The following is a 57,433-nucleotide window of genomic DNA, read 5'->3' as shown; positions in this document are numbered from 1 at the left end:
GTACTGCGGATCGCGCCGCGTGACCCCCAAGATACTGGTGGGCGGACCTATGGCCGCCCTGGACAACCAGGACGGCAGCTATGTCTGCCTGGATTGCGGGCGGGAGCTGGTGCCGCTGGGGTTCGAGGGCGAACAGGAGCGCAAGGACTTCATCGCTGGCACCGAGACGGCCGGGAAGGACTTCCTGCACATCCCCATCGTCCCGGTGGACACCTGGAGCCTGTTCAACATCCCGCTGCTGGACCTGCCGCTGGTGCAGGTGGCCCAGGTGGTGGAGCTGCGTTGGAAGGGTGAATGGGAGATGTCGCCGGGGGTCTCCTTCAACGCCTATTGGAAGGCGGTGGGGTCCAAGCGCTACGGCGCCGAGGACGTCCTGCTGATGGACCTCTCCGGGATGGAGCGCGCCCGCCCCAACTTCGAGGCCCTGAAGCAGCTGATGAAGCGCAAGTACTCCGTCTGGCTGGAGATGGGGGTGCGTGACGTGCAGGACATCTTCGACGCCTTCACCCTCGGCGCACAGAACGCGATGATCGGGAGCCTGACCTGCAGTTCCCTGAAGATGCTGGAAGAGGTCATCGAGCTGTCCGACCATAGCGTTCCCCTGCTGTATTTCGACGGGGAGGTGCGCTGGGGCTCTCAGCGCTTCCGCTTCACTTCGTTGAAGGATTCGTTGAAGCTGCTCGATGACCTGGGATTCGAAAAGGTAGCCGTGCTGGACCTGAGGCGCCTAGGCGCCGGTCAGGGCTTCGACGCGGAGCTGGCGGCGGAGGCGATAAAGAGCGAGGTGGAGATCGTCTTCGGAGGAGGCGTGCGGGAGACCGACCTGCCAGCGCTCAAGCTTCTGGGGGCGGTCGGAGGGCTTATCGACCCCTTCACCCCGGTGCTGAAGGACCTGATCATCTCCGAACGGCCGACCGAGGAGGAACGGCCGCTGCCCACGACCGTAAAACGGGAGAGCCCCCGCGGCCTGGGCACGGACGCCTGATCTGTGGATCGGATCATATCCAAGCCCTTTTATGGGGCATGGTTCCACCTATATCCTGAACAGCAGATTGATATGCCGTCAGATGACTTATCTGACCAGGTGCCGAATGGAGCTCTGGGAACTGGCCGTCGTCCTGCTGGCCGCCATCGTGCCATCGCTGATCTATCTGATATGGATCCGCAACTCGGAGCGGTACAACCGGGAGAGATGGGGGCAGGTGCTCTCCGTCTACCTCTTCGGGATGATCGTCTCCATCATCGCCGCCGTGGTGCTGGAGAGCGTGGCCATCGAGCTCATCTACTCCCCCGGCTCCATCTTCTCCGAGGGGTTCTGGTCCTTCGAAGCGTACGACCCCACCCTGGAGATCGTCCTGCTGTCGGTGGTCATCGCCCCCCTGGTGGAAGAATGGACCAAGGGATGGGGCGTCATCGCCATCCGGCACCGCATCCGCGAACCGGAGGACGGATTCATCTACGGGGCGGCGGTGGGACTGGGCTTCGCGGCCATGGAGAACGTGTTCTACAACAGCAGCGCCTTGCTGAGCGGCTTCGATGTATTTCTGGCGACCGCGTTGACCAGGGCGGTGGCGTCCACCTTGCTGCACGCCTCGGCCTCGGCCGTGCTGGGCTACGGCATCGCCCGCAAGTATCTGTTGGGCGCAAGGCACATCGATGCCAGCTGGCTCCCGTACTACTTGGCCGCGGTGCTGCTGCACGCCCTGTTCAACGGCTTCGCCGTGGCCGGAGAGGTCTGGGACCACGAGGCGGTGCCCTTTATCGGGCTGGCGGCGGCCTCGGTGCTGGTCATCGGCATGTTCCTGTGGCTGCGGCGCAGCGTGCGCTCTATGGATCAGCAGTGAGCGCCCGCACCAGCTCTTGCCCGAGGGAGCGGGCGGAGGAGAGCGCCTCGGGACGTTCCGCCGCCGAGCCTTTCTTACTTAGTCCAGGGACGGTGAGTATGCTCACCGGCCGGACGCCGATGCCGATCATGAACGCCCTCAGCTCCGACACGGCGTTCTCGAACTTGGCCTGAGGCTGGGCGGCCGACAGTATGATGGCCCCGACTCCGGGCTTTCGGGGGACCTTCAGCACCGTCCGGCGGGCCCAGAGGGCCTGGCAGCGGTCCACTGCCGTCTTGGTCTGGGCGCTCATGCCGGAGAAGTAGATGGGGCTGGCGACGATGACCGCGTCCGCCGCCTCTAAGGTGTCGTACAGGCGGCACATCTCGTCTAGGACGATGCACTCCCCGTCGGTGAAGCATTCCTCGCAGGCCTCGCAGGACGATATCTCCATGAAGGCCAAATTGAACTGGAGGGTGTTGGCGCCGGCCTCCTCCGCTCCCTTGAGCGCCTCGCTTAAAAGCGTCTCGGAGTTGCCGTGGCGGCGCGGCGAGCCGTTCAGGCCCAGCACCAACAGGCTCATTTCTCCAGCGACTCCCTGATGCGATCCGGCAGGCTGCGGAAGTAGCCGAAGCCCTTGATCACGTAGTCGGAGGCCTCGGACCTAATGGCCTGATAGCTGAGGTCCGGATCGTCCAACGCGCTCACGAAAAGGATGCTGGCGTTGGGCTGGAACTCGCGTATGCGGGGCAGCAGGTCCATGCCGTTGGTGTCCGGAAGAAGGTAATCCAGAAGGATCACGTCGTAAGGCATCTTCTTGATGTATGCCAAGGCCTCGGCGCCGTTGCGGGCCACCGACACCTCGAACTCGTCCGATGGCAAGTGCTCCCGGCATAGGTCGACGTGGTCGGAATTGTCCTCGATCATGAGCACAGACAGCTTTACCTTACCACCCATCGGAATCCTCGTACGCTTATTATTCCCTACAATAAATAGGTTATTCAGCTTTTAGCAACATGATAACGAAGACCGAGCCCTTGGTTGGATCTCCGTTTATACGGTCCTCCACCCAAACCCGGCCCTGATATCGGTCGATCAGCGCCTTCACCACCGACAGCCCAAGGCCGTGCCCCTCCGCGGCCATACTGGTGTCCAGGTTCTCGAAGCGCTGGAACAGGAGCGGCTTGCGCTCGTCGGGGATGCCCTTCCCCTGGTCGCGCACCTCCACCCGCCAGTAGTTGACCTCGCCGATCTTGTCCGGACGGACGCACACGTCCACCTTCTTCTGCTCTCCGAACTTCTGGGAATTGTTTATGACGTTGAAGAAGACGTCCTTGACCAGGCTGTCGGCCCAGACCATGGCCTGACCCTCGGGATAGATCAGCTCGAGGGGTATGTCCGAGTAGAGGGAGGACGACTTAATCTCCTTGACGATGTCGTGCAGCAGCGGCAGGATGTCCACCGGGCCCAGCTCCACGGCGCTCTCCGATTCCATGATGTTCCACAGCTTGCGAACGTCGGTGATCAGGTTGGAGATGTTCTGCGATTGGACCAGCGAGCTCTTCACGTAGCGCCGCTGCCTCTCGTCCAGCTTGGGGTCCTTTATCAGCATCTCCAGGAAGCCGTGTATGGGGACGTTGTAATTGGCCACGTCGTGGGTCAGCAGTATGTTGTACATCTTCTGCATGGACACCTTGGACTTTATGTCCATGAAGCTCCCGGAGTTCTTCAGGGCCATGGCCGCGTGCACGGAGAAGAGCTCGATGAGGTTGTACTCCTCCTGGGTGAACGGCTTTCCCGGCACCTTTTCCAACGTCATCACGCCCAGCATCTCATCGCCTATCTTCAGAGGGACGCTGATGAGCGAGGACGGCTCCTCCGGGGTCCCGTCCACCTGCTTGGCCCTCTCGTCCAGGTCGGCTCTCTCCACCAGGGTGCCCTTGCCGGTGCTGGCCACCATGCCGGTGATGCCCTCGCCGACCTTCACGATCAGGGCCTTGGGGTCCACCTCGTACCGTACCATGTACCTAAGGGGGGTAAGCTGGGTTCCACCGTGATCGAATCCGAAGATTATGCAGTTGTCGTACTGCACCAGCTCTTTGGCCTTCGTCAGAATGATGTCCAGCACCTCCTTGTAGTCCAGGGTGCTGGAGACCAGGCGGGAGATCTCGAACATGGTCTGGAACTCCGCCCCTATCCGGATATAGTGCTGGTTGAGCAGTGAATAGAAGTAGATCATGGTGATCTGGTTGGAGAAGACCTGCAGCGTGAGCTTCCTGGTCTCCAGGTTCTCCACCGGTTCCTTCTTGCCGAACAGTCCGGCGCCCACGAAGTCCCCGCGGAACCTCAGGGGCAGGCAGACCAGCGATTGGAACCCGATGGAATTGGCGTTGAAGTTGGCATCCTGGTTCAGGGCGGAGACGGTGCAGTTCTCGCCCTTGGCCATGTGGACCGCCAGCGTGGAATCGCCCACCTGGGTCTCGAACAGCTCCCGAGCCTTCTTGAAATCGATGCCCGAGCAGAACAGCTGCGGTCGGCCGTCCCAGCCCAGAAGTCGCAGCACGGCGAAGTCCAGCCCCTCGCGCTGCAGCAGGTTGTCCAGCTCGCCCTGCAGCACCTCGTTGGGGTTCTCCTTGGAGATGAGCTGGGTGGAGGTCTCGGCCAGGAACATCAGGGACTCCGCCCCGGAACCATCCGCTCCGCGGCGCAGCAAGGGCATGCTGGCCACGGCCAGGACCAGGTCCTTTCCCTCGGACTGGAAGGGATGCAGGGACCAAGTGAGCTTGGCCGGCCGGCCCTGCACCCGCATGGGCAGGGTGATGAAGGAGGGCAGCTCCGGTTGGACCAGGGCCTTGACCAGCTTCCTGCGGTCCTCCTCCTCGCCGTGCAGGATGAAGGAGAGGTCCTGACCTTCCAGGATGTCGCGGTCGACCTCCAGGAAGCGCTGGAACGGGGTGTTGCTCTGACGGATGTCCCCCTCGCGGGAGTACATCATCACTAAAAGGTCGTGGTCCTGGAGCACTTCCATCACCATGTCCAGGGTGAGTTCGCGCCGATCGTCGCCCATGAGGAAGCCCACCAGGCTCACGCCCACGATCTCCTCCCTCTCCTTGACCGGGGTCATGGATATGGAGAACTGGGACTGGCCGAGCGTCATGGTCAGCCGCTCCCGGGTGCTGCGCCCGCTCAGGCACTCCTGCAGCGCCGCCTCCACTTCTCCGGAACATCCATTCTCCAGTAGGGAGACCAAGGGGTTGCCTACCAGGCGGGACTCGTCGGTGGCCAGCAATGATTCTACGGTGCGATTGTAATACTTGAGCCGCCCAAAGCGGTCCAGGGTGCATATCAGCGTCTGTCCGACGTTCCCTGCCATGGCAGCCTTCCCTTCACCCGGACTCATTTTAATTCATGCACCCCTATGCATCCCATGAGATTATCCGTAGTCGATTAATTAATCCTTGCCTATTAAGGTCGTTTAGGCGGAACCGGGAGCGCGGCGAAGGCCGCCGCCAAGAAATGGGTATGATAGGAATATTCGAAACTCGTTAGAGTCGTGGGCAGCTTTACGATTTCGTTATATATTTTTCATTCCAGTTAAGGTTATACATAATTTTTTGAAATGAATACAAATATTTCACGAATGTGCTCATATGAATCGATATCCTTAAATACTATATCTTGATTCCCAGCCTAAAGAGCGCCCGAACAAGGACACCCCCTACTATTCTCCTCCTAAAGGATAGTAAATTTCCACCTTGCGTCCTTGGCGGGCCTCTTTTTTCTCCCACCTTCCTTTTATCTACGTATCCAGCCATTCACGGTCATGAGCTCCCCCATGCGGCTGGGCGCCATGGCCACTCTGCGTGATCACCGGGTCATTTCCGCCCTGAAGGTGGACTTCCTGGAGCTTTTGGTCCTTCCCCAGGACGACTTCTCCCAGGTGGTCAGCTTCTGTGACGGCTTCGACGGCGAGCTTATATTGCACGCCCCCGAGGACCTACCCGACGGCCGCTTCCTGGACCTGTCATCTACCGATCCCAAGACCCGGGAGGACAGCGTCAGGCGCATCAGGGAAGTGACCAAGGCCGGCCAGGATACCGCCCGACCGGTGGTGGTGCACCCCGGCGGGGTGAGCGAGGCGGCCATGGACGCCTCGACCCTGCTGCCTTTGCTCCGCTCCTCCCTGGAGCTCCTTCCGGACTACATCTGGCTGGAGAACATGCCCCTGCATTACCATTACCGCGGGCGGAAGCTGCGCTCCAGCCTGATGCGCACCCCAGCGGAGATGAAGGAGGTGGAGGACCTGGTGGCCGGTTTCACCGTGGACGTGTCCCACGCCTATCTGGGGGTGGAGAGGGACGGGAACGCTAACGTATTGGCGATGTTCAAGGAGCTGGGGGAGGCGGTGCGCCACGTGCACCTTTCCGACGCCCGAAGGCCGGACGTGGAAGGGGTCATGATAGGCGAAGGCGAGGTCGACATGGCCTTCCTCCCGTACCTGCATGGCCTACCGGTCCTGCTGGAGATATGGGACGGGCATCTGGACGGCGGGGCCGGTTTCCGCGAGGCCTTGCGCCGCGTACGTGGCCAGTGAACGGGTCCAGCAGACCACTGGTTCTCCGACAAACCGATAACTTGAAAAAGAGGTATCGAGATAATAGACGATATCAGGGTGCTTGGATTGGACGATGGAGATTTCACCAAGGCTCGCTCGATGCTTTTTCCAAGGCAAGTTCTTGTGGGCCATGACGTCATAGGCACTGTACCCGTTTCGTGTCGGGACTTCGGGCTTAGTGGCACCGCTCTCATCGTCACCGGGGAACGCACCATGAAGGTCGCCGGCAACCTGGTCCGCGATGGCCTTCAGGACAATGGTTATGAGGTGCAGGTGATCAGCGTCGGCGAGGCCAACAACGACAACCTGCAGAAGGTGGAGGAAGCCGCCAAGGCCTGCCACGCCAACTTCCTGCTGGGCGTCGGCGGCGGTTCCAAGATCGACCTGGCCAAGATGACCGCCGCCAGGCTTTCCAAGGAGTTCCTATCTATACCCACGTCCGCCTCTCACGACGGGATTGCGTCCGGACGCGCCAGCATACGCAGCGGAAGCGGACCGATCTCGCACGACGCCAAGGTACCGTTGGCCGTCATCGCCGATACTGGCATCATCGTAAAATCACCATATCGCTTATTGGCCGCAGGGTGCGCCGACGTCATAAGCAACGCCACCGCCCTGATGGACTGGGAATTCGCCCGCCGACTGCGCAACGAGGAGTTCTCCCGTTCAGCCTACGCGCTGGCCAGCTATACTGCGCAGACCATAATCGAGAACGCCGATCTGATGCGGCCCAACCTGGAGGAGAGCGTTTGGCTGGCCATACGCCCCATAATCATCTCCGGGATAAGCATGAGCGTGGCCGGATCGTCGCGACCCACCTCGGGCAGCGAACACATGTTCTCGCACGCTCTGGACATCATAGCGCCGGGAAATGCGCTGCACGGGGATCAGTGCGGGGTAGGCTGCTTAATGATGATGTACCTTCACGGAGGCGATTGGATGCGCATCCGCGAGGCGCTGATGAAGATAGGGGCCCCCACTTCGGCCAAGGAGCTGGGGGTTACCACGGAGCAGGTGATCGAGGCTCTGGTGACCGCTCACCAGATACGCAAGGACCGCTTCACCATATTGGGCATGGGGCTCACCCGGGAAGCGGCCGAGCGCATCGCCACCATCACCAAGGTCATCTAAGCTGGAGGCTCGGAGACATGATCACTGTGATTGGGGAGAGACAGGCCAAGGTCGATGGGCAGTTCATCTACCTGGGACCGTTGACGGATTGCAAGGAGTGCAAGCTCAAGGGGGTATGCTTCAACTTGGACGCCGGGGCGTTGTACCGCATCGTGGAGGTGCGGGACGTGAAGCACGATTGCAAGGTGCACGAGGACGGGGTCCGCGTGGTCAAGGTGGAGAAGGAGAGCATGGAGGGCGCCATCGCCAAGAAAGGAGCTCTCGAAGGCACCACCATCACCTACGAGGTGATCAAATGCGACCACATCGGCTGCGACCACTACCGTCTGTGCCATCCGTTGGGGATCGATAAGGGGCACAAGGCCCGGATCGCCAAGATCGAGGGCGACCTGGAGTGCGCCGAGGGGAAAAGGCTTGTCAAGGTGGTCTTCGAGTAGTTACGAGGCTCAATCACCTTTCCTCATGTCCAATGTGTATGAGATCAACATATGGACGGAGAGGAACAGGGACCCCACGGTCGAGAAGGCAAATAAGCCTTGCAGCACCGGGCCTGGTTTAAAAACGTGAATCTCGTCCCAGCTGCTGTACCAGTTCCCTTCGCGGGTGGTCCATGTTATCGTCCCGTCCAGAGACCATATGGTCAGTCCGGCCAGCAGGGCGGCCAGGAAGCATACGAGATACAATTTGAACTTCCGTATATCCTTTTCGGACATCTTGATTTTCTCGGCATTCTGGTATTGTTCCAAGACCATGCGATACCCCCACCATCGGGCATTATGCCCTCATGTGAAGAAAAACATTGGGGCATTCCATGATGTGAATAAAAGGCAAGGGCGGAAATTGAAAAGAAAGAACGGAGGGAGGGGCTAGAACCTTTCCCCGGTCATCCTTTCGTACATGTCTATGTAGAGCTTGCTGACCTTATCGGCGACGTCCTTCGGCAAAGCCGGAATGTCCGGCTCCGGCCGGTGCTCCTTCCTGGCCTTGTAGAGAGCTTCGTGATAGCCGGTCTCGCGATAGTGCTGGCGGACCATCTCCTTGCTCAGCTCCACGCAATTGCCCTTCTCGTACTCCGCGGCGTCCCACCACCTGTCCTCGTCCAGGGTGCCGAAGGTGTCCACGATCATCAGCTGACGTTTCTCGTCGTAGGCGAACTCCTTCTTGCCGTCCACGTGGATGAGCCCGGCCTTTTTTGCCCGTATGGCAATGAGATCGTCGATCTTGGCGATGGCGGCGAACAGCTCCTGGTACTCCTTTTCCGTCAACCCGGAGATGCGCAGCGCTTCCTCGCGGTCCAGGTTCCGGTCGGTCTCCTCCAGTTTCGTCGTCGCTTCGAAGAACGCTTGGGGCAGCTTCTCCCCGTACTTCAGCGGGTGCCCTTTCGGGAAGCCCAGCTGCTCCATCGAAATCTTCCCTTCCTTCACCCGGTCGTTGAGCGAGCCAGCGTTGTAGTGGCGGCAGATGAGCTCCAGGGGGATCAGGTAGTTGGTGGTTCTGTGGTTCAGCTTGGAATAGTCGGAGATGACGTCCACGCGCTTGACCAGCATCCTGTCCTTCCCGGTCAGTTTGATGAAGTCCGAACGTACTCCATTATCGGCCAGCAGTTTGAACCAGTAGGCAGAGGTGCGGCACAGCACCTCCCCCTTGTACGGTATCTCCGTGGGAATGATCTTATCGAAGACGGAGATGTTGTTGGTGAACTGGAACTCCAGGGTGCGGTCGTCGACCTCGAAGACCTTCTTGACCTTGCCCACGCGGAATAGCTTCATCGCTTCAGCTAACGCGAACCGGCGAATAAATCTTACCTAGAACTCCGAGCCAACGTGCACTTCTAGCCCTTTGGCCCCGATGGAGTAGGGGGTGATCTTGCGCGAGTGATCCGTGCGGCGCATCTTGATTATGCGCAGGGAGAGCAGCAGCTCGTGGCGGTCCTGCAGCTCCAGGTAGCGGAGCGAGATGACGCCGTCGGCCACGTACTCGATGAGACCGTCCCTGGAGGCGAAGGGATTGTCGTCCTTGACCTCCGCCGTCATGATGAGCGTGGCCCCGGTCCTCTTGACCATCTGGGCCAAATTGAAGAGATTGCTGCGCCTCTCATGATCGGTGTCGAAGAGCAAGTTGAGCAGGGAGACCGAATCGATGACGATGCGCGACGCTCCGAACTTCTTGATGAAATCAGGCAGCTCGCTCTTTATTCTCTGGATGGTGACCTTGGCGTCGGTGGGCTCCAGTTTCACTAACTCCATCTGCTTGGCCGCCATCTTCCCCTGCAGGTCCCAACCGTGGGCGGCCGCGTCGGCCAAGATGGACTCCCTGTCCTCCTCCAATGTGATGTAGATACACTTCTCTCCCTCCAGCAGCCCCTGGTTCAGGAACTGCAGGCCGAGGGTGGTCTTGCCGGTACCGAAGGAGCCCATGACCACCACCGTGGAACCTTTGGGTATCCCCCCGTACAGCATCTCGTCCAGCCCGCTTACTCCCGTCTTGACCTTGTCCATTCCCATCACCCTACCCTTTCCGTATCGATGATCACCAGGCCGGCCTGCGCCGTGACCACCGTGGCGAATCTGGCGATGCGCTCCTTGTCCAGGTGCGGCAATATGCTCATGAACTTCTCCACGTACATGTACCTCTGGCGGCGGGAGGACTGCACGAACTTGGACCACTCGAAGACCAGCGCCCCGTCCACCGAGTCCATGATCAACTTCTCCTTCCTGGTGTCCACGATGTCCTTGGTCAGCAACAGGTAGATGACGCCCTTCCAGCGCTTGGCCATGCGCTGCATGCCCCGCAGGACCGCCACCATGTCCATCTCGTTGATGCCGGTGTTGACCACCAGGTCGGTCAGCGAATCGATGATGACCATACTGTCGTGGGCGTTGTTGTCCAGGTAATCGACCAACGCCTCGAGGGTGTTCTGCTCTCCGTCATCGATGAACAGCCCTTCGGAGGTCTCCCCGGTCCAGCTGCGCGGGACCATGGTGTTGCGGAAGTACTGCTTGGAGAAATCCTTGAACTCAACGTTCCTCTCGAAGGCCCCGTAGAAATCGGGGTTGAAAGAGGTCTTGATCTCCTGCAATATATCCTCCTGGGAGCGGGCGAAGGTCACATAACAGATCTTCTTGGGCAGCATCCTCTGCCCTACCCGATGACCAAGGTAATAGTCGCCCGAGCTGGGGTTCTCCTTGACCAGGGACAGCTTGGCGGCCGAGGTCAGAACGTACTCCTGCTGCCCCGCGCCGAGGTCCCCCATGAGGAGGATGACCGAACCGACCGGAATTCCGCCTTTAATTATGCTATCAAAATCGGAGACGCCACTGGGGATCCTTTTGACCGAGCCGTCCATTCGTGCACCCTACCTGGCGTGCATTAAGATATGACCATATAGTTTTATTGTGGACGGATCGTAAATGTTCACGCCGGACTGTGGTTAAAAAGGAATGGCGGCCGACCCCTCGTTCAATCGCTGTCCGCCCAGCAATCCACCGCGCAGGTCCCGTCGAACTCGAAAGTGATGATCAGCCGGTTCATCTTCTCGTACCCGTCGTAGACGTCCGTTCCCGCCGTCGGTCCCAGCGTGGCCCGGAGAGAATCGCCCTGGTCCACGAAGTACAGCGACCTCCAGGAGGAGCTGATGGTGTCGTAGTAATAGCATTCCACGTCGTCCACGGAGATGCCGGTGCGGGTTATGGAGAAGAAGACGCGGACGCCGTTCCCCTCGGCCAGGCCGACCACCTTGATCCCCAGGTCATATTCCACTCCTTTGACGACCTCCGGGGGGAGGTGGGGGTGCTCGATGGTCCCGCCCAAACCGTTCGTATCGATCTCCTCGAGGGTCACGCTGACCACGGCATCCTCGGTCGGGGGGACCAGCTGGTCGTGCAAGGCCCCGGCGGCGAAGTAGGCCGTGGAGATGAGTATGGCGGACATGGCCACGGCCAGGATGATCGGTTTCAGGGCGTTCGGGAATTTCATGAGGACCCCATTGCCAGCCTGAAGCAGGGCTTTCGGGCCTCGGTGTTCAGGAGGAGCGGACGGTAGAAATGATTTACCTGCTGATTTATAATCTTGCCTTTCTGTACCATATCAAGGTCAAGGGATGAAATCGAAGGCCAACTGAAGGGATTCGTTGGCGGCCTGTTCCTTGATGCTCTCCCGGCTCCCTTCGAACTCCATCTTGAAGAAGATGCGCTCCTCCTGGTAGGAGAGGGCGACGTAGACCAGACCGACCGGCTTGTCCTCCGTCCCCCCGCTCGGTCCGGCGATGCCGGATACGGCCACGCCGATGTCCGCGTTGAATATCCTGACCACGCCTTCGACCATCTCCTTGACGCATTCCGGGCTGACCGCTCCGTGCTCCCTAATGGTCACCTGCGAGACGCCGAGAAGGTTCTTCTTGGAGTCATCGCTGTAGACCACCACCCCGCCGCGGAAGACATCGGAGCAGCCTGGAACGTTAGTCAGCAGATCACAGATGCGCCCGCCGGTGCAGGACTCGGCCACGGCGATGGTGAGTCCCCCCTTCCTCAGCTTGTCCAGCACCTCAGTCCCCAGCATCCCCTTCCCCCTGCCCGACCAGGTCTCTCATGCGCCTTACGCCGTCGATGGAATCGATCACGTCGGCCACGGCCGCGGGAACGAACTGGCGCCAGTCGTCCCCGGACATCATCCTCTTCCTTATCTCCGTGCCCGAATAGTGCTCCCGGTTGAACATGGGAGAGGCCACGACATCGTAGCCGGCCTCGGAGAACAGCCGCTTGGTGAGGGGATTGTTGGTGTAGACCCTCTCGAACGGGGGCACCATGGAGCGTACGTGGGACACCCAGACGCCGTACTGGTTGATGTCCACGATGGGCACCAGGAAATAGTCCCTTATGCCCTCCTCGCGCAGGGCGCGGGAGATCATGAGGTGTCTCTCACCGGCGGTGAAGGGATTGTCCAGGGTGTGGGAGATCTGCGCGCTGCCTATGCCGATGATGAGCTCGTCGCATTCCCGGGAGATCTTGCGCACGACCTCCAGGTGCCCGTTGTGGAAGGGCTGGAAGCGGCCGATAAGCAGGCAGTCCATGCATTTGACGTCGCTCATGTCGTGGCGCTATCCGGTTGGAGCGATAAAAACCCTTGCCATTGTGATTTGGAAAAGAAGAAGATGGAAGGGGTTTACTGCGTGACCGGCTTGGCCATCGGGGGCTTCAGGACGCTGCCCATCTCCACCAGGGCGGCCAACTTCTTCAGTAGTCCGTCCTTCTTGGTTCCGCTCACCAGAGCGTAGGAGAGGACCTCGCCCATGTTGGTCACCGGTATGATCTCGATTTTGCCGATGTAGCGCTCCTCGAGAATCACGTCGAACTGGTTGGCCTTGGGTATTATCACGCGCTTTATCCCGGACTCGGCCGCAGCCTCGATCTTGGCGGTGACGCCTCCGACCGGAAGAACCTGTCCCCTGACGCTCAGGGAGCCGGTCATGGCCACCGTCTGGTCGACGGGCACGTCCTCCAAGGCGGAGATGACCGCCGTGGCTATGGAAACGGAGGCGGAATCGCCCTCCACGCCGTCGTAGGTCCCGATGAACTGAATATGCACGTCATGGTTGCTTATGTCCTCGCCGGTATACTTCTTGATGATGGCGGAGACGTTCTGCACCGCCTCCTTGGCGATCTCTCCCAGCTTCCCGGTGGCGATGATCTGCCCGCCGTTCTTGGTCTGGGCCGGAGTGACCTCGGCGACGATGGGGAGGACTATCCCGGACAGCTCGGACATGCTAGACGAGGAGTTCATAGCCGCCAGGCCGTTGACCACGCCCACGGCACCGCCCTCTATGGAGAAGGACTTGTAGAGCTTGTGGGCCTGGATGTAGCGGTCCACGATCTGCTGCTCCAGGGAGCGAGCCGTCTTCTTGGCCCTTATGACCTGCTCTTGGGTGACGATGGGGCTGCCCTCTTCCCGGGCAATGTCCCCGGCCACCCGGACCAGACCGCCCAGTTCCCTGAGGCGGAGGGTCAGCTGACCGCGCCTACCGGCGCGCCGCTGCGCTTCCTTGACGATCTCGAGCACCGCCTTCTTGTCGAAGTGCGGTATCTTCTTGTCCTTGGCGACCTCTTGAGCGACAAAGCGTATGAGCTTGGTGCGGTTCTCCAGGGTGTCGTCCATAGTGGAGCGCATGTACACCTCGTAACCGTAGCCACGGATGCGGGAGCGCAGCGCGGGGTGCATGCCCTGAACGGCGTCCATGTTGCCCGCGCACACCAATATGAAGTCGCATGGGACAGCTTCAGACTTCACCATGGCCCCGCTGCTCCTCTCGCTCTGCCCGGTGATGCTGAACTTGCCCTCCTGCAGGGCGGTCAGGAGCGACTGCTGGGACTCCATCCTCAGCATGTTGATCTCGTCGATGAACAGCACGCCCTTGGACGCCTTGTGTATGGCGCCGACCTCCAGACGCTCGTGGGCCGGGGTCTCCAGGCCTCCGCTCTGGAACGGGTCGTGCTTGACGTCGCCTAGCAGGGCGCCGGCGTGCGCTCCGGTGGCGTCAATGAACGGTATGGACTCGCCTTCGGTGTGGGTGATCAGCAGCTTGGGCACCATGAAGTCCTCCTTGCTCACGCCGATGTACCTGGTGGCGAAGAATATCATGGCCGCGGCCATGATGCCGAACAGCAGGATCATGGGGTCATGGTTTGAAGACTGTAAGTACAATAAGATGCTGAGGACGACCACCATCAGCACGATGGCGGTGACCATGGAGGTCTTCTGGGACTTTTTCGCCAACGCCTCGCGCTTCTGGGCGGTGACGATCTCCTTGCCCTTGCCCGCGGGAACGGTGCGGATGCGGGGCTCGTTGGTGTCCTCGGCGTTGTGATAGGCTATGACGTCCTGCAGCTCGTTCTTGGGCAGGTACTCGGTCATGGCCCGGGCCAGCATAGACTTGCCAGTGCCCGGCTCGCCGATCAGCATGACGTGGCGCTTCTGCTCCGCCGCCTTGCGCACCACCTCCACCGCCGATTCCTGACCGATGACCTGTTCCGAAAGCTTCTCAGGTATCTTGATATCGGCCGTGGTAGTGAATTCCTGGGTCTCTATCCAGGTTTCCACGTCGGGTTGCGTCACCACCGTATCTTTTTCTTCTTCAGCCATGTTTAACCCTACACGTCAAAACGAACCCATGCAAGCGCTGCTATATAAATCAATTCCTCGCAATCAGCGGAATTGTTGCTGTGCCAGCCTTGGTTCGCCTCCGATGATAAGCTACTCGTCCACTAGGGCTTAAAATGTTCCATCCGAGATGTAACGATGTAGGATGACGGGACCAGCCTGATCACGTTGCACGTCCGGGCTATGATAATTGTAATAACCCTTCGGGCTATGCCCTATCACCACCCATGTCCGACTGGAAGAGCGAGCTGCCGCACGGCGTCATCGAAATTCTGCAGGAGGAGGGCATTACCGCTCTCTACCCGCCGCAGGAGAAGTCCGTACCGTTCGCCTTGGCCGGAAAGAACCTGGTGCTGGCCGTTCCCACGGCCTCGGGCAAATCACTGGTAGCGTACCTGGCGGCGGTGAAGCGCGTGCTGCACGACGCTGGGAAGGTCCTCTACATCGTTCCGCTGCGCGCCCTCGCCGCAGAGAAGTACGAGGAGCTGAAGCGCTTCGAGCGCCTGGGGCTCAAGGTCGGCATGTCCATCGGCGACTACGACGAGGTGGACAAGGGCATCGATCAGCTGGATATTTTGGTCGCTACGTCGGAGAAGGCGGACGCCATCATGCGCCATCGTTCCGACTGGATAAGAGCGATCTCCCTGGTGGTGGCGGACGAGGTCCACTTGATGAACGACCCGGACCGTGGCCCGACCCTGGAGATTACCCTTACCAAGATGAGGATGCTGAACCCCCGCATGCAGGTGCTGGCATTGTCGGCTACCGTGGCCAACTCCCGGGAGATGGCCGAGTGGCTGGACGCCGAGCACGTGGCCAGCGAGTGGCGCCCGGTCAAGCTGAAGGAGGGCGTGTTCTTCGAGAATACCATCAACTTTACGGACAACAGCCACCGGCCGGTGCGTCCGCTGGGCGATACCGTTTGGTCGTTGGTCAAGGACACTATGGACGAGGGCGGGCAAGCCCTCGTCTTCGTCAACACTCGCAAGTCCACGGAGACGCTGGCGGTGCGCTTCTCCCGTCTGAACAAGGAGAAGGGGGAGTCCCAGGTCAAGGAGGAGCTGGAGGAAGCGTTCCGCGAAGAGCAGACCTCCATCGGCTCCTCGCTGAAAGAGTGCATGAAGCACGGCATGGCCTTTCATAACGCGGCCCTGAGCAACGAGCAACGCCGGACGGTGGAGCGGTTCTTCAAGGCCGGGAAGATCAAGTGCATCGTAGCCACCCCGACCCTGGCCGCGGGCATCAACCTACCAGCCAGGAGGGTCATCGTCCGCGACGTCACCCGCTTCGAGGGTGGCGGAAATGTTCCAATATCGGTAATGGAGGTCAAGCAGATGTGCGGCCGGGCCGGCCGCCCCCGTTACGACCCCTATGGCGAGGCGGTGCTCCTGGCGTCCACCGTCGAACAGAGCCACGCCCTCTTCGAGAACTACCTGTTGGGGGAGCCGGAGGACGTGACCTCCAAGGTAGGCAACGAGCACGTGCTGCGCGGGCACATCCTGGCTCTTATCGCTACTGAGACCGCCAACACCCGCAAGGGGCTGATGGACTTCCTGCGCAGGACTTTCTTCTGCCATCAGCGCGGCGACGCCGGGGTGCAGGAGGCGGTGGAGAACATCGTGCGGTACCTGTTCAAGGAGGACATGGTCCGCTGCCCGGGGATCGACTTCCTGGCCGCTGAGGAGGAAGCGGACCTCAAGGCCACCTTCTTCGGCCGTCGCGTCTCCGACCTGTACATCGACCCCGTTTCGGCCGTCAAGCTGCGGGACGCCCTGCTGTCCTACACCCCGGGGAAGAGGGACCTGGGCTTCCTGCACGCCGTGTGCGCCACCCCGGACATGCTGAGCCTGTATCTCAAGAGGGACGACCCGGAGATACTGGACGACATACTGCTGCAGAGGACCGCCGAGCTGCTGTTCCCCGTCCCGGACCTGGACTCCCCGGACCATGACTACTTCCTCTCCGAGCTGAAGACCGCCCTGGTGCTCGATTCCTGGATCGAGGAGCAGGACGAGGACACTATGCTGAAAGCGTTCGGCATCGGTCCGGGCGACCTGCACAGCAAGGTGGAGGTGGGCGAGTGGCTGCTGTACTCCATGCGGGAGCTCAGCAACATCTACAACAAGGACTGCTACCCGGTGCTGACCAAGCTCATGACCCGCATGAAATATGGGGTGAAGGACGAGCTCCTGGAGCTGGTGACGCTGAAGGGCGTGGGTCGGGTCAGGGCCAGATCGCTGTTCAAGAAAGGATTCGTCTCGCTAACCGTGCTAAAGGAAGCTCAGGTTCAGGACATCGCCAAGGTCATCGGCATCGGCGAGCTGCTGGCGCAGCGTATAAAGTCGCAGGTGGATCCCCTGTTCGTCCCGGAGAAGAAGAACAACGCGAAAGCCATGGAACCGGAGCCGAAGGAGCCGCCGGCCAGGCCGGGGCAGACCAAGCTGTTCGATTTTTAAGAGCGTACCATCAGAAGTCGGTGATGGCCCTGGTCACGTAGAACGTGCCTTCCTTGAAGTAGAAGGAGAAGTAGCTGCTGGAGTGGTCCGTCTCCCTCATCTTGACCACGCGCAGGCGTCTCTGGACCTCGATCTCGCCGACCTCCACCATCTTCAGGTGGATGATGCCGTCGGCCAGGAAGTCGGTGTCCCCGGAGCCGTAGTACTGGTATTGCCCCACGGGCATCTCGGCGATCACGAATGTCGTCACTTCGGTAGAGCGCAGCCACTCAAAGAGACGGAAGATCTCCTCCCGGGGCTGTTCGAACTTGGCGACCAGCTCCAGGGCGCCCAGAGAATCTATCACCAGGACATTGTAATTGAGGCGCTTCTTGCTCTCCTCCACTGCGAAGCGAAAGGTGTCGAACCAGCCCCCGCTCTGGGCCTGCAAACGGATCTCTCCGAGGTCCAGGACCTCGACCAATCCTTGGGAGTCGCCCGGCATCCTCAGGTAGTCCATCTGGCGCATCAGCGACGGCTTGTTCTGTTCCAGGGAGATATATAGACCGCGGACGCCTTCGCGCACCGCGTTCATGTGCAGGATGTAGTAGGCCAGCGAGGACTTCATGGTCCCGGCGGCCCCGGAGACCATGACGATGTTCCCCTTCGGAATGCCCCCGGACAAGTTCTCGTCCAAACCGTTGACGAACGTCCTGATCCTGGACCTCTCCATGCTCTCCCCTCTTCTGTATGATTATTCGAGAATTTATATATTGATACTGCGAGCGCTCATTCGGCTATGGCCTGGCGCACCGCTTCGGCCGTCGCTTGCGTCTTTATCAGCTTGCCGCAATTGGCCATGACCGTGTCCGGGTCCTTCAGCACGTGTCCGGTACACACGCATACGACCTTCTCTCGGCGGCTGATCTTGCCTTCTTCCAGCAGTTTCTTGACCCCGGCCAGCGCAGCGGCGGAGGCCGGCTCCACGCCCACGCCCTCCTTCCTTCCCAGGAGGAACTGCGCTTCGATTATCTCCCGGTCCGATACAGCGGTCATCACGCCGCCGGTGTCGTATACCGCCTTCAGCGCCTTACGGCCGGAAGCGGGGTTCCCGATGCGTATGGCCGTGGCCACCGTCTCCGGGTCCTTGATCGGCTTGAAGTCCTCCTGCCCGTGGGCGAAGGAGTTGACCAACGGAGCGCTTCCGCCGGCCTGGACGCCTGTAAGAATCGGTAATTCATCAATCCATCCCAATGACTGCCACTCCTTGAGCGCCTTGTACGCCGCCCAGATGTTGGCGGCGTTGCCCACCGGGTACACGATGCGGTCGGGCATCTGGAAGTCCAGCTGATCCAGTATCTCGAACGCGAGCGTTTTCTGCCCTTCCGGCCGGAAGGGGTTCACCGAGTTCAGCATGTACAGGTCGCCGGCGCGGGCCAGCTCCTTTACCACTCTCAGGGCGTCATCGAAGTTGCCGTCCACGGTGACCACCTTGGCGCCGAAGAACATGGCCTGGGCCAGTTTTCCCAAGGCCACCTTCCCTGAGGGAAGGATAACTACACATTTCAGCCCGGCCTTGGCCGCGTACGCCGCCAGCGAAGCGGAGGTGTTGCCGGTGGAGGCGCAGCCCACCACCTTGCATCCCAGCTCGACCGCCTTGCTGACGCCCACGGTCATGCCCCGGTCCTTGAAGGAGCCGGTAGGGTTCGCTCCCTCGAACTTGACGTATAGGTTGTGTACGCCGTACTCCTCGGCCATCTTCTCGCAGTTGTATAGTGGCGTGCCGCCCTCCTGTAATGTTATAGGTTCCGATCTGATCGGTAGGAAGTGCGCGTAGCGCCAGACGCCTATGGGCCTGGTCCGCAGGTCCTGGGGGGCCGTTCCCTCCAGATGAGATAAATCCATCTCCACGGTCAGCGAACCGTGGCAGCTGGGGCAGGCGTCCAGGAAGTGGTTGTCTATCTCCTTCCCGCATTCCCAGCATTTGACCTGATATTTCATCAATCCACCAGCTTGCAGCCCTCTCCGACGGAGGTGACCCAGCAGAAGGTCTCCACCCCGCGCTTCTCGTAGAAGTTCTGCACGGCGTGGGCGATGTCCAGCCCGTCCACCTTGTCCATGTTGTAGAAGGCGGCCACGCAGGGACCGGAACCGCCTAGGAACGCGGCCATGGCCCCGGCGTCCACGGCGGCCTTCTCCGCTTCCTTCAGGAAGGGCACCAGGGGCGCCCGGGCCGGTTCCACGATGACGTCCTCTATGGAGCGGGCGATCATGTCCAGGTCCCCCAGGACCATGCCGGCCACCAGGGACGAGGCGTGCCCCACCTGGTGTATGACGTCGACCATGGGGACCTTCAGCGGCACCTTCTTGCGCGCCTCGCGGGTGGGCACGGCGAACTCCGGTAACGATGCGACGATGCCCAGGTTCTTCGGCGGCTCCAAATGAATGACGTCCATCGGCTCGTAGGAACGGATGATGGTGAAACCGCCCATCAGGGCCGGGGCGGCGTTGTCGGCGTGCCTGCTTCCGGACGATGCTTCTTCACCGAAGGAGGCGCAGCAGATGAGCTGGTTGGTGTTGAGCGGTTTTTCGAGCAGTAGGTTGGCGGCGTAGGCCCCGCCGGCGGCGGAGGCCCCGGACGATCCCATGCCTGAGGCCGGCCGTATGCCCTTGTTAATCTTCATGACGATGCCGAAGTCGGCCTTGGACACCTTGAGCACCTTGTTGGCCGCTACGGCCGCAGTGTTCTTGGTGTTGTCCACGCTGACGGCGTAGGCGCCTATGCCGACTATGGACTCGACGTGCACGCCCGGCTCGCTGGTCCTGCGCACTTCGATGCGGTCAAAGGGTTCCTTGAGGGCGATGCCGAAGACGTCGAAGCCCGGTCCGACGTTGGCTATGCTGGCAGGAGCTCTTACTGTAACGCGGTCTAATGACATGGTAATCTCGCTCTCCAATCACTGGTTGACACCTCATACCCTGTAGTGTTTTAAACATTTTCAGCCCCACGCCCTTTCCGCTCGATGCATGACGGGGCGATGGTTTAATCTCCCGGATACGGATGCCGAGGCCATGTCCTGCACCGTCGCTGGAGCCTACATGGGGGAGGGGGGCAGCAACGCCCTGCTCAAGCGCGCTTCCACCATGAAGGTCGAGGTGGCCCTGCTGGACGCCGACAAGGTGTGCGGCGCCGACCATCTGTCATCGGCGGTGCTGCACGCCCGGCGCGCTTTCGAGAGAGGGGAGAACGCCTCCAACACCTTGAGCATGGAAGTGATCCTCTACGCCTCGGGCGAGCGCCAGATATCCAAGGCTAAGAATAAGATGGGGCTGCGCCAGGGCACGGAGCGGGTGGCTGTCGTGTTATTGTCGCTCGGAGACCTGGACCAGGTGCTTTCGGACCTGGGCCTCAGACGCGACGATTCCCTGCTGGACTGCACGCTGGAGAAGGGGGCCGCCTACGGCATAGACCCGGCGGAGCTGAGGACCTTAGGAGAGACGCTCCTGCCGGAGCTGGTCCTGGAGAAGGTGGCCTTCGTGGACCTGATCAAGCGTTAAATGGAGGAAATCATTTAATGTTCAGTAAATTATTTCAACTGTTGAATTAAGGACGGTTCTAGTTGTCCCAGGATTTCGTCAAGCAGCTGCAGTTGGCCAAACAGCTAGAGCAGAAGGCCAAGGAGGCTGCTCGCGGGCGCGAGACGGCGGAGGCCAAGATACAGGAAGCGACAGCTCTGCTGGCCAAGGTCAAGGAGATGAGCGGCGAGTCCGCGGAGACGGAGAAGATGCTCACCCTGGCCTCGCAGAGCTATTCCGACAAGGATTACAAGGAAGCGATGGCCTACGCGATGAAGAGCACGGACGCTTCGGGACGTGCCCGCAAGCAGCGCCTGCGGGACATGCTGCGGGACGCCTCCTCGCTGCTGGACAAGGTCTCCGACCTGGGGAAGGCGAACCCGGAAACGGCCGCCTCGCTGGAGCGGGCCGCCAAGGCCGTGGACAATAGCGATCTCGACAAGGCGTACGAGATGACCAAGGAGACCTGGGACCTGGCGGAGCGCAACGCCAATCGCGTCCTTTCCGATTCCTTTGGGCAGGCCCAGTCCTCCCTTCTCCTGGCGGAGAAGCTAGGTCTAAAAGTGGACAAGCAGAAGAGCGCCCTGAGCGGCTGCCGCTCGGCCCTGGAAACGGGGAACACGGTCAAGAGCGTGGAAGCCATCAAATCGTTGCTGGACGTCCTTCGCAGCCTGACCCTGGACCGCTTCGTTGATCGGGCGGCCAAGGTGGAGACGCTCTTCCTTTTACAGAAGAGGTTCCCTGTGGACGTCGCCGAGGCGCAATCCCACCTGAAAGAGGGAAGGGAGTTCATCAACCGGTCCCACGTGGAGAAGGCCTTCGATTCCCTGGACGGGTCGGAGGAGGCCTTCTCCCGCGCTTTCACCAGATCCAGCAAGGCCTGGGTGACCGACCTGGAGCAGCAGGCCGAGGTGCTCAAGTCCCACCACAAGAAGGTTGAGGTGGAGGACCTGGGGGCCCGGACCCTTAAACTGATACAGGAGGAGAAGTACGGCCAGGCCATCGACCTGCTGGACGCCGTCCAGGAGAAGGTCCGGGCGGACGAGAGGGAAGTGCTGCTGGAGAAGCTCTCCGAGGTGCAGCCCCGTTTGCGTTTGGCGCACGTGACCCAGAAGGACGTGTCCGCCGCCCTGCAGAAGATCGAGTCGTCCCGCGCCTCCCTGAAGGCCGACCGTTTCGCCGAGGCGCTGCGTTCCGTCGTCGAGGCCCAGGGGATCGTGGAGGAGCGGCTGCAGGGCTACGATGAGGTGGAGAGGGAGCTGCAGTCGGCCCAGGACCTGCGCTCGCGATGCGAGGACCAGCAGCTGACCTGCCCCGAAGGGTTGAAGGGAATGGGGGCGGCCAGACGCCTGACCCTGAAGGGCGAGTTCGGCCAGGCGGTGGACTCGCTGCAGCAGGCGCAGCGTGCTTTCAGATTGACATTGGAGAACCACTTCGCCACCGGGATCATGCGCCTGGAGATGCGGCTGGCCACGGCCATACGCATAGGCGCGGAGGTCTCCGAGGAGAACGAGCTTCTGGACGGACTAACGTCCCAGGTGCGGCAGGGGAACTTCGAGCTGGTGCACGGCTCCCTGGTCACCATCAATTCGTCGGTGGAGGAGAAGGTGGTGGCCGTGGTTCGCGAGGACGTGCGGCGGGCGGAGGAAGTGCTCTCGCATTACGCCGTATCCCCAGAGGCGGAGAAGGCCCTTATCTCTTTAAAAGAGGCCAAGGAGCGCCTGCAGAGGAAGGAGTACCAGTCGGCGCACGACCTGGTCAACTCGCTGCTGGAGGACCTGCATGCCGAGCGGCGCAAGAACCTGGACCTTACATTACAGGACGGCCGCAACCTGATGGAGATGGCCGCGTGCCTGAAGGCGGAGAGCGTGACGCTAAAAGATAAGATGCAGCGGGCCGAAGAGCTGCGGACCCTGGGCCGCCTGGACGACTCGTCCGCGCTGGCCGAGGAGGTGGTGTCCTACGGGCGCAACATCGTTTCCGCGGAGCTGGACAACCAGCTCACCGAACTGGTTCGTCAGATATCCGTCACCAGGAAGGAAGGGGTGGAGGTGGGCCAGCCGGAGCATTTGACGGAACAGGCCGGCAGCGCCCTGCGGAAGGAGGAGCTGGCCTCCGCCTTCGAGCTGACCACCAACGCCAGACATATCCTCAACGAGATCGTCGCCCAGCATCAGGCCTTGAAGGACGGCCTGCAGGAGAAGGAGACCCTGATCGAGGAGACCAAACGCTCGGGCATCGACGTGGGCGGCGCCACGGAGGCGGTGGCTCGCGCCGGGATGCACATTCGCTCCGGCAACTACGCCGAAGGCCAGAAGGAACTGGACAAGGCCGGCGCCGAACTGCGCCAGTTCGCATCGCCGCTGATACTGGACCTGAAGCTGAGGAAGATGGCCGATCTGGCCAAGCTACGGGACCGGGTGGGCTACGAGGGCTCGGAGAAGCGCTTGAAGTCGTTGGGTCCAATGGACGCCGGGAAGCTGGACGACTCACTGAACGCCTTAAGCGTCCTTAAGGAGGAATGGGAGAGGGACGCGCTTTCCGGCCTGGAGAAGGAGATGGCCTCCTGCCAGAAGGACCTGGACAAGGCCACCGCGGCCGGTTCTTTTGTGGGTCAGGTGCAGGAGCTGATGGTCAGCGGGCGCAACGCCCTGAACGAGAGGAAACTGGCGGACTGCATGCGGGCCATCGAGCTGGTACGGACGGAGCTAGGCCAGACGGCCCAGGCCGATCGCGATCTCAACGATCTGTTGGCGGCGGTGGACGACGCCGTGGAGCAATTGCGGGAGATGAAGACGGCCGTCAAGGACGTGACGGTCCTTTTGGAGCAGGCCCGGGCGCTGAAGCGCACCGGGAACGCCGCCGCGGCCGCGGAGCAAGGACGGAAGGCCTCTGAGCGGGCGGTTGCGATGGCTACAGAGAAGGTGACGGCGCTCACCAGCTTCGCCGGCGGGATGACGGCCGAGCGGGCTTCTTGGGAAGATTTACGTCCGGCGCGCAAGCTGCACGAGGACATCCAGGACGCACTAAAGAATAGGCGCTACCGGCACGCCTTCCTGTTGGCGAGATCGTTCCACGAGGAGCTGGAGCGGGTACTGCAGGACAAGGCGCAAGCCGAGGACGAGCTGCGCAAGTTCGAGGGACGGCTGCGGGAGGAGGCCAAGGCCGGCCTACGCCCGGAGTCCTTGAAGAATGGGCTGGAGAAGATCAAGGCGCTCATGGCCCAGGGTTGTTTCGTACAAGCGTTATCGGCGGTCAACGCCTCCCAGGCGGAGCTGAAGGCCTTGGCGGAGATGTACGAGGTGCGCCTGGCCGAATACAATTCGCTGCGCGAGTCGCTGAACTCTTTGGAGGTTCTGGACCCGCGCAAGGACAACATTGAGGAGCTTCTCGATCAAACGTGGTCCTCGCTGAAGGAGCTGAAGTTCGAGTCCTCCTACCTGTACCTGCGCCGGGCGCGCAACGCCCTGAGCGAGTTCCTGACGATGAGGACGAACGAGCTGGTCTGGGAGTTCAATCCCCTGCACGATCTCATAAAGCGTCTCAAGCTGCAGAAGAAGTTCGCCACGGAGATCGCGGAGATAGAAAAGACCTCCACCGACACCGTGACGCCGCGCGACCTCAATCGTCTGTCGCGCAACCTGGAACTGGTCAAGGCGGGCATGAAGGACATCTACCAGGAGCAGCGGGAGACCGTGCGGAAGAACATCGAGAAGGCGTCCCGCTCGGGCAAGCAGACCGGACGTTCCTGGGAGCTGTGGTCCGATTCAGCTTCACAAGCCCAGAAGGGCGACCTGTGGGAAGCCTTCAATTCACTGGAGGCGGCGGTGAACGCCGTCGGCCGTAAGCCCGGCGAATCGTCGGAGCAGCTGAGCAAGCAGCTTTTCGACGTACTCGAGAGAGCGAACCGCAACCGCATCCAGCTGCAGGGTACGGAGAAAGCGTACGCGGACGCCCTGTCGCTCATGAAGGAGGGCAAGAACGCCGTGGAGCAGCTTAAGAAAGCGTGCGAGATCTCGCGCAAGGAGATTCGGGCGACGTACCCGGACATCACCGCGGAACTGCAGTTCGTCGGTGCGGCGGTGGACGGAAGGCCGATGGACATCGTGGTGCACCTGCGCAACGACGGGCAGCACGAGGCGCGGAAAGTTAAGGCGTTCATCTTCGGGGACGTGGACGTGAAGGGCATGGTGGAGATCGAGACGCTGAAGGCCGGGGAGGCGACGAGCGGAAGGATAACCGTCACGCCAATGAAGCCGGGGCTGCTGACGCTGGGCATATCGGTCAAGTGCAAGCCGCTGCTGACCGACGAGGACGTCCTTTACGATAGCAAGTTCGACCTGGACGTGAAGTGAACGGTCCGGTTCGATATTCAATCATCGTTCTTGTTGAAACGCCTGTTGACAATGTCCAGCTTTTTCAAGATGATCTTCTTTTTGTGGTCGTTGAATGTTATCTCGAACTCATCGAAAGACCCAGCCCTACTTAGCAGAGGAGGCAGTTGAAGATCTCCCTTGAGGATGACCTTCACATCGACGGTCATCGTATAATGTTCATGGCCTTTTTGAACTGTCAGGTTGACCCTGGAATTGATGGAGTCGACGGTCCCGCCGATACCGTAGGATTTTTCCTTTTTGCCTGTAAGGTCCAATCCCAGGACCTCGGCCATCTCCTTAGGGATGGCCGTAGAATCTGCTCCGGAATCCAATAAGGCCAGGATTTCGAAGGACACGTCTCCGTTTGATAGGGTAATAGGAATCATCGGCCTTTTTTTCTTGACCCCTTCAGGATTGGCAACTTCCTTATATTTGAAGTCTAGACCATGGGATCACAGTATCATGGTATCGACCGATGGCACCATTGCTATGAACGGTTTTGATTTGCCGCACATCTCCTTGGCCTGGGAGTATGCGTCCTTGAACGAGCTGGAGTGCGCTACGACCTTCTCATCGCATATTGCGACCCATTGGCCGGCATATGGACTGATGTCCATGCCCATGAAGTAGTCGTAATTGCTCGTCATAATTCATCCCTGACCTCTGATTTGCGATGTTCGCTATTAAATAATGCTATTAATCGTAACGATGCAACCACGATAATGATCAGAATAGGCCGAAGCGTTCCTTAGATACGCCCATTCTCGAACCATAAAAAGTGCGGCTTGGGAAATAATTAATTATTTGAATTTATATTATAATAATACTATATTAAATTAGATAAATGGAAATGGTTTGCTACCTAGTTTGTTGTTACAGTTCCGGGTGGAACTTGTAGCCGTAGTGGATGACCCCGCCCGGCCCTTCCTCCCCCAATTTCCGGAAGGTGGAGCAAACGCGCATGCCGATCTTTACGTCCTCCACCTCGCAGTCGATTATCTGCGCCGTGAGCATGATGCCCTCGTCCAGCTTGATCATCGCTATGGCGTAGGGCTTCTGCATCTCGAACTGCGGCGGGGCGTCCTGCACCACGCTGAAGGTGTATATCTCGCCCTTGCCGCACAGCTGGATCTCCTGCATCTTGCCTATCGATTTGCGGTGGCAGACCGGGCACACGCTTCTCGGAGGGAAGGATATCTTCCCGCAGTTGCCGCACTTGGTGGCCTTGAGGTTGTAACGGGGGGAGTTCTCCCTCCAGTACCTGGCGATGGTCATCAGGCTACCCCCAGGAGATGAAGGATGACCGTGGAACCGGTGCCACCTACACTCTGAGCCAGGCCGTACTTCGCGTCGGATACCTGGCGCTTGCCGGCCTCTCCGCGCAATTGCGTCACGAGCTCCACGATCTGCGCCACGCCCGTCGCGCCGATGGGGTCGCCCCTGGCCTTCAGTCCGCCGGAGGTGTTGACCGCGACGCGTCCTCCGATCTGCGTCTGCCCGTCGACGGTCGCTTTTCCGGCTTCGCCTTTCGGGAAGAAGCCAAGGTCCTCTAAAGCGAGAATTTCAGAGATGGTGAAGTTGTCGTGCACCTCGGCCAGCTTTATCTGCGAGACGTCCACGTGCGTGCGCTTGACGATCTTGGCCATGGACAGCTTGGTGGCCAGGAACGACGTGATGGTCTCCCGGTGATGCAACGCCAGCGTATCGGAGGATTGCGAGGAGGCCAGTATCTTCACCGGAGAATCGGTGTATTTCCGAGCCGTCTCCATGGCGCAGAGAACGACGGCCGCGCCCCCGTCCGAGGTCGGCGCGCAGTCGAACATGCTCAGCGGGCTGGCCACCATGGGCGAGCGCAGCACCGCGTCCAAGGATATCTCCTTCTGGAACTGGGCTTTCGGATTAAGCGAGCCATGCTTGTGATTTTTCACGGCTACGGAGGCTATTTGTTCCCGGGTCGTTCCGAAATCGTGCATGTGCCGGCGGGCTATCATGGCGTGCAACGAGGGGAACGTGGCCCCGAAGGTGCACTCCCATTGCTGGTCCGCGGCGGAATCTTGGATGGCATTGCCTTGGGCGTCCGGTATGTCGGTCATTTTTTCAGCGCCGCCGACCACGACGATATCGTGTAGTCCGGAAGCTACGTCGAAGAAGCCCTGGCGGACGGCGAGCGCACCGGAGGCTCCGGCTGCCTCCACGCGCGTGGCCGGTATATGGTCACGAGCGAGCCCGGAATAATCGGCGATGAGCGCCGCGACATGCTCCTGATCGATGAAACGCCCGGCGGACATGTTGCCGACGTACAACGCCTCGATGTCCTCCGAGGCCACGTTGGCGTCGTAGACGGCGGCGAGTCCCGCTTGAATACCTATTTCGCGGAAGGAGAGGTCCCACAGCTCGCCGAACTTGGTCTGTCCGATGCCGATGACGGCCACTTCCCTCATCCGCTTCCCTCCTTCATCCTGATCTTGCCGCGATACTTGGCGTACGTGGCGTAGTCGATGAACTTGTTATTGTCCATCATGGACTTGACGCTGGGAGCGGCCTCCCGCTTGAAATTGCTTATCTCGTTCGTCACGGTTATGTCGAAACCGTCGGCACCGGCTCCGGAACCGTAAGCTATGGCGAAAATACGGTCGCCTGGTTTCGCCACGTCCAGTACGGCCGAGAGGCCTAGCGGAACCGCTCCAGAATAGGTGTTGCCTATGTAGGGCGTCAGCAGACCGACCTTGATCTGCTCTTCCGTAAAGCCCAATTGCTTGGCCATGCGCGAGGGGAACTTGCCGTTGGGCTGGTGGAAGATGGCATACTGATAATCGGTCGGTTTCGTTCCCGCCTTCTTCATCGTTCCCAGAGCGCAGGCCGAGACGTGCTTGAAGTAGGCCGGTTCTCCGGTGAAACGTCCGCCATGAGAGGGGTAGGGCTGCCCTTCCCGCCTCCAGAAGTCCGGGGTGTCCGTGGTGAAAGAGTAAGTGCAGTTGATCTTGGCTATGATCTTTTCCGAACCGATGAGGAAGGCGGCGCCTCCCGCCGAGGCAGAGTACTCTAAGGCGTCGCTGGGGGCGCCTTGCGAGGTGTCCGCGCCGATAGCTACGCCGTACTTGATCATGCCCGAGCCGACCAGCCCCATGCAGGTCTGTATCGCCGCCGTGCCGGCCTTGCAGGCGAACTCGTAATCGGCCACGGTGATCTCGTGGGACGCTTCGATGGCCTCGGCCACGATGCTTCCGCTCGGCTTCACCGCGTACGGATGAGATTCGGAGCCGACGTAGAGCGCGCCTATCTCCATCGGATTGACATTGCAGCGCTTCATCATGTGCCGGGCCGCGATGACGCTCATAGTTATGACGTCCTCGTCCGGGGAGGGCACGCTCTTGCTTTGTATCATGAGGTTCTTGCCCATGGCCTCGCCGTCGCTGCCCCAGACCCGTCCGATCTCTTTCGGGGCGATGCGGTAGCGTGGTATGTAGGCGCCGTAGCTTACGATCCCAACGTCCATCGGTATCACTTGTCCATTTTTTCCAAGCGTTCGACCAGCTGCGGCACGCTGACGTTGGTGCGCAGCAGGGGGATGTTCTCCAAGGTTGCGAGACGAATCGCTAGCTCGTCCACATGCTCCGGCTTCTGGTAGACGACCAGCGCCGGTTTTAAGGGGTGAGCGCGGATGGCGATCATGGGCGATCTTCCGAACTTCACGCCCGTGAAAATCAAAGCGCGTTCGGAGCTCCAGCCGTAGATCTTCAGGTAGTCCATGGAGCCCAGGGCGGTGATGGCCTTCATGGAGTCTATGATGGTGTAGCCGTGGATGTCCTTGTCCAGGGAGATGCCCTTGTTGAGTATGTCACCCTCGATGACCTTGAGGAATTCTTCCGCTTTCATGCTGCTGTGGAACTCGTGGATGGCGATGATGCAGTCTGATTTCTGTCCGATGTCGTACTTCTTGAGGATCTTGGAGCCGTTCTCCTGGTCCAGGTTGAGGAAGCCGGTGACGATCTTGCGGATGATGACGATGCCCGGTGATTTTCGTCGTCCGGACTCGTAATCGCTGATGACCGAGGGGGATATGGTGAGGTGGCGGGCCAGGTCCTGTTGGGATATGCCGAACTCTTCGCGCCACTTCCTGAGCGTCTTGCCGGGATCGGCGGAGAGGACGATCTCCCCGGCGATCTTCTCCATGAGCTGCTCGCGCATGTCCAGATGAGATTTTTCACATTATTTATAACTGTCGTATGCCGTGTACGACAGTTTTTATGGAGGTGCTGATGACGATCGTCGCCGTCGCCCATAAGATATTTAATATCGGGATGGTTTAACCGGCCTTACACGGGTCTGTGGGTTAGCTTGGTAAACTTGTAGGTTCGGGACCTATAGCCTCCGGTTCAAATCCGGACAGACCCATATTTATATTATAATACTAATTTAAATAATATTTTCATTTTATACTAATAATATAATATATATTTGAATATACAGAATCATAATTATTTGATACAATTGTCGTCTCCATATTCACCTCATAATTTTCTAAGTTGCTTTGGCCCCTCATATAATTATAATAATAATTCGACTCTGTAAATACTATTACAGAGTCATGTGACGAGGATTGGATCACCCTACCATAATAATTCTTACCTGCACAAAACGATTCTGAGAAAGATATATATGATTCTCTTGAATAAGAATGCAATGGAACAATAATACTGGTGAAAACTAATAAAAATGTGATAATTATTGGAAAAATAATCCTTAATATTTTTTGTTTATTAATTATCCATGAACGGAATAAATAAATGGAACCTCCCAAATATGCGGACGCTGCCAACGCCATTAGATTTATACTTCGACTGGTTAGCTGTTCACCTCCATTTACTAATAACATAAAGATAAGTGTAATTATTAGAAACGCCAGGGCCATGGTTAATAAAAATAATCTTTCATACCCAAATCCATAAATAATATTTTTTATTATATTTATTTTGTTTTTAATTAATGAAATATATAATTCTAAACAGATAGCAATTATAATTAATAATGCATATATAATATATCTTAACATATTTAATTGTTGAACCCACGGATAAATTAATCCACCACTCCCAATAGTGTAAGATGTAAATTGTTGAGTATAAATTGATTCTATTGAAAAAACGTTCGCAAGACTACTAATTATTCCAGGACCCATTGTTGATTGGAAAATAGTCCAACTGAACCAGAAAATAATAGTAATTAAAACCATAGATATCGAAATTACACGTTGTGATTTATTTTCTAATATCGTGTTAAATGAATAATTTAATAAAATACTACATATCATGATTACCGACAATAATATTATTCCAAAAGGGTGAGTAATCGTAAGAGCTACTAAAACAATCAGCAATGCAATTTTTGCAGAAATAGAAGGAATTAAAAATAGAAAAAGTGCTGTGAGAATTAAAATCAGGCTTATTGAAAAAGGCGTAATTGAGATTTCAATAATCAGAAGTGGTACTGCTAATGCAGCTGAATAAATTGCTGATTTTGTATGTATTTTTCGGTTGAGAAATATATACCATAAAATAATAAATAAAATAATTATTTCAGGAGATAATATAATATTTGAATATATTAATAAATCTAAATGGGTTATATTATAAATAATATTTACAAGAACATATACTGTAGGATAACTATTAGTGTAAGATATTGAAAAGGAATTTAATATATTAGGTAATATATTGATCGAGACCGTGACACCTAAAGTATCGGGAAATCTGACCAAACTACCTACAAAATAAGGAGTTCCTGTTAGTACCAGACAAAAAATTGTTAATAAAAAAATATTTGGCACTTTTCCCCCAATATCAAACCAAAAACATATCCCGATAGTAGCAGCTATAAAAATTATTAATATATATAAAAATGGATAAGATATATTTATAATCCATAATGGATCAGTGTGCCTTAAATTTTTAAATGCCTCCCAATTTAAAAGCATAAATAAAATCCAAAATGTTAGTAAGAAAAAACCGATTGAATAGACAATTTTTGACTCGTTCTTTTTCTCCATTCAATAAACCACCGGATAAATTTTCACAAATTATCTATATTTAATATACATATCAATATAATTACTCCATATAATTGAATGATAATTTAAAGATGTTAATTGATTCCCAACGATATATAGGAATTGTGTTCATTATCGATAATTATTTTTAATGAGAATGCTAGTTGGTAATAAATGATTTTTTTAATTAAATAATATCATTTCATTCGAAGCCTGCCTGAATAAGGAGAACTCCTTGTAATGTCTATCGGGACGTTGGCAAGCATTCTGCGTTTAACGCAGGGAAGCCAATGTTCCGGGGGCATTACGAACGAGCCAACCCCAGAACATAATATTTATTCGGGAGGGGATACCCAACCATGAAAGGGATCGTGTTGGCCGGCGGCAGCGGTACGAGGCTGTACCCCATGACCTCAGCCATCAACAAGCATCTGCTGCCGATATACGACAAACCGATGGTCTACTACCCGTTGTCGATCCTGATGATGGCCGGCATCCAGGACATCCTGATAATCTCCACTCCCGAGGACCTGCCCAACTTCAAGACGCTGTTCGGGAACGGTGGTCAGCTTGGCATCAGGCTCAGCTACGCGGAGCAGTTCTCGCCCGACGGCCTGGCGCAGGCGTTCATCATCGGCGAGGAGTTCATTGGAAAGGACACCGTCGCCATGATCCTGGGCGACAACCTGTTCCACGGGGCCGGGCTGATCGAACGGCTGCGGACGGCCGTAAGGAACGCCGAGAAGGGCCGGGCGACGATATTCGGCTACTACGTCAAGGACCCCGAGCGCTTCGGCGTGATGGAACTCTCCCCCGAGGGAAAGGTCCTGTCGATCGAGGAGAAGCCCAAGAATCCACGATCGAACTTTGCCGCCACCGGGCTCTACTTCTACGACAAACGGGTGATAGAGTTCGCTAAAAAGGTCAAGCCGTCCTCGCGCAACGAGCTGGAGATCACCGACCTGAACAACATGTACCTGGAGGAGGGAGCCCTGGATGCCATAACGTTAGGACGAGGATTCGTCTGGATGGACGCTGGAACGCCGCAATCGTTGGCCGAAGCCACCATCTTCATTCGTTCCGTGGAGCAGTTCCAGGACCTGAAGATCGCCTGTTTGGAAGAAATAGCCTACAACAACGGCTGGATCAGCCGGGAGCAGGTGGAGGCCTTCGCAGAAAAGAACAGCAAGAACGATTACGGTAAGTATTTGGCCACGGTATTGAAGGACCCGGTCAAGAAGCAAGGGCTGACCAGATGAGCCGGCCGACCGTTCTCCCGGAGATAATCGTCGTCGAACCGAAGGTCTTCAAAGACGGTCGAGGCTACTTCTACGAAAGTTACTCCGTTAGGAACGCGGTGCCCTATGGCATCGGCGACGTCTTCGTGCAGGACAACCATTCCTACTCGGTCAAGAAGGGCGTCATACGCGGGCTGCACTATCAGCGGCCGCCGTTCGCCCAAACCAAGCTGGTTCGCTGCACTTCCGGAAGCGTCCTGGACGTGGCCGTGGACATCCGATACGGCTCCAAGAACTACGCCAAGTGGTTCGGCATCGTTCTGAGCGCGGAGAACAAGAAGCAATTGTACATCCCGCGGGGCTTTGCCCACGGCTTCCTCACCCTGCAGGACGATTGCGAAGTTCAATACAAGGTGGACAACTTCTACAGCGCCGAGCACGACCGGGGCGTCCGTTACGACGACAAGGACATCGGCGTGGAATGGGGCGTCAGCGATCCGTTGCTGTCCGACAAGGACGCCAACGCTCCTTTCCTGAAGGACTGCAAGCACGATTTTACCTGGAGTGGTAAGCAATGAGATGCCTGGTCACCGGTGGGGCCGGTTTCATCGGCGCCAACTATGTGCGCAACCGGGTGGAGAACACCAAGGACGAGGTCTTCTGCCTGGACCTGCTGACCTACGCCGGTAATCTGGACAACCTGCGGGACATCTCGATCAAGGACAACTTCACCTTCGTCATCGGGGATATCAATGATAGGGACGCGGTCTTCGACCTGTTCCGCAGGGAGCGGTTCGACCAAGTGATTCATTTCGCCGCGGAATCGCACGTGGACCGCTCCATCGATGACCCCACCGCGTTCCTCAGGACCAACGTACTGGGGACGCAGAACCTGTTGGACGCCTGCCGCAAGTACGGCGTAAAAAGGTTCCACCAGGTCTCCACCGACGAGGTGTACGGGGACCTGCCCCTGGATAAAAAGGAAATGAAGTTCAGCGAGGACAGCCCCATTCGACCGTCCAGCCCCTATTCCGCCAGCAAGGCCTCGGCCGACCTGCTGTGCCAGGCGTACCACCGGACGTATGGAATGCCCATCACTATCTCCCGCTGCTCCAACAACTACGGACCCTATCAGTTCCCGGAAAAGCTCATCCCCCGGATGATCGTGCTGGCGTTGAAGGACCAGAAGCTCCCCGTCTACGGAAAAGGGGAGAACGTGCGGGACTGGTTGCATGTCTCCGACCACTGTAGCGCCATCGACGTCATATTGAGCAAGGGCAAGGAGGGCGAGGTCTATAACGTCGGCGGCAACTGCGAGAAGCGCAACCTCGACATCGTGAAAATCATCCTGAAGCAGCTGGGGAAGGGCGAGGACCTGATCACCTTCGTTCAGGACCGCAAGGGCCACGATTTACGTTACGCTATAGACAATGGGAAGATCAAGAAGGAACTGGGATGGAGGCCGGCCGTCAAGTTCGAGAAGGGCATCAAGGACACCATCGAATGGTACGTGAAGAACGAGGGATGGCTGGAAAGGATAGAGAGCGGGGAGTACCTGCCGAGCTCGTGATTGGTACGGAAAGGTTCGCTCACCGTCAGGTTTAATAACAGCATCTCTTACCTGGTCTACCGGGATCGGGAGAGCCCGCAGTGACGTCATCGGGACGTTGGCAAGCTTATTCGCGCTCTGCGCGGAATGTCAACGTTCCGGGGCGTTACGAATTATATTGCGTTTTTAACAATACCCTCAGCCCATCCAAATTGATTATTAAGGCGCTGGTGTTTATGAACGTTGATGCTGAGCTCCCGTAGGTCCCGAATATTCTTCGTCATTGTAATCGCAGCGCTCCTTATCGCCTCGACCACGTTCGGCTATTGGCTGGGTCAGAACGATGAGCGGGAAGAGGACGCCGAGCTCACTGTGCGCTTCCTCAACATCGGCCACGGCCTCTCCATCCTGATCACCACGCCGGACGACAAGAACATCCTGATCGACGCCGGCAGCTTCGATAACTTCACCTCCACTGTCGACTTCCTGCAGCAGCTGGAGGTGCCCCGGATCGACGCCTTCATCATCACCCACCCGCACCCCGACCACGTGTCGTTCGCCGTAGACGTTCTGCAGCAGTACGATGTCCTGGCGATCTACATGCCGGGGAACGCTGACGACCTGGACCCGGAAGGCTGGTCGGCGGTGATGAACGCCACGGCCGCGGAGGGCTGCCCGGTGTACAACGACACGACCATCGATCCGGGCGACTACCTGGACCTTTCCGACGACGTCACGTTCCAGGTCATGTGGATCGACGCCAATGCCACCCTCATCAACGACAGCTGCATCGTGCTGAGGATGGACTACAAGGGGACCAGCTTCCTCTTCACCGCCGACATCGAAACGGCGGCGGAGTCGGCCATGATGGACCTTGGTCTGGACCTGGACATCGACATTCTCCAAGTGGCGCACCACGGGGTCGATTCCGGTACGTCCGAGGAGTTCCTGAACGCTTCCACCCCCGAGGTGGCCATAATATCCTGCGGCCAGGGCTACGGGATCCCGGAGGTGCCGCAGCCGGGGGTGGTCGCCCGGTTGAGCGGGATACCGATCTACACCACCATGTTCAACAGTATGGTAGTGGTCGAGGTAGGCGAGGATTATTCAATATTCTATGAATGATGGGGCGTTCCGAAGAACTGCTGATTTCGGGAAAAGCAGATTCATTGAGTCCTATCTCGTTTCAATCGGTTCCTTGTTCAAAGGAAAAATCGTTTCGGGCCATAGTAATGATATATCCCAGATAATGTTTCCCCATCGCAATGGAACCGAACGAACAGAAGCCAGTACTGGACATCACCGTGTTCATTCTCTCGTACAATCGCCCGCAGTATCTTAGGGAGATGCTTTCGAGCGTGTTGTCCCAGACTGCCCTGCCCGAGGAGATCGTCATTCTGGACAATGGGAGTGACAATGATACCAGGAAGGCGGTGGAGGACCTTATCGGCGGGAGGGTGAGATGGATGGGGGCCGATCGTAATCATCAGTCTTTCTGGAACTTTCAAAGGGCCTTTAGCATGAGCGAGAGAAAATACTTCACCATACTCCACGACGATGATCGGCTTCTTCCTGAGTTCCTAAAGACTACCGTCGGGGCCTTGGAGGCCGATGACGGACTGATCGCCATTACCACCAACGGGTACCGGATTGACGACCAAGGCGCACGAATGAGCTTAAAATACGTTCCGAACGAATCCTTGAAATCGACCACCTTCCACAACAGCAAGGAAGCGGCCGTGCAATATTCGAACAGTTTTATTCCATTCCCGAACGTGGTCTACCGGAATGGTTTTCCTCAGAAGGTGGCCAGGAAAGAGGAATATGGAAAAATATGGGACGGTATATTCCTAATTGACTTGGCGGACCAGGGAAAGATAACCTTACTTAACGAGCTTATTTTCGAATATCGGATCCATCAGAATCAGGATTCAGTCTCTTTCCCGGAGGATTGCTATCAGAAGAAGGATGACTACATTTTATCGAAGATGGTATCGAATGAAGATTATCGAACTACGTTGAAAAAAATCCAGCGGAGACAATCCCAGCGTTTTATCGGACGCATGATGATCGCATTCATTAAAAAACGAGACCCCAGAGCATTTTTCAATGAGAATTCAAGATTGGAGAACAAATATCTGACGGCTCGATTCGTTATATTTTATTTAATATTCGAACAGCTCGATTATATGCGACAGAAAATAATCCCCAGGTGAATATTAGACTATGGGAAAATGGGTACGGATAGAGCCAATTTATGACTGGGGGGCATTCAATCCGATGAATGGAGTTGGTTCTAATGCCTGATAATAATAACTTGATTGGATCTCATGGCTCATTTATTAAGTAGCCACTTCAATGTTCCCTCATCGATCCGGTCCATGCCCAGCTTCTTCCGCAGATATTTCTGGTCGCCCACCACGGATGGATATTCATCGGGCACGCCCATCCGCTTGAACCGGACCGGCGAACCTTTCTCAGCCAGGACCTCGGCCACCGCGCTCCCCAGCCCGCCGATGATGTTGTGCTCCTCTAAGGTGACGATGGACGTCCGCTTCTTGACCAGTGATCCGATCAGGTCCGCGTCGAGGGGCTTGATGGTGTGCATGGAGACCAGCCCCGCGTCGACGCCCTGCCCCCTCAGACCCGTCACCATGTCGTAGGCCAGCTTGAGGGTGTTGCTGGTGGAGATTATCACCAGATCGCTCCCGTCCAGCACCGTGATGGCCTTTCCAATGCGCACATTGGTGTCGGGGGAGTGGACGTTCGGCTCCCCGGACTTCCCCAGGCGGATATACATGGGACCGGGCCAGTCGTAGCTGCCCTCGATTATCCCTTGGGCCTCGATGGGGTCTCCGGGAGCGCAAACCGTCATATTGGGCAAAGCTCTCATGATGGCCATGTCCTCCAGGGCGAAGTGGGATGCCCCCTGCGCCCCGTAGGTGAAGCCGGCCCCAACTCCCACGATCCTGATGGGCAGGTTCATCCAGGCCGCGTTGACCCGCACCTGCTCGAAGCACCGCATGGTGACGAAGGGGATTATGCTGTAGACGTAGGGCATTATACCGGTTAGGGCAAGCCCTCCGGCCAAGCTGATGGAGTTTTGCTCGGCCACCCCGCAGTTGAGGTAACGGCGCGGATATCTCGCCGCGAACTCGTCCAGGACTGAGTACCCCATGTCCGGGGTGATCAGGAAGATGCGGTCGTCCGTGGCCGCCCTCTCGGTGAGGCTGGAGATGAAGGCCTTCCTCATTCCTGGTCCCCCCCCAGCTCCTTAAGTGCGATCTCCATCTCCTTATCGTTGGGGACCTTGTAGTGCCACTCCAGCCGGTCTTCCATAAAGGAGACGCCTTTACCCTTGACCGTGCGCGCCAGAACCACGTGGGGACCGTCCGTCCTTTCCTTGAAAGCGGATTCCAAGGCATCGCAGTCGTGGCCGTCCACCTGGGTCACGTGCCAGTTGAAGGCCTTCCAACGCTCGGCGAAGTTCTTCTGCTCTACTATGACGTTGGTCCTGCCGCAGGCCTGCCAGCCGTTCATGTCCACGATGGCCACGAGATTGTCGGTCTTCAGGGTGGAGGCTAGCATGACCGCCTCCCAGATGGAGCCTTCCTCGCATTCCCCGTCGCTGAGGAGCACGAACACGCGCCCGCCGTTCCCGTGCAACTTCTTGCCTATGGACACGCCCAGGCCGAGGGACAGCCCCATCCCCAGGCTTCCGCCGGAGGTCTCCACCCCGGGCACCTGGTCCCTTTCCAGATGGCCGGTCAACCGACCTTCGTTCTGGGAGTAGGTTTCCAGCCAGGCGGGGGGGAAGAACCCCCTCTCCGCCAAGGTGGAATACAGGGCCACGCTGCTGTGGGCTTTGGAAAGGATGAAGAAGTCTCGATTTGGATCCTTGGGATTGGCCGGGTCGATCTTCATCGACCGGAAATAGAGCGTGTAGAGGATGTCGGCGGCCGACAGGCACGAGCCGACGTGCGACGTGCCCGAACGGTTGACCATCCGAATGATGTTCCGTTTGATGTTCGTAAGGTGGATTCTCGCACTCTCCCCAGATCGCATTTATCGTACCTTCGACTCGTTCTATTTATCCTTAAATCCGTCAGATCAGGTCGGAGGTGACAATGATTGTGGCCGCTTTCATTAGTGTGACCTTATTAAAGGATTTCTATATCTTTTATCGAGATACTGACCTAAGCCAGCTTTCAAATAACCATTGCTTGATCGTATTAAAAAATGACGCTCAAACCGTTTCACACGGAGTGCTGTGAGGTCGTCTCCCGAATGTGCCTGACCACCTTGCCGATCGCCTGTTCCACTCCTACCTCTGGTACAAACACATTCCGCATCCTGTCTACGTCCGGCACGTAACGGGGGGGCAGCTTCGTGGCATCGTCCCTCCCTTTGATAATGACATCTACTCCACCTATGGCCTTGGCCACCATGTCGGCCAGTTTCTTGATCGACACCTCCGGGCCATCGTTACCGGCGTTCAGCGTTTGATTTTTGGCGCGGACCAGACATTTCAGGAGCATGATGGCGAAATCGGACTCGTAACAGAACGCTCTTACAGGTCTGCCGTCACCGGAGATGGTGATCCTTTTATCCCGAAACCCGCAGGTCAGGAAGTCCGGAACGGCGAAGCTGGAAGTGAGGTCCTGGTTCGGACCGATGAAGCTGAACCCCCGCAATATCGTGTAGGGAATGCCGGACGACAGCAGCATGAGCTCCGCACAGCGCTTGGCCTCCCCATAGCAGGAATCCATGCGGTTGATGTCCGGCGCCCCGGGATAGTCCTCTGGAATCCGTTTTAGCTCGGGCGGTTGCACGCCGTAGACGGCCCCGCTGCTTATGAAAATGAACTTTTTCAGCTGGTTCTTCTGACCTAACGATACGGCCTTCTGCATGAGAGTGCAGATGTCTGTCATTGTTCTGAGCGGTGAGGCATTGTTCACCCGCGGGTCGCAGGGGGAGGCGGCGTGGATGATGTAGTCGACACGATGGGGGTAGTGCTCCATCTCATCCATCGGAACGATGTCGACGTCGGGTGCGAGCCGGCCGCCGAACACCTCTTTTACTTTTACTGGCTCACGGCTGATGAGCACCAGCTTGATGTTCTGACCATTTTTAATTGACAGAAGGAGCGATTCGGTGAGCTCCCGAGCCAGAAAACCGGTGGACCCGGTGATCAGGACGGTCGATCCGTTCAGCGATCCTATCTCCTTTTGGCATTTGGCCACGATGTTGCCGATGTCCTCTTTCACCACCGAGCTCAATTGAGAATTCGGAACTTCGGGCACCTTATCACATCCTGAAGAACGCCTTGACTTGTTCCGCGGAATAGCGGACCATCTCTTCGTTCAATCCTTGGTGCACCCCGATCCAGAAGCAATCGTTCATGATCCGGTCGGTGTTGGTCATCTTCCCGACCACCCGGCGATGTACGCCCTTCATGCAAGGCTGCTTGAGCAAGTTGCCTCCGAACAATAGCCTGGTACCGACCTTATTCTCGTCCAGGTGCACTTGTATGTCACGGCGCTTACCGTCCCTTACCAATAAGGGCATACCGAACCAGGACGGTTCCGAACGGGAATCCCATTCCGGGAGGGTTATCTGGCGCACGTCCTGAAGGAGGTCGTACATCAGACGGAAGTTCTTCTCCCGGGTTGATATGAATCCGTCCAGGTGGTCGAGCTGCGCCACGCCTATCGCTGCCTGCATATCGGTCATCTTCAGATTGTATCCCATGCGGCTGTAGACGTATTTGTGATCGTAACCGAACGGCAGCTCGCCGAACTGCTGGTTGAACCGCTTTCCGCAGCGGTTGTCCTTCCCTGGCTCGCAGGTGCAGTCCCGGCCCCAGTCTCGCAGGGATATCATAATTTTGGCCAATTCATCGGAATTAGTGGCCACTGCGCCTCCCTCCCCGGTGGTGATGTGGTGCGCCGGGTAGAAGCTGAAGGTGGATATGTCCCCGAACGTCCCCACCCTTTTTCCGTCGAACTTCGAACCGAGGGCGTCGCAGCAATCCTCGATCAGCCACAGATCGTTCTCCTGGGCGAACCTGGTCACCACCTCGATGTCGAAAGGGTTCCCCAGAGTATGCGCCAAAATGATGCCCCTGGTCTTGGGCGATAAAGCCTTCTCCAGAGCGTCGACGTCCACATTGTACGACGGTAGCGACACGTCCACGAAGACCGGCACCAGCCCGTTCTGCAAGATCGGTGCGACGGTGGTGGGGAAGCCGGCGGCCAGGGTGATGACCTCGTCCCCTGGTCTCAGCGCCTCGTCTCCGAGCGAGGGCGATGCCAATGCCGAAACGGCAATGAGGTTAGCGGAAGAGCCGGAGTTGACGGTGGCCAGGTGCTTCACGCCCACGAATGACTTTAACCCTTTTTCGAACGCGGAATTGAAACGGTCGGCGGTCAGCCAGAAGTCCAGAGAGGATGATAAAAGCATGCTCATGTCCGTCTCGTCGAAGAGCTTTCCGGAAACGGGTACGGGGTCCAGGCCGGGACGGAACGCTCCCTTGCGGTGCACTTCCTCACAGTATTCCCTGCCTAAAGATAGGATATCTTGGCGAATCTTCTCCGCCTTCTCGGTGCGGTCGAGCTTCTGGTTCCTCTCCAACTTTTTTATTTCCTTGTTCATCAAGAGAGCTCCCAAAAGGCCTCGATCTGCCTGTTCGTAATGTCGAACACATTCTTCCCTTCAGACCAGGCCTTGTACCAATCCACGGTGAACCCGATCGCCTTGTCTAGGCCCAATCGGGGATGCCAGCCCAAAGAGGATTTGGCCTTGGAACAGTCCAGGCGGAGCATCTTGCTCTCGTGGTAGTTCTCGTTCGGGACCACTTCGATGGGAACGGTCTTCCCCCAGGCGGCCATCATCATCTCTGCCACCTGCCGTACCGTAGGCATCCGGTCCCCGTCGGGACCGAAGTTCCAGGCGTCCGGCGTGCTGTCGTCCCCTTCTAGCATCCTGTTCGCCAGGGTGAGGTAGCCTTGGAGCGGGTCCAGAACATGCTGCCACGGCCGTACGGAATCAGGGTTCCTGAGGACCAGCGGTTCTCCTCTCGTCAGACAACCCACGATGTCCGGGACTATGCGCTTTTCGGCCCAGTCCCCGCCGCCGATGACGTTGCCGGCGCGGACCGAGGCCACTTTAGGGCCGTCCTTGAAGAAGGAGTGCCGGTAGCTGGATATGACGAACTCCGCCGCCCCCTTGCTGGCGCTGTAGGGGTCTCTACCCCCCAGGCGGTCGCTCTCCTTGTAACCGTAATCCGTTTCCAGGTTCTCGTAGCACTTGTCGGAGGTGATGCATATGCATGCCCGCACCGATCCGCAGGTGCGCACGGCCTCCAGCACGTTGGCCGTTCCCATCACGTTCACATCGAACGTTTCGATGGGTTCCAGGTACGAACGTATCACCAGGGGCTGGGCGGCCAAGTGGAACACCACTTCCGGTTCCTCCACCTTCATCACCTTTTTCAGATGGTCGAGTTCGCACACGTCTCCGATGACGTTTTTACACCTTTCTTCCAACCCTGTCTCCACGAAGAAGGAGGGGGCGGAGGGGGGTTCCAGGGAGTATCCGAGCGGTTCCGCTCCCAGCTGGAGCAGCATGGACGTCAGCCAACCGCCCTTGAAGCCAGTGTGACCGGTCACCAGCACTTTTTTGGAGCGCAGATTGGAAAGGGAGTTCATGAGGATCAATCTCACCATATCTTCCAGGGGGCGTTGCCCTTGTTCCACGTGTCGTTCAGCAGGTTTTTTTCTCTCATGGTGTCCATGGCCTGCCAGAACCCATAGTGCTTGTAGCTCATGAGCTGTTTTTCTTTGGCCAACTGTTCTAGAGGAGCACGTTCCCAGATGCAGCTGTCCCCATCGATGTAATCCAGGACGTCATTTTTAAGCACGAAGAAGCCGGCGTTCACCCAGGAACCGTCCCCATGGGGCTTTTCCACGAAATTCATGACCGAATCATCGGCACCGAAATCGATGATCCCGAAGCGCTCTGGGGGCATGACGGAGGTCAAAGTGGCCTTGCGCCCGTGCCGATGGTGGAACTCCATCAGACGATTGATGTCGATATCGGCCACACCGTCTCCGTAGGTGAGCATGAACTCGTCGCCGTCGATGAACCGCTCCACCCTTTTGATCCTCCCACCGGTCATGGTATTGTCGCCGGTGTCTACCAGGGTGATCTTCCAGGGCTCGCATTCGCTGTCGTGCACCTTCACCTTGTTGTTCTGGAGATCGATGGTCAGGTTGGAGTTATAACGGAAATAATTGGCGAAATACTCCTTGATTATGTAACCCTTGTATCCCAAGCAGATGACGAAATCGTTGTACCCGAACTTGGAATATATCTTCATTATGTGCCAGAGGATCGGCTTTCCCCCGATCTCCACCATTGGCTTCGGTCTGATGGCCGATTCCTCACCAATCCTAGTGCCCAATCCCCCAGCGAGTATCACTACCTTCATGGAAGTCCCGACGGTATCAGGCAGTGCGATGATATCACTTTTGTTGTGCCCCTCTTTCGTTGACTAAATTATTTAAATAATAAATATATTTTATAATAAACTAAAAAATGAATTCGATTAGATCTAGAATGGGTCAGTTTACCATTCTCTTGCACAAACCCCCCACCCCCATTACAACATTTTTTACACTGCGGGTATAGATTTTTCTCTCAGGCTTTATTGTGATTTGTTTGTGCTTGCCCCCCGGAGGAAGCGTATCGAGAATACTGGCCAATAAGGGAAATATATTGTACTGGTCCAATACCCGGCGTTTGGCCTCTCGGAGCGCATCGAGATGCTTTTCCCTCTCATCTGAATAAATAATTTCTTTGATGGTGCGAAGCGAACCAGCATAGTCGTTTATGTTTATTGGCGTGTATGAATGGTTGGGCAGATAATCGGAGATATTGGGGCACCCGTAATAGATCGGATAACTCAGACCTAATATCGAATCGGCGAGCTTCTCGGACCAGAAATCGGTGTGAATGCAATTTTCCAGGGCGATGTGGTAACGATATCGGCCAATTGCATCCCACTTGTCCTCCAGGCTCATTTTGTTGGTGATGAACACGTCCAGGTCCCCTCCTATCTCCTTTTCCAATTTTCTGACAAAATCCAAACGGATACGGTGACCTTTGATTGCGGTCTTATCCGATGTTATGACCGAGACCAATCTATCCTTTTTCGGATCTGGCATCGATTGCAGTTCATCATAGTCTTTATTATGCTCTTTTTTCCAATTTTTAGTCTGGCTGTCCCATCGCATACCGATGAACCATGGTAAAGCTGGTTGTGTGTTTATGACCCTGCGATGGATAAGGTTCCTATGGCAGCTGACCACTGTGTGAAACTGATACAAAAAAAATGGATTATAGGTTCGTATGCATGGCGGTTCTCCAGTCATGAACACCGTATGTTCAGGAGGGCAGTGGCACGTGGTCGTTTCGGGAACTGATTCTTCAACGACCCAGTAATCACATTCGCCCAGGTCCTGATTGAAAACGAACTTATAATCTCCCCATTGGTAGGAACCGCTTGGTGTCTGTCTCCCCCATGGAAATTTAATGTCCTGGTTATCGAACTTGACTGTGTACAACGCACCACTCTTTTCTCGGTATGTAGAAGAGTGATATTAAATTAGACTGGTGGGCATCGTCATAATAATGGATCCGTTGATTAACGAGATAACCATTATTTGAGATGTTGAAAATATGTTGATCATTTTACCACAATATTATTAAGAAAACCATCAATACAGTCCCGATCAGGAAGGACCGATTGAATGATAGTTGTCTCGATGATGGGTGGATTAGGAAATCAATTGTTCCAGTATTGTACGGGGAGACGATTGTCATTGAAGTACGGAACGGAATTGAGATTGAATACTTCGTTCTATTTTTTCAATAGAAATCCCAATGTCACACCCTGGCCATATGGTCTTGATAAGTTCAATATTGATGTCAAGACGATCGATTCTGAAGAGCTCACTACATTTCTAAATGAAAGAATACCAAAAGTTAAGAGAATGGTCAATGAAATGAGCTTTAAGGTAATAAAGAAACGGCCTTTCAGAAATCCCTGTGTTTATAGAGAAAGAGGTATAGGTTTTGACCCTGCGGTTCTGGACCTACCAGATGATAGCTGTTTGATCGGTTATTTTCCTTGCGACCGTTATTTCAAGGACATCCGGCAAACGCTCCTGCACGATCTGGAGATCAACCGACCTTTGAAGAGCGAGTGCGTCAGCATGGTCGAGCAAATTCATAAAACCAACTCGGTCTGTCTCCATGTGAGGAGGGGAGACTATTACTCCAATCCTTCAGCAAAAAAGGTGCACGCCGTTGACCTCTCTGATTACTATAGCAAAGCCATCGAATTGATCAAGGAAAAGGTGAACGATCCTCACTTCTTCATCTTCTCCGATGAACCGGAATGGGTTCGGTCGAATTTCCATCTTAATGGCAGCAGTACAGTTGTTGACATCAACAAGCCAAACGAGCCTGAACAGGACCTTATGTTAATGAAGGAATGTGAGAATTTCATTAATGCGAACAGCACGTTCAGTTGGTGGGGGGCCTGGCTTTCTCGGAACGAGGAGAAGATGGTCATCACCCCACGACAATGGTTTTTGGTCGATCATGAGGTCAAAGACCTTTGCCCAAAAGAATGGATCGCCCTGTGAGAAAGTATGGTCCTGTGACTACATCGATGGGCGCATTCGAATGTCCATATGGATAGACGATTTCAAAGGTCGAACATCATTATAGTACAGGCAATGTTCCTACGAACGGGATGACTCGAACCATTTTATCGTTCTCTTCAATCCCTCGTCCAATCCGATCTTGGCCTCGAACCCGAACCTTTCCTTGGCCTTGGTCACATCCAGACACCGCTTCGGTTGTCCATCTGGCTGGTTCGAGTTCCATACGATCGTACCATCGAAGCCGGTCAGCTCGGCGATCTTGTTCACCAGGTCCTTTATCAATAGCTCCTGCCCGTTCCCTATATTGACCGGATCTGAGCTATCATATTTCATCCCGGCCAAAACGATAGCTTCAGCGGCGTCCTCTACATACAGAAATTCACGAGAGGCCTTGCCCGTTCCCCAGACCGTGACCTCCTTCGCGCCCGACTCAACCGCTTCCACGAATTTCCGGACCAGCGCCGGGATCACATGGGAGTTTTCCAAATCGAAATCGTCCCGGGGCCCGTAAAGGTTGACCATTAACAGGTTGACCGCGTTAAATGAATATTGTTGGCGATAAGCTTCGGACTGGACTATCATCATCTTCTTAGAAAGGCCATAGGAAGCATTGGTCTCCTCGGGATAGCCGTTCCATACATCCTCTTCCTTGAATGGGATCTGAGCGAACTTGGGATATGAACAGACCGTCCCTATACCAACGAACTTACCCACCCCCTCCATCCGAGCCGCCTCCATTAATTGTGAGTTCATGATGATGTTGTCATAGAATAGCGACCCGGGAAAACGACGGTTATAGCTTATCCCACCGCCCCTTCCAGCGACATGGAGCACCATATCGATGTCCTTGATCGCCCTCTTGCAGTTGTCCCATTGACGGAGGTCCAGTTCTTTACTGCTGGGCGTTCGAATGTTCGCCCTTGGTACGCCCTTATCAACCAAATTATCAACTACAAAACTTCCAAGGAACCCGTGTGCCCCAGTGACCAATATCAGCTTTTTCGTTAGGTCGTTCAAGTCAATACCTCCTTGAATACTTGAGCTATGTAATCCAGATCGTCGTGTGTAAGATATTGGTGGCAACCTACGTACATGCCATGAGCCCCCAGCCTCTCCGCGACCTTCAATTTTCCCTGATACCTCTTTTTATATCGCAGATAAGAGGGTTGCTGCGTTGGTATACAACCAAACAGAGGTCTGGCCTCGACCCCTCTATTTTCCAATTTCTTGACCAGGGAATCGCGGTCGATGCTTTCATCAACGATCATCGGATATGCCAGATAGCTCACGTTGGGATCAAAATCGGGCAATTTGATCTTATCTGCGAACATGGAGAGCTGATCGTTCAGATATCGCACGTTATCAGACCTGGTTTTTATGATCTCTGACACCTTATCGATCTGGACCGATGCCAAGGAGGTCTGGAACTCCATGGTTTTGAAATTATACCCGATGCGTTCGTGCGTAAATCTGGGGTCCCTCGTGTCCACATCATTGCGTCTGACGCATCCCTTATCTCGACGAGTGCATGAGACGCAATCGCACCGTCGACCGTTGGCCTTTAGACTTCGCATCAGTTTCTCGATCCCAGGATCGTCGGTGCAGACGGCACCCAGCTCCCCAGCCTGAATATTGTGTGCGATGTAGAATGAGAACGTGGATAGGTCCGACATACTTCCGGTCCTCTTCCCTTCCACTACAGTACCGTGCGCCTGGGACGAGTCCTCCATAAGTGCTATGCCATTGTCGTGGCATATGCGGGATATTCCCCCCATATCACATGGATATCCCATCAAATGTACAGGAAGGATGAGCTCTGGCATATCTACCTTTACCCCCTCGATCGCTTCCTTAATACCATCCGGGGTGATGCCAAAGGTCTTTTCGTCCACGTCCACATATATTGGATTAAAACCAGTGAGAACAAGGGAGTTCGAGGTGGCAACATAGGTCAAAGGAGTGGTGATCGCCGTTTTTCGTTTCGGCCATTTCCGTAACTCGGTCAGAGCCATCATCCCTACGATGAGCGCGCTGGTGCCAGAATTGACGGCCACGCATTTCGATGTGCCCACGAAATCCGCCCATTTACGTTCGAACTGATGGGTCTTCTTCCCTTCAGTGATCTTTCCCGAGTCTAGAACATCATTTATGGCCTTTCTCTCTATATCGGTGATCTTGAAGTCGCCTACTCCAACCCATCTTTTTTGCATATGGTTTCAGTCCCCTTTCCACCATTTGTTCGGGAACTTGCGACGTATTATTACATCCCCTTCACCTATTGGTTCTTGTCCACTAGCTCTCAGGTCAGCATCCACCATTATCTTGACGAGGTCTGAGAAACCTATTTGTGCGGACCATCCGAGCTCTTTCTTGGCTTTCGATGCGTCGGCGATAAGATCTTCCACTTCATTCGGTCTGAAATATCGTTGATCGATCTCCAAGTAGTCCTGGGCCTTCAACCCGACATAATCGAACGCGGCATCTACGAATTCCTGAACGCTGTTGGTACCACCGGAACCAACCACTATATCTAATGGTCGATCGTGTTGCAGTATGCGCCACATGGCCTCCACATACTCGGGAGCGAAACCCCAGTCCCTCCGAGCTTTGAGATTGCCCATGTATAGCTTCTTCTGCTTTCCAGCGAGTATCGCGGCCACTGCCCTTGTGACCTTTCTTGTCACGAAGGTCTCTCCTCTTCTGGGAGATTCGTGATTGAATAGAATGCCGTTCGATGTGAAAATATTGTATCCATCACGATAGTTCTTTACCATGTGGTAAGCGTAAAGCTTGGCACAGGCGTATGGGCTGCGGGGTTGGAAACCGGTATTTTCGTTCTGGGGTGGAACCGCTGAGCCGAACATCTCGCTACTGGAAGCCTGATAAAAGCGGAGGGGATGATGTGAGCGACGTATCGCCTCAAGTAAGCGTGTGACGCCCAACCCGGTGATCTCGCTGGTATATTCCGGCATATCGAAGGATACCCGAACGTGGCTTTGGGCGGCGAGATTGTAGACCTCGTCCGGATGGATGTTAAAAATAAGGTTGTTTATCTGTTCTGAATCCGATAGGTCCCCATAATGCAGGAACAGGTTCTTATCGGGTTCGTGGGGGTCGGTGTATATATGGTCCAAACGACCGGTGTTAAAAGTGCTTGCCCTCCTGATGATGCCGTGGACCTGGTAACCTTTTGAAAGAAGCAATTCCACCAGATACGAACCGTCTTGACCCGTGACCCCTGTTATTAGAGCAATTTTTTGTGACATTTAGAATCAATCCCGATCGTGTAATATGTTCAATTATTTGTGACCATTTCAATTTTTCTTTCAAACAGCGCTAACTAATATTAATATTTGGTTATAGTGATATTTGCTGCGTGAGATCGTTTTTACCATTTTCAAAGTTTATTAGTGTTTAGTTATTAATTGGTCGACTCACTCCAGGAATGATCGTTGATGCAGAAAGCCCTCTTAATATCGGGATATCTTGTTGTCAAAAGTTCCTTGCGGGCTTAGCCACTATATATCGCTTTTCTTGATCGAACGCCATCCTGGGTCTAGAATTTTACAGGTGCTAGCATTCGGAAGTCGACATCTCGGATATTGCTAGTATTTTCATTAAAATCGCCCATATAGTGTTCTTAATAATTTTCAATATATCTTCCCCGATGAATGACCTTAACGCATTTGGTCATCAAACATCAATCCCCTCACCGAAAAGCAATAAGCATCACATCTGAATCTACCTCCCCGTGAGCAGAAAGGTCGTGGTCCTGGATTCACACCAATTCGATGACAATCGGATATCCAAGCACATCTCCAGTCTTGATGGGAAGTACGAGGTCTTCCGCCTGAACTTCAATTTCTTCCCTGGCCGGCCTACGCCCAGTAATACGGATGATGCCGTGGTGATCGACCTTATACCGACGAAGAACTCTTACTTGAACGGCTCGCTTTTCACCTTGAACATCCTGATCGGAAGGTACGTTTCAGGTCTGGGATCCTTGTTGAAGGCCAAATTCCTCGCCAAGAACGATCAGGTGATCTTTCACGTGCACGACCCCTACCTGTTGGGTCTGGCGGTCAAATTGGCCAAGAGGTTCCCAGATTCCCGCATCGTCTATGACCGTCACGAATATTACGAATCGTGGAAGAACCGCCTGGGATTCTCCGCCCCTGGTCTTTTCGAACGGTTCTACGGTAGGTCCGTCTCAGAAGTGGTCTTCGTCAGCAGGGACCATGGCCACTTCCCCAAGTCCCTGAGCGGAAAAAAGGTGTCCGTTATCCCGAACTATCCCTGGTCCGGACAATTCAACCGCGAGGTGGTGGAAAAAAAGGTCAGAGGTATGGATGACGGTGGCGACATTTGCGTGGTCTACTTCGGGGTGCTCAACCTGAACTTCGACCGGGACGTTCGCCTGATGTTCGAGGTCATGCGCTCGATCATGCAAACGAACCCGAACCTGCGGTTCGTGGTGGCCGGCAGGGTGTACGATGAAGAGGTCCGTTCGATCATCGATGCGATGGTCGCATCGTTCGGGGAGCGCATGAGCTACCTCGGCGAGATCCCCTATAAAGAGGTCATAGAGCGCACTCAACGTTCTCACCTGGGCTTTTTCTTGCTTAGGCCGGACAGCCATATGTGGTCCGAAGAAAGACCGGTCTCCCCCAACAAGATCTACGAATACCTGCTCTCTGGCACCATTCCAGTGATCAGAGCGACCCTTGACGACCGTGAGATTATCGAAAAATGCTCGCTGGCTTTCGGCAAGGATTCCACCTTTAAGCAGGTCCGGGACGGTATTCTGAAGTTGATCGGCGACCGGGAAAGGATGAAGAGGATGATACTGGAGTGCTACGATGCGGGCCAGGAGTTCTCCTGGGAGAAGGTGGCCCCTCGTTATCTGGAGTGCTACGAAAGGGTCTTTGGTTCCATGGACCAAGGCAACCAATGATTAATGTGGAACTGCATTTCCGGGTGAAATGAAAGTCCTGTCCATCGTCGGTGCCCGGCCTCAGTTCATCAAGGTCTCTCCGGTGCATAAGGCCGTGTCGAAGAAGCACGACCACAAGATCATGCACACAGGTCAGCACTACGACTACCAGATGTCCCAGGTGTTCTTCGAGGAGCTGGATATTCCGGCTCCGGACTACTATCTGGGCGTGGGCTCCGGTAGTCATGGCGCGCAAACGGGCAAGATGCTGGTGGCCATCGAGGAGATCTTATTGAAGGATAGGCCGGACATCGTGTTGGTGTATGGCGACACCAACTCCACCTTGGCCGGGGCCTTGGCGGCCATCAAGCTCAACATTCCCATAGGTCACATCGAGGCCGGCCTGCGTTCCTTCCGGCGTGGTATGCCCGAGGAGATCAACCGCGTGCTCACCGATCACATATCGACGTTGCTCTTCTGCCCCAGCCAGGTTTCCGTCGATCATCTTGCTCGAGAGGGAGTGACCAAGGGCGTGCACGTGGTAGGCGACACCATGACCGAGGTGCTCCTGGACATAGATGACCGCCTCAAGGACGACGTCCTGGACAAGATGGGAGTGAAGAAAGGTAAGTACGTCCTGTGCACCATCCACCGTCAGGAGAACGCGGACGACCGGAAGAACATGGAGGAGATAATCGGCGCCATGCTGGATTCCGGGGAAACGTTCGTCTTGCCACTGCATCCCCGTACCCGCAAGAACCTGACCGGTTGGGGCATGCTGAGGGGACTGGAGGAGGCGAAGAACGTGGTCCTGACCGAGCCTCAGAACTTCATGTCCTTCACCTCGCTGGAGAAGAACGCCCACAAGATCATGACCGATTCCGGCGGCGTGCAGAAGGAGGCCTACTTCTTCGGCGTGCCCTGCGTCACCGTGCGGGACGAGACGGAATGGGTGGAGACGCTGGAGGACGGCTGGAACGTGCTGGTGGGCGCCCATAATGAAAAAATAACCGAGGCCCTGGCCAGAGAAAGGCCGCGGAAGGAGCGCCATGTAAGTTACGGGGACAAGAAGGTCTCCGAGCGGATAGTGAAAATCCTCGAACGGTCCGACCTATAAATCAACGGTTTGGATAGCGGAATATTTGATCGCGTCGTCTGAAGGATGATTATTATTTATTCATTGAGACCGCTGTGGGATGACGTAACATGAAGCTGATGGCCAAGTACTACTCCATCGTCGATTGCCAGATAGGCGATGACACCATAGTGCGCGATTACGTCAACCTCTACGGCTGCAAGATCGGCAACGGATGCCGCATCGCCGCCTTCGTGGAGATCCAGCGTGGTGTTACCATCGGTGACCGTTGCAAGATCGAGGCCTTCGCCTTCATTCCCTCAGGGGTCACCATCGAGGACGAGGTCTTCGTTGGTCCAAGGGCGACATTCACCAACGACCTGCACCCGCACGCCGTGGGCGACTGGAGCATCACGCCCACGGTGGTCAGGAAGGGCGCTTCCATCGGGGCCGGGGCGATTATAGTCTGCGGCGTGACCATCGGAGAAGGGTCTACGATTGGAGCTGGCGCAGTGGTGACCAAGGACGTCGCACCCGGAACGACCGTCGTAGGCAACCCGGCCAGGCCGACCAAGAAAAGCTGATCGTTCATTTTTCGACTGTCAAAGGTCTTTTAACCAAGTCCATTGATTCCCCCTTCATGCTCGGGAGAATCGTGGCCGTGGTCGGTCTTGGATACGTCGGACTGCCCTTGGCCTGTTCGTTCGCATCTGTGGGATTCAAGACCTACGGGAACGACATCGACGCTGTGAAGGTGGACAAGATAAACCGCGGCGTAAACCCCATCGAAGGGGCCGAGCCAGGTTTGAGCGAGCTGCTGAGCGAAGTGCACGACAAGGGATTGTTGTACGCCGACCTTGACCCGTCCGTCCTGAGCAAGGCGGACGCCATCTTCGTCTCCGTCGATTCGCCGGTGGACGAGAACAAGAACCCTAATCTCAAGGCCCTGCGCAGCGCGGTGACCAGTATCGCCAAGCACATGAAGAAGGGAGCCCTGCTTTCCATCGAGTCCACCATACCCCCGGGGACCATGGAGAAGGTGGTCGTCCCGCTGATAAGGGAGCAACGGGGGTTCGAACCGGGAACGGATTACTTGTTGGTGCATTGCCCGGAAAGGGTCATGCCCGGGCGTCTGCTTCGCAACATCAAGGAATACGACCGGATACTGGGAGCATACGACGAGCGCTCCGCGGCCACCGGTGCGGAATATTATAGGATGATAGTGAAGGGTAACATTCACGCCACGTCCCTCATCAACGCCGAGATCTCCAAGACCACAGAGAACGCCTATCGCGACGTTCAGATAGCCTTCGCCAACGAGGTGGCGTTAATATGCGAGGAGCTGGGCGCGGACGTCTTCGAAGTGCGGAAGTTGGTCAACACCTGCCCGTTCCGGGACATGCACATCCCCGGTTCCGGGGTGGGCGGTTACTGTTTGCCGAAGGACCCCTGGCTTTTACTGAGCGCGGCCAAGCATTCTAAGAAAGAAGTGATGCCCGCTGCCCGGAAGATGAACGAGTATATGCCTTTGCACATGATAGGGCTGGTCTGGAAGGCCCTGGAGGAAAAGGGGGTGAAGGACCGGGCCCGGATTGCCATCATGGGATTGAGCTTCCTGCGGGACTCGGACGACACCCGCAACTCGCCCAGCCTGGTCATTATAAACGGTCTCATGGAGAAGAACGACCTGATCGTACACGACCCCTTCGTGCAGAAGCCGTACAAGGTGGAGATGGTCCGGGACACGGACGCGGCCTTGAAGGGCGCGGACTGCGCTGTTTTCGTCACCGATCACTCGTGCTACAAGGACCTGGACCTGGAAAAGGTGAAGAAACTGATGCGCACTCCAATCATTGTCGACGGGCGCAACATATTCAACGCCGACAAATGCCGCAAGCTGGGTTTCAGCTACAAAGGCGTAGGAAAAGGTTAGACGTTCAACCTTCGACCTTCTCCTTCCCCTTGCTCTTCAGCGACCTGAGCGCGGCCTCGCACACCTTCAGGTTGGACACCGCGTCCCGGCCGCTTATGGGCGCGTCCTGCTTCGCTTCCGCGGCCTTCAGGAAGTTCTCCAGCTCCACCTTGAGCGGTTCCTCCTTCTTTATGGCGATGCGATGAACGTCCAGGTCCAGCGATAAATTGAATAGGTTGCCCGGGTCGAGGTCCTTTATGGAGCTGGAGGAAATCTCCATGGATTGGTCGATGTAGTCCGCTTGTACGAACGCTTCGCTGCAGGTCAGCGACAACTTGCGCACCTTCATGGGCGTGAGCCAGTTGACCTCGATGAAACCAATCCCCCCATCTTGGAACTCCAGGAGGAGGTTGGCGAAGTCCTCGCAGGCCTTACCGTTGTATGAACCGCCAAGAGCACAGACCGAGCGCACCTCGGAACCCTTCACATGACGGAGGACATCCACGTCATGGATACCCAGGTCCATTATCACGCCCACGTCCCTAATGCGTGACGGGAATGAAGATACGCGACGGGAGGCGATGGATATCACATCGCCAAAGCGCTTGGCATCCACGAGGTTCTTTAGGCTTCCCACGATAGGGTTGCACCTCTCGATGAACCCGGAGGCCAGGGTGACCTTGGCCTTGTTCGCCAATTCCACAAGCTCGGCGGCCGTGGAGCTCTGGCCGGTGAAGGGCTTCTCCACCAGGATGGACACGCCATGTTCGATCGCCAATTTAGCCACTTTGAAATGCTCGCTGGTCGGAGTGCAGATGCTGACCGCGTCGACCTCTTTGAACATCTCCTGGGGGGAAGCGAATGACCTCACGCCGAACTTATCGGCAACCGCTTTCGAGGAGTCCTGCATGACGTCCGTGACGCCCACCAGTTCTGCTATCTCGGAATATACGCGGACGTGGTTCTTGCCCATGGACCCGACACCGATCACTCCTACACGCATGGTAGGAGGGAAGGGTCACCGGTGAATTATTAATTTGCATAGCACAACGGCAAAACAATCTAATAATCCCCTGGGAATGCCAGAACATCGTCATTCTTCGCGTAGAAAGGGAACTGATATCATGGATGACATCCCGCAGGCCAGACCAGTAATGGATAAGGAAATGATCGAGGCCGCCACTTCGGCCTTGCAAAACGAGCGCTTGGTCCTGGGAGAGAGCGTCTTCAAGTTTGAGGAGGCGTTCGCCAATTACATCGGCGTCAAGCGCGCGGTCACCATATCATCGGGTACCGACGCACTCATCCTAGCGCTGCTGGCCCTTGATGTCGAGGACAAAGAGGTCATCACCACGCCCTTCTCCTTCATCGCCACCGCCAATACCATCTACCACGCTCATGGCCAGCCGAGGTTCTGCGACGTGCGGGCCGACGACTACAACCTGGACGCTTTGAAGATCGTCGCGGCTGTGCGCAAGAAGACCAAGGCCATAATGCCGGTACACCTGTTCGGTCACCCCTGCGACATGAAGGAGATAAACGAATTGGCGGAGGAGAAGGGGCTGAAGGTCATCGAGGACGCCTGCCAGGCCCATGGCGCCGTCTACAAAGGCAAGAAGGCCGGGGCCCTGGGCGACGTGGGTTGCTTCTCCTTCTACCCCACCAAGAACATGACCGTCGGGGGGGACGGAGGCATGGTCACCACGGACGACGAAGACATCGCGAACATGGTGGCCAAGCTGCGGGACTGCGGCCGTACCACTCGCTACTCGCACGACGTGCTTGGTTATACCTCCCGGTTGAACACGTCCAACGCCGCCATCGGGTTGGTACAGTTGAAGCACCTGGACCGCTGGAACGAGCGCCGTCGGGCCATCGCCAAAAGGTATCAGGTCAAGTTGAAAGGCGTCGCCGGTGTGGAGCTTCCTCCGAAAGCTGACGAGGTCAAGGAGCCGGTCTACCATTGCTACGCTGTCCGTGCGGAGCGCCGGGACAATTTGGCTAAATACTTAGCGGAGAAGAAAATCGCCACCGCCGTGCATTACCCCATACCGATACATATGCAGCCGGCCTACGTGGGGAAAATAGCCCAGCGCGAAGGGGACCTGCCGGTAAGCGAGATGCTGTCCCAGAAGATACTTTCCCTGCCTATATTCCCGTCCATGACCGACGAGCAGGTGGACCGGGTGTGCGAGACCGTCAAAGGATTCTACAAGTGATCTTGGACGGAATCGGTCATTTCGACGGAGCCTCGGCCAACATCTTGCCGATTATGCCCAATATCGCCTTTTCCCTTGCGGCGTTGTCATAGAGCTTTACGACCCTTTCCCTGGCCTGAGCGCCTTTCTCCGGGTCGTAATCCGTGCTTATGGCATCCACAACTTGGCCCCAAGAGCCGAATTCCACTATAGTGCCGGCATCTCCCACGGCCTCCGGCAGCCCGCCCCGGTTGGTCACCACGGGTATGCAGCCGCAGGCCATGGATTCGATGACCGCCACCCCGAAGCTCTCCCGGTACGACAGTTGAAGATAGTACTTGGAAGCGTTCAATATCCTGATCAGGTCCTCCCCGGTCTGGTAGCCTATCAGTTCAAGGTTCTCCAGCGGCTCCAAGCCCACACCGGGGTCCACCCTCCCGACCAGAACGAACTTCTGCTGGGGTGTGCGTTTGACCACTTCCATGAAATTATTGACACCTTTGACAACCCAGGTGCGCTTGTTCACGTTCCCCACGGTGGTGACGGTGGTCCTCTTTATCCCCTCGGTCACCCTAAATTTGGAGGTATCGATCCCGTTGGGCACGACCTCTATTTTGCCTTCGTCGTCAATGATGCGTAGAGCTTCTTCTTTAGTGAACTCAGAGACGGCCATGATCTTATCGCACGCTCTGAACGATAATATCGGAACATATCGCATGAACTTCCTGCTCATCAAGCCATAATTCAAGGATGGCTCGTTGGCCGTGTCATATCCTCCGGCAACTACGATTGATTTTTTATTGAGCAGCTTCGCAATGAACACGCCGATCAATGCCCATAGGTCACCGAACCAAATGTAAACGACGTCCCTCTTCCGCATTTCCTTGAAGATGGAAAGGGCAAGCAATGGCAGTTCCTTCATGTAGGAGGTGGATAGATAGATCGATTTCACATCGAATTTCTTCCTTAGTAAGGCTTCGTCGTTGATACAAAAGGAGGACCCTTTCAACCCTATGAAGAGAATGCCCCTCTTATTACTTTCAACGCCCGAACCCGATTTTCTTTCCGTGAAGACCACCTGTCAAGACCTATAATTGGATGTTCTTAATAATATATGATTGATCTGTATATAACTACGGACCTATGCTCGGTTTTTATATCAATTGACCCGAGAGACCAATGCATCGATAATGCGCTCAAATGATGTATGTGACCTGATCATTTCCCATGTTCCAACCCGACCAGAAATGAGGCCGTATCCCCCATCTTGATGGCCCAATCGAGATGTTCTTCAGCGTATCTTCGCATGACCTTAGGATGGTCGCGCCATTCCCGCATCCTTTTCGCAAAATCGAGTACCTGTTCGATGTCGATGTTCTGCCCTATGGGAGCGTTCAGCACGAACTCGGAATCAGCGGGAAAATCGACGTCCGTTCCGGACATAACGAAGGGAACCCCTCTGGCGCAGTATTCACGATGCTTCAAAGGGCACATCTCGACCAAACCCTTCCGTTCTATCGCTAGCACCCCGAGAGCGATATCGCAGCTATCGAACAGCTCATCCAGGTCCGCACCTTTCATCGGCGGGAGGAAGTGAACGTTCCTTAAGGCCATCTTATTGACCTTGTGGACCAGGTTTTGCTTCTCCGGTCCTTCACCAATGAGATAGACCTGCATACGCCCCTCAATATCAGGCTCGGTCAGTGCATCCAATAGCTTGTCGTAACCATGCCAGCAGTTGAAATTCGCCACGGCCAGAATTCGTAAAGGTCCGACCCGGTCCGGAGAAGGATTTCTCATTTTGAACCTGCCGATATTCACTCCATTGGCGATGACCGCTCTTTTCGTTCGGGTGAACCCTCCGGGATAGAACAACCCGCCGATTTCGTTAGTGACGGAGACAATCCCGATGGTCCTTTTGGACGCGATGGCAGCCACACCTTTTTCGAATAGCAGACGCAATCGATCGAGCAGGGAATCCTCATCAATCTCGTATTTATACAATCCATTGATCTCCAGCACCAGATTTCTTTTTCTGGAATGCAGGAGCATCGGTATCTCTGACAGCGATGGATGTCGCAGGTAGAACATCGTGTTCCCATTATTCAGCTCTCTGATCGTCGATCTGATCCTTATCATCTGCCTGATCATCGATAAGATGGTGAAGTGCGATGACCTGTCGGCTGATGCCTGCGCATCTGCAAGTGATTTCTCATCGTGTATGACCCGGATATCGTTCGGTTCCGCCAGGACCAGGACGGCGTCAGTCCCTTGTCGGGACAGGTTCATCCACTGGTCCACGATCTTGTCATTGATGGAAAAACCATACTGGCGCCCAGTGAAATTGATGAAGACGCATCTAGGACGACGGGTATCGCATCCTTGCGGTCCTGCAGAGGGAATGGTCATTTGGACCCCGCCTCGATGGATTGCAGCAATAAGAGGAACTGACCGGGAAGAGGACCGACGGTCACCTGAGGGCGGTCAATGTTCAGCTCTTGTTCGATGGCCTTCTGAAGGTCGGACATGTTCAGAACCGTGGTAACGAGGCCCTTCTCGGCCAACTTTAGACAAAGATGGACCTGATGATCGTTCAAGGCCTCTCCGAACTTCACAGTCCGGGGGACAGCTACGACCCGCT

General features: G+C 56.2%; 54 protein-coding genes, 1 tRNA gene and 1 pseudogene (1 of these 56 cut by a window edge). 21 read left to right on the top strand and 35 right to left on the bottom strand.

Going from position 1 to position 57,433, the window contains the following annotated elements; all coding sequences use genetic code 11:
- Window positions 1-985, top strand: the 3' portion of a protein-coding gene (locus tag NT131_07305; protein ID MCX6651443.1) for a HisA/HisF-related TIM barrel protein. Its footprint begins 26 nt before the window's first position; only the last 985 of its 1,011 coding nucleotides appear in the window; the start codon falls outside the window, past its left edge; it ends in the stop codon at window positions 983-985.
- A 106-nt stretch (window positions 986-1,091) separates the two neighbouring features.
- Entirely contained in the window at window positions 1,092-1,844 is a 753-nt protein-coding gene (locus NT131_07300) for a PrsW family intramembrane metalloprotease (GenBank protein ID MCX6651442.1), read from the top strand.
- Here the strand turns inward: NT131_07300 and NT131_07295 are convergent.
- From NT131_07295 to NT131_07285, 3 genes are read right to left on the bottom strand one after another with little or no spacing between them, the layout of a single operon-like run.
- Window positions 1,828-2,406, bottom strand: coding sequence for a flavodoxin family protein (locus NT131_07295; protein MCX6651441.1), 579 nt, complete (start codon window positions 2,404-2,406; stop codon window positions 1,828-1,830). The two genes, NT131_07300 and NT131_07295, sit on opposite strands and share 17 nt — an antisense overlap.
- Window positions 2,403-2,780, bottom strand: coding sequence for a response regulator (locus NT131_07290; GenBank protein MCX6651440.1), 378 nt, complete (start codon window positions 2,778-2,780; stop codon window positions 2,403-2,405). The genes NT131_07295 and NT131_07290 overlap by 4 nt, the downstream gene beginning before the upstream one ends.
- 40 nt (window positions 2,781-2,820) lie before the next feature.
- Window positions 2,821-5,196 (bottom strand): GAF domain-containing protein, encoded by a 2,376-nt coding sequence (locus NT131_07285; protein MCX6651439.1) that lies wholly within the window; start codon window positions 5,194-5,196, stop codon window positions 2,821-2,823.
- Between the two features lie 450 nt (window positions 5,197-5,646).
- Here NT131_07285 and NT131_07280 point away from each other — a divergent pair, with 450 nt between their 5' ends.
- From NT131_07280 to NT131_07270, 3 genes are all read left to right on the top strand, one after another.
- Window positions 5,647-6,417 carry a TIM barrel protein gene (locus NT131_07280; protein ID MCX6651438.1) on the top strand — a complete coding sequence of 257 codons (771 nt, stop codon included), beginning with the start codon at window positions 5,647-5,649 and terminating at the stop codon, window positions 6,415-6,417.
- A gap of 78 nt (window positions 6,418-6,495) precedes the next feature.
- Window positions 6,496-7,569, top strand: a complete 1,074-nt coding sequence (locus NT131_07275; GenBank protein MCX6651437.1) for an NAD(P)-dependent glycerol-1-phosphate dehydrogenase — start codon at window positions 6,496-6,498, stop codon at window positions 7,567-7,569.
- A gap of 17 nt (window positions 7,570-7,586) precedes the next feature.
- Window positions 7,587-8,006 carry a UPF0179 family protein gene (locus tag NT131_07270; GenBank protein MCX6651436.1) on the top strand — a complete coding sequence of 140 codons (420 nt, stop codon included), beginning with the start codon at window positions 7,587-7,589 and terminating at the stop codon, window positions 8,004-8,006.
- 9 nt (window positions 8,007-8,015) lie between these two features.
- Here the strand turns inward: NT131_07270 and NT131_07265 are convergent, their stop codons facing one another.
- The 8 genes from NT131_07265 to lonB form a co-directional block, all read right to left on the bottom strand.
- The gene (locus tag NT131_07265) at window positions 8,016-8,321 is read right to left on the bottom strand and encodes a hypothetical protein (protein ID MCX6651435.1); all 306 of its coding nucleotides are present in this window, start codon (window positions 8,319-8,321) and stop codon (window positions 8,016-8,018) included.
- 114 nt (window positions 8,322-8,435) lie between these two features.
- A complete protein-coding gene (locus NT131_07260; GenBank protein MCX6651434.1) occupies window positions 8,436-9,338 on the bottom strand; it encodes a phosphoribosylaminoimidazolesuccinocarboxamide synthase in 903 nt (300 codons plus the stop codon).
- Between the two features lie 36 nt (window positions 9,339-9,374).
- Window positions 9,375-10,067 (bottom strand): KaiC domain-containing protein, encoded by a 693-nt coding sequence (locus NT131_07255; GenBank protein ID MCX6651433.1) that lies wholly within the window; start codon window positions 10,065-10,067, stop codon window positions 9,375-9,377.
- A 5-nt stretch (window positions 10,068-10,072) separates the two neighbouring features.
- Window positions 10,073-10,915, bottom strand: coding sequence for a hypothetical protein (locus NT131_07250; GenBank protein ID MCX6651432.1), 843 nt, complete (start codon window positions 10,913-10,915; stop codon window positions 10,073-10,075).
- Window positions 10,916-11,028: 113 nt separating this feature from the next.
- Entirely contained in the window at window positions 11,029-11,544 is a 516-nt protein-coding gene (locus tag NT131_07245; GenBank protein ID MCX6651431.1) for a hypothetical protein, read from the bottom strand.
- Window positions 11,545-11,661: 117 nt separating this feature from the next.
- On the bottom strand, window positions 11,662-12,126 hold the full coding sequence (locus NT131_07240; protein MCX6651430.1) for a CinA family protein: 465 nt from the start codon (window positions 12,124-12,126) through the stop codon (window positions 11,662-11,664).
- A complete protein-coding gene (locus NT131_07235; protein MCX6651429.1) occupies window positions 12,113-12,655 on the bottom strand; it encodes a nicotinamide-nucleotide adenylyltransferase in 543 nt (180 codons plus the stop codon). Before NT131_07235 ends, NT131_07240 begins: the two co-directional genes overlap by 14 nt.
- A 74-nt stretch (window positions 12,656-12,729) precedes the next feature.
- Window positions 12,730-14,703, bottom strand: coding sequence for an ATP-dependent protease LonB (lonB, locus tag NT131_07230; GenBank protein ID MCX6651428.1), 1,974 nt, complete (start codon window positions 14,701-14,703; stop codon window positions 12,730-12,732).
- A gap of 245 nt (window positions 14,704-14,948) precedes the next feature.
- On the opposite strand from lonB, the gene NT131_07225 reads away from it, so the two are divergent.
- A complete protein-coding gene (locus NT131_07225) occupies window positions 14,949-17,177 on the top strand; it encodes a DEAD/DEAH box helicase (GenBank protein ID MCX6651427.1) in 2,229 nt (742 codons plus the stop codon).
- Window positions 17,178-17,187: 10 nt separating this feature from the next.
- Here the strand turns inward: NT131_07225 and NT131_07220 are convergent, their stop codons facing one another.
- From NT131_07220 to NT131_07210, 3 genes are read right to left on the bottom strand one after another with little or no spacing between them, the layout of a single operon-like run.
- Window positions 17,188-17,889 (bottom strand): hypothetical protein, encoded by a 702-nt coding sequence (locus tag NT131_07220; protein ID MCX6651426.1) that lies wholly within the window; start codon window positions 17,887-17,889, stop codon window positions 17,188-17,190.
- Between the two features lie 56 nt (window positions 17,890-17,945).
- Entirely contained in the window at window positions 17,946-19,157 is a 1,212-nt protein-coding gene (gene thrC, locus NT131_07215; protein MCX6651425.1) for a threonine synthase, read from the bottom strand.
- Window positions 19,157-20,095 carry a homoserine kinase gene (locus NT131_07210; protein MCX6651424.1) on the bottom strand — a complete coding sequence of 313 codons (939 nt, stop codon included), beginning with the start codon at window positions 20,093-20,095 and terminating at the stop codon, window positions 19,157-19,159. Before NT131_07210 ends, thrC begins: the two co-directional genes overlap by 1 nt.
- Window positions 20,096-20,228: 133 nt before the next feature.
- On the opposite strand from NT131_07210, the gene cgi121 reads away from it, so the two are divergent.
- On the top strand, window positions 20,229-20,714 hold the full coding sequence (gene cgi121, locus NT131_07205; protein ID MCX6651423.1) for a KEOPS complex subunit Cgi121: 486 nt from the start codon (window positions 20,229-20,231) through the stop codon (window positions 20,712-20,714).
- 62 nt (window positions 20,715-20,776) lie between these two features.
- Entirely contained in the window at window positions 20,777-25,087 is a 4,311-nt protein-coding gene (locus NT131_07200) for a hypothetical protein (protein MCX6651422.1), read from the top strand.
- A 17-nt stretch (window positions 25,088-25,104) separates the two neighbouring features.
- On the opposite strand, the gene NT131_07195 is transcribed toward NT131_07200, so the two are convergent.
- From NT131_07195 to NT131_07170, 6 genes are all read right to left on the bottom strand, one after another.
- Complete coding sequence (locus NT131_07195; protein MCX6651421.1) at window positions 25,105-25,464, bottom strand: aspartyl protease family protein; 360 nt, start codon at window positions 25,462-25,464, stop codon at window positions 25,105-25,107.
- A gap of 96 nt (window positions 25,465-25,560) precedes the next feature.
- A complete protein-coding gene (locus NT131_07190) occupies window positions 25,561-25,755 on the bottom strand; it encodes a DUF5678 domain-containing protein (GenBank protein ID MCX6651420.1) in 195 nt (64 codons plus the stop codon).
- 226 nt (window positions 25,756-25,981) lie between these two features.
- Window positions 25,982-26,383, bottom strand: a complete 402-nt coding sequence (locus tag NT131_07185) for a Zn-ribbon domain-containing OB-fold protein (protein MCX6651419.1) — start codon at window positions 26,381-26,383, stop codon at window positions 25,982-25,984.
- Entirely contained in the window at window positions 26,383-27,549 is a 1,167-nt protein-coding gene (locus NT131_07180; protein ID MCX6651418.1) for a thiolase domain-containing protein, read from the bottom strand. The genes NT131_07185 and NT131_07180 overlap by 1 nt, the downstream gene beginning before the upstream one ends.
- Window positions 27,546-28,604 carry a hydroxymethylglutaryl-CoA synthase gene (locus tag NT131_07175; protein MCX6651417.1) on the bottom strand — a complete coding sequence of 353 codons (1,059 nt, stop codon included), beginning with the start codon at window positions 28,602-28,604 and terminating at the stop codon, window positions 27,546-27,548. The genes NT131_07180 and NT131_07175 overlap by 4 nt, the downstream gene beginning before the upstream one ends.
- A gap of 5 nt (window positions 28,605-28,609) precedes the next feature.
- Window positions 28,610-29,296, bottom strand: coding sequence for a helix-turn-helix domain-containing protein (locus NT131_07170; GenBank protein MCX6651416.1), 687 nt, complete (start codon window positions 29,294-29,296; stop codon window positions 28,610-28,612).
- A 134-nt stretch (window positions 29,297-29,430) separates the two neighbouring features.
- Between NT131_07170 and NT131_07165 the strand changes: the two genes are divergently transcribed.
- Window positions 29,431-29,503 (top strand) — tRNA-Pro (locus NT131_07165).
- Window positions 29,504-29,537: 34 nt separating this feature from the next.
- Here the strand turns inward: NT131_07165 and NT131_07160 are convergent.
- Window positions 29,538-31,154: a hypothetical protein gene (locus tag NT131_07160; protein ID MCX6651415.1), complete on the bottom strand. Its 1,617-nt coding sequence runs from the start codon at window positions 31,152-31,154 to the stop codon at window positions 29,538-29,540.
- 359 nt (window positions 31,155-31,513) lie between these two features.
- On the opposite strand from NT131_07160, the gene rfbA reads away from it, so the two are divergent.
- The 5 genes from rfbA (at window position 31,514) to NT131_07135 (ending at window position 36,157) form a co-directional block, all read left to right on the top strand.
- Window positions 31,514-32,413 carry a glucose-1-phosphate thymidylyltransferase RfbA gene (gene rfbA, locus NT131_07155; protein ID MCX6651414.1) on the top strand — a complete coding sequence of 300 codons (900 nt, stop codon included), beginning with the start codon at window positions 31,514-31,516 and terminating at the stop codon, window positions 32,411-32,413.
- Entirely contained in the window at window positions 32,410-32,970 is a 561-nt protein-coding gene (gene rfbC, locus NT131_07150) for a dTDP-4-dehydrorhamnose 3,5-epimerase (GenBank protein ID MCX6651413.1), read from the top strand. Before rfbA ends, rfbC begins: the two co-directional genes overlap by 4 nt.
- Entirely contained in the window at window positions 32,967-33,962 is a 996-nt protein-coding gene (rfbB, locus tag NT131_07145; protein ID MCX6651412.1) for a dTDP-glucose 4,6-dehydratase, read from the top strand. The genes rfbC and rfbB overlap by 4 nt, the downstream gene beginning before the upstream one ends.
- 225 nt (window positions 33,963-34,187) lie before the next feature.
- Complete coding sequence (locus tag NT131_07140; protein MCX6651411.1) at window positions 34,188-35,066, top strand: MBL fold metallo-hydrolase; 879 nt, start codon at window positions 34,188-34,190, stop codon at window positions 35,064-35,066.
- Between the two features lie 140 nt (window positions 35,067-35,206).
- On the top strand, window positions 35,207-36,157 hold the full coding sequence (locus tag NT131_07135; GenBank protein MCX6651410.1) for a glycosyltransferase family 2 protein: 951 nt from the start codon (window positions 35,207-35,209) through the stop codon (window positions 36,155-36,157).
- Window positions 36,158-36,276: 119 nt separating this feature from the next.
- Here NT131_07135 and NT131_07130 read toward each other — a convergent pair whose 3' ends face one another.
- The 7 genes from NT131_07130 to NT131_07100 all read right to left on the bottom strand — a co-directional run bounded on the left by NT131_07130 (window position 36,277) and on the right by NT131_07100 (window position 43,567).
- Window positions 36,277-37,194: a hypothetical protein gene (locus tag NT131_07130; protein ID MCX6651409.1), complete on the bottom strand. Its 918-nt coding sequence runs from the start codon at window positions 37,192-37,194 to the stop codon at window positions 36,277-36,279.
- Complete coding sequence (locus NT131_07125; protein ID MCX6651408.1) at window positions 37,191-38,006, bottom strand: transketolase; 816 nt, start codon at window positions 38,004-38,006, stop codon at window positions 37,191-37,193. The genes NT131_07130 and NT131_07125 overlap by 4 nt, the downstream gene beginning before the upstream one ends.
- Window positions 38,007-38,197: 191 nt before the next feature.
- The gene (locus NT131_07120; protein MCX6651407.1) at window positions 38,198-39,244 is read right to left on the bottom strand and encodes an NAD(P)-dependent oxidoreductase; all 1,047 of its coding nucleotides are present in this window, start codon (window positions 39,242-39,244) and stop codon (window positions 38,198-38,200) included.
- A 4-nt stretch (window positions 39,245-39,248) separates the two neighbouring features.
- A complete protein-coding gene (rfbH, locus tag NT131_07115) occupies window positions 39,249-40,595 on the bottom strand; it encodes a lipopolysaccharide biosynthesis protein RfbH (protein MCX6651406.1) in 1,347 nt (448 codons plus the stop codon).
- Window positions 40,595-41,650, bottom strand: a complete 1,056-nt coding sequence (gene rfbG / locus NT131_07110) for a CDP-glucose 4,6-dehydratase (protein ID MCX6651405.1) — start codon at window positions 41,648-41,650, stop codon at window positions 40,595-40,597. The genes rfbH and rfbG overlap by 1 nt, the downstream gene beginning before the upstream one ends.
- 11 nt (window positions 41,651-41,661) lie before the next feature.
- On the bottom strand, window positions 41,662-42,432 hold the full coding sequence (rfbF, locus tag NT131_07105) for a glucose-1-phosphate cytidylyltransferase (GenBank protein ID MCX6651404.1): 771 nt from the start codon (window positions 42,430-42,432) through the stop codon (window positions 41,662-41,664).
- Between the two features lie 133 nt (window positions 42,433-42,565).
- A complete protein-coding gene (locus NT131_07100; protein MCX6651403.1) occupies window positions 42,566-43,567 on the bottom strand; it encodes a glycosyltransferase family 10 in 1,002 nt (333 codons plus the stop codon).
- A 186-nt stretch (window positions 43,568-43,753) separates the two neighbouring features.
- On the opposite strand from NT131_07100, the gene NT131_07095 reads away from it, so the two are divergent.
- Window positions 43,754-44,653: an alpha-1,2-fucosyltransferase gene (locus tag NT131_07095; GenBank protein ID MCX6651402.1), complete on the top strand. Its 900-nt coding sequence runs from the start codon at window positions 43,754-43,756 to the stop codon at window positions 44,651-44,653.
- 99 nt (window positions 44,654-44,752) lie between these two features.
- On the opposite strand, the gene NT131_07090 is transcribed toward NT131_07095, so the two are convergent.
- Genes NT131_07090 through gmd form a run of 3 tightly spaced genes read right to left on the bottom strand, consistent with a single transcriptional unit; the run spans window position 44,753 to window position 47,940 of the window.
- Window positions 44,753-45,691, bottom strand: a complete 939-nt coding sequence (locus NT131_07090) for a GDP-L-fucose synthase (GenBank protein ID MCX6651401.1) — start codon at window positions 45,689-45,691, stop codon at window positions 44,753-44,755.
- Window positions 45,688-46,884 carry a DegT/DnrJ/EryC1/StrS family aminotransferase gene (locus NT131_07085; GenBank protein MCX6651400.1) on the bottom strand — a complete coding sequence of 399 codons (1,197 nt, stop codon included), beginning with the start codon at window positions 46,882-46,884 and terminating at the stop codon, window positions 45,688-45,690. The genes NT131_07090 and NT131_07085 overlap by 4 nt, the downstream gene beginning before the upstream one ends.
- Before the next feature lie 6 nt (window positions 46,885-46,890).
- Window positions 46,891-47,940, bottom strand: a complete 1,050-nt coding sequence (gene gmd / locus NT131_07080; protein ID MCX6651399.1) for a GDP-mannose 4,6-dehydratase — start codon at window positions 47,938-47,940, stop codon at window positions 46,891-46,893.
- Window positions 47,941-48,425: 485 nt separating this feature from the next.
- On the opposite strand from gmd, the gene NT131_07075 reads away from it, so the two are divergent.
- The 5 genes and pseudogenes from NT131_07075 to NT131_07055 all read left to right on the top strand — a co-directional run bounded on the left by NT131_07075 (window position 48,426) and on the right by NT131_07055 (window position 52,615).
- The gene (locus tag NT131_07075) at window positions 48,426-49,628 is read left to right on the top strand and encodes a hypothetical protein (GenBank protein MCX6651398.1); all 1,203 of its coding nucleotides are present in this window, start codon (window positions 48,426-48,428) and stop codon (window positions 49,626-49,628) included.
- A 28-nt stretch (window positions 49,629-49,656) separates the two neighbouring features.
- Window positions 49,657-50,724 (top strand): UDP-N-acetylglucosamine 2-epimerase (non-hydrolyzing), encoded by a 1,068-nt coding sequence (wecB, locus tag NT131_07070; GenBank protein ID MCX6651397.1) that lies wholly within the window; start codon window positions 49,657-49,659, stop codon window positions 50,722-50,724.
- A gap of 98 nt (window positions 50,725-50,822) precedes the next feature.
- Window positions 50,823-51,044: pseudogene (locus NT131_07065) on the top strand (N-acetyltransferase).
- A 33-nt stretch (window positions 51,045-51,077) separates the two neighbouring features.
- Window positions 51,078-51,266: a DapH/DapD/GlmU-related protein gene (locus tag NT131_07060; protein MCX6651396.1), complete on the top strand. Its 189-nt coding sequence runs from the start codon at window positions 51,078-51,080 to the stop codon at window positions 51,264-51,266.
- Window positions 51,267-51,322: 56 nt separating this feature from the next.
- Window positions 51,323-52,615 (top strand): nucleotide sugar dehydrogenase, encoded by a 1,293-nt coding sequence (locus tag NT131_07055; GenBank protein MCX6651395.1) that lies wholly within the window; start codon window positions 51,323-51,325, stop codon window positions 52,613-52,615.
- Between the two features lie 4 nt (window positions 52,616-52,619).
- On the opposite strand, the gene NT131_07050 is transcribed toward NT131_07055, so the two are convergent.
- Window positions 52,620-53,597 carry a Gfo/Idh/MocA family oxidoreductase gene (locus tag NT131_07050; GenBank protein MCX6651394.1) on the bottom strand — a complete coding sequence of 326 codons (978 nt, stop codon included), beginning with the start codon at window positions 53,595-53,597 and terminating at the stop codon, window positions 52,620-52,622.
- Between the two features lie 121 nt (window positions 53,598-53,718).
- On the opposite strand from NT131_07050, the gene NT131_07045 reads away from it, so the two are divergent.
- Complete coding sequence (locus tag NT131_07045) at window positions 53,719-54,813, top strand: DegT/DnrJ/EryC1/StrS family aminotransferase (GenBank protein MCX6651393.1); 1,095 nt, start codon at window positions 53,719-53,721, stop codon at window positions 54,811-54,813.
- Between the two features lie 16 nt (window positions 54,814-54,829).
- On the opposite strand, the gene NT131_07040 is transcribed toward NT131_07045, so the two are convergent.
- The 3 genes from NT131_07040 to NT131_07030 all read right to left on the bottom strand — a co-directional run.
- Entirely contained in the window at window positions 54,830-55,744 is a 915-nt protein-coding gene (locus NT131_07040) for a glycosyltransferase family 4 protein (GenBank protein ID MCX6651392.1), read from the bottom strand.
- A gap of 266 nt (window positions 55,745-56,010) precedes the next feature.
- On the bottom strand, window positions 56,011-57,201 hold the full coding sequence (locus tag NT131_07035; GenBank protein MCX6651391.1) for a glycosyltransferase: 1,191 nt from the start codon (window positions 57,199-57,201) through the stop codon (window positions 56,011-56,013).
- A partial coding sequence (locus NT131_07030) for a hypothetical protein (protein MCX6651390.1) occupies window positions 57,198-57,433 on the bottom strand: 236 nt, incomplete at its 5' end. The genes NT131_07035 and NT131_07030, both read right to left, overlap by 4 nt.

The sequence above is a fragment of the Methanomassiliicoccales archaeon genome, from assembly GCA_026394395.1.
Classification (GTDB): domain Archaea; phylum Thermoplasmatota; class Thermoplasmata; order Methanomassiliicoccales; family UBA472; genus UBA472.
Note: the sequence above shows the minus strand (reverse complement) of the source record. Positions and strands in the feature narration are given on the sequence as shown.

Bases quoted from the DNA above. Each gene is read 5' to 3' on its own strand.
- rfbG (MCX6651405.1), bottom strand. From the start codon at position 41,650: ATGAACTCCCTTTCCAATCTGCGCTCCAAAAAAGTGCTGGTGACCGGT.
- NT131_07170 (MCX6651416.1), bottom strand. From the start codon at position 29,296: ATGCGCGAGCAGCTCATGGAGAAGATCGCCGGGGAGATCGTCCTCTCC.
- NT131_07140 (MCX6651411.1), top strand. From the start codon at position 34,188: ATGCTGAGCTCCCGTAGGTCCCGAATATTCTTCGTCATTGTAATCGCA.
- rfbF (MCX6651404.1), bottom strand. From the start codon at position 42,432: ATGAAGGTAGTGATACTCGCTGGGGGATTGGGCACTAGGATTGGTGAG.
- rfbA (MCX6651414.1), top strand. From the start codon at position 31,514: ATGAAAGGGATCGTGTTGGCCGGCGGCAGCGGTACGAGGCTGTACCCC.
- wecB (MCX6651397.1), top strand. From the start codon at position 49,657: ATGAAAGTCCTGTCCATCGTCGGTGCCCGGCCTCAGTTCATCAAGGTC.
- NT131_07225 (MCX6651427.1), top strand. From the start codon at position 14,949: ATGTCCGACTGGAAGAGCGAGCTGCCGCACGGCGTCATCGAAATTCTG.
- lonB (MCX6651428.1), bottom strand. From the start codon at position 14,703: ATGGCTGAAGAAGAAAAAGATACGGTGGTGACGCAACCCGACGTGGAA.
- rfbH (MCX6651406.1), bottom strand. From the start codon at position 40,595: ATGAACAAGGAAATAAAAAAGTTGGAGAGGAACCAGAAGCTCGACCGC.
- NT131_07255 (MCX6651433.1), bottom strand. From the start codon at position 10,067: ATGGACAAGGTCAAGACGGGAGTAAGCGGGCTGGACGAGATGCTGTAC.
- NT131_07125 (MCX6651408.1), bottom strand. From the start codon at position 38,006: ATGCGATCTGGGGAGAGTGCGAGAATCCACCTTACGAACATCAAACGG.
- NT131_07280 (MCX6651438.1), top strand. From the start codon at position 5,647: ATGAGCTCCCCCATGCGGCTGGGCGCCATGGCCACTCTGCGTGATCAC.
- NT131_07135 (MCX6651410.1), top strand. From the start codon at position 35,207: ATGGAACCGAACGAACAGAAGCCAGTACTGGACATCACCGTGTTCATT.
- NT131_07270 (MCX6651436.1), top strand. From the start codon at position 7,587: ATGATCACTGTGATTGGGGAGAGACAGGCCAAGGTCGATGGGCAGTTC.
- NT131_07130 (MCX6651409.1), bottom strand. From the start codon at position 37,194: ATGAGGAAGGCCTTCATCTCCAGCCTCACCGAGAGGGCGGCCACGGAC.
- cgi121 (MCX6651423.1), top strand. From the start codon at position 20,229: ATGTCCTGCACCGTCGCTGGAGCCTACATGGGGGAGGGGGGCAGCAAC.
- NT131_07055 (MCX6651395.1), top strand. From the start codon at position 51,323: ATGCTCGGGAGAATCGTGGCCGTGGTCGGTCTTGGATACGTCGGACTG.
- gmd (MCX6651399.1), bottom strand. From the start codon at position 47,940: ATGTCACAAAAAATTGCTCTAATAACAGGGGTCACGGGTCAAGACGGT.
- NT131_07260 (MCX6651434.1), bottom strand. From the start codon at position 9,338: ATGAAGCTATTCCGCGTGGGCAAGGTCAAGAAGGTCTTCGAGGTCGAC.
- NT131_07265 (MCX6651435.1), bottom strand. From the start codon at position 8,321: ATGGTCTTGGAACAATACCAGAATGCCGAGAAAATCAAGATGTCCGAA.
- NT131_07180 (MCX6651418.1), bottom strand. From the start codon at position 27,549: ATGAGGGAAGTGGCCGTCATCGGCATCGGACAGACCAAGTTCGGCGAG.
- rfbC (MCX6651413.1), top strand. From the start codon at position 32,410: ATGAGCCGGCCGACCGTTCTCCCGGAGATAATCGTCGTCGAACCGAAG.
- NT131_07175 (MCX6651417.1), bottom strand. From the start codon at position 28,604: ATGGACGTTGGGATCGTAAGCTACGGCGCCTACATACCACGCTACCGC.
- NT131_07045 (MCX6651393.1), top strand. From the start codon at position 53,719: ATGGATGACATCCCGCAGGCCAGACCAGTAATGGATAAGGAAATGATC.
- NT131_07285 (MCX6651439.1), bottom strand. From the start codon at position 5,196: ATGGCAGGGAACGTCGGACAGACGCTGATATGCACCCTGGACCGCTTT.
- NT131_07300 (MCX6651442.1), top strand. From the start codon at position 1,092: ATGGAGCTCTGGGAACTGGCCGTCGTCCTGCTGGCCGCCATCGTGCCA.
- NT131_07160 (MCX6651415.1), bottom strand. From the start codon at position 31,154: ATGGAGAAAAAGAACGAGTCAAAAATTGTCTATTCAATCGGTTTTTTC.
- thrC (MCX6651425.1), bottom strand. From the start codon at position 19,157: ATGAAATATCAGGTCAAATGCTGGGAATGCGGGAAGGAGATAGACAAC.
- NT131_07035 (MCX6651391.1), bottom strand. From the start codon at position 57,201: ATGACCATTCCCTCTGCAGGACCGCAAGGATGCGATACCCGTCGTCCT.
- NT131_07220 (MCX6651426.1), bottom strand. From the start codon at position 17,889: ATGGAGAGGTCCAGGATCAGGACGTTCGTCAACGGTTTGGACGAGAAC.
- NT131_07250 (MCX6651432.1), bottom strand. From the start codon at position 10,915: ATGGACGGCTCGGTCAAAAGGATCCCCAGTGGCGTCTCCGATTTTGAT.
- NT131_07095 (MCX6651402.1), top strand. From the start codon at position 43,754: ATGATAGTTGTCTCGATGATGGGTGGATTAGGAAATCAATTGTTCCAG.
- NT131_07050 (MCX6651394.1), bottom strand. From the start codon at position 53,597: ATGCGTGTAGGAGTGATCGGTGTCGGGTCCATGGGCAAGAACCACGTC.
- NT131_07235 (MCX6651429.1), bottom strand. From the start codon at position 12,655: ATGAGCGACGTCAAATGCATGGACTGCCTGCTTATCGGCCGCTTCCAG.
- NT131_07210 (MCX6651424.1), bottom strand. From the start codon at position 20,095: ATGTCATTAGACCGCGTTACAGTAAGAGCTCCTGCCAGCATAGCCAAC.
- NT131_07240 (MCX6651430.1), bottom strand. From the start codon at position 12,126: ATGCTGGGGACTGAGGTGCTGGACAAGCTGAGGAAGGGGGGACTCACC.
- NT131_07290 (MCX6651440.1), bottom strand. From the start codon at position 2,780: ATGGGTGGTAAGGTAAAGCTGTCTGTGCTCATGATCGAGGACAATTCC.
- NT131_07245 (MCX6651431.1), bottom strand. From the start codon at position 11,544: ATGAAATTCCCGAACGCCCTGAAACCGATCATCCTGGCCGTGGCCATG.
- NT131_07295 (MCX6651441.1), bottom strand. From the start codon at position 2,406: ATGAGCCTGTTGGTGCTGGGCCTGAACGGCTCGCCGCGCCGCCACGGC.
- rfbB (MCX6651412.1), top strand. From the start codon at position 32,967: ATGAGATGCCTGGTCACCGGTGGGGCCGGTTTCATCGGCGCCAACTAT.
- NT131_07085 (MCX6651400.1), bottom strand. From the start codon at position 46,884: ATGCAAAAAAGATGGGTTGGAGTAGGCGACTTCAAGATCACCGATATA.
- NT131_07185 (MCX6651419.1), bottom strand. From the start codon at position 26,383: ATGACCATCGCCAGGTACTGGAGGGAGAACTCCCCCCGTTACAACCTC.
- NT131_07190 (MCX6651420.1), bottom strand. From the start codon at position 25,755: ATGACGAGCAATTACGACTACTTCATGGGCATGGACATCAGTCCATAT.